Origin of the sequence: Nocardioides sp. 31GB23, from assembly GCF_040012395.1 — a bacterium.
GTDB lineage: Bacteria > Actinomycetota > Actinomycetes > Propionibacteriales > Nocardioidaceae > Nocardioides > Nocardioides salarius.
The window spans coordinates 1-57,185 of sequence record NZ_JBDYKJ010000015.1; the positions used below are offsets into that span (position 1 = coordinate 1).

The window sequence follows — 57,185 nt, forward strand, 5'->3', positions numbered from 1 at the left end:
TCTCGAAACCGGGTGGGTCCATGGCGTACGGCGAGCACGGTTGCGGTCTGCGAGTCACTCACGGGGTCTCGGCGTCGCTCGTCGCTGGCGCTCCTCCCTGCTCGACCAACGGCGCCGCTGGCACCTGCGCACCCTCGAGAACTTGACTTTTCTCGACATCGTCGGCGTGTCGACTGGAAATTACACGATTGTAGTTACTCACGAAACCTTCCGTGGCCCATGTGACTCGTGTGAAAGTTGCGCACCGTGTGAACTTCCCCGCGCACTGTGAAGGACCGTCGTATGCCCCCCAGCAGGTCTCGTTTCGTCAGCGGCTGCCAGCAGCTGCTGGTGCTCGGTGCCGTCGTCGCCGTGCTCGCGCCCGCCGCGAGCGTGATCAGCCTCGAGGTCGTCCAGCGCCCCGGCAGTGGTGCCGCGCCCGCCTACGACGGCGCCCTCGCGGCGTACGTCCGCTCGGCGCAGCAGACGGCCACCGTGCCCACCGCGCCGGTCGAGGCCGTCGTCGAGGAGCACGCGCTGACCGCCCCCTCGGGCGCCACCGTCGGTCGGGTGCAGGCCCGTCCCCTCGGTGGGCGTGCCACGGTGCTGACCAGCCGTCCCGAGCCGGTGAGCGGCTACGGCGCCGTCGGCGTCACCTGGGAGCCCGGTGCCCAGCTCGACGAGGACGAGATCGCCTTCGAGGTGCGCACCCGCACAGCCGGGGAGTGGAGCGAGTGGGCCGAGCTGGAGTACCACGACGAGCACGCCCCCGACGCGGGCAGCGCCGAGGCGGCCCAGGCGCGCCCCGGGACCGAGCCGATGATGGTCGGCGAGGTCGACGACGTGCAGGTGCGCAGCACCGAGCGCGCCGGCGCGCTGCCCGGTGACATGCGGATGGCGGTGATCGACCCCGGCACCCCCGAGGCCACCGCCGAGGAGCGCGCCGCCCTCGACACCGCCACGCTCGACGGGGCGGGTGACGCGGTCGCCGTCAGCGACCTCGAGGTCGACGACAGCGCCGGCGCCGACGTGCTGACCCTGCAGTCGTCGCAGGTGACGCCCAAGCCGGTGATCTACTCGCGCGCCCAGTGGGGCGCCGACGAGCGACTGCGCAGCGGGTCGCCGAGCTACCACGAGGTGCACGCGGGCTTCGTGCACCACACGGTCAACGCCAACAGCTACACCAAGGACCAGGTCCCGGCGATGCTGCGCAGCATCTACGCGTACCACACGAAGTCCCGGGGCTGGTCCGACGTCGGCTACAACTACCTCGTCGACCGCTTCGGTCGGATCTGGGAGGGCCGCGCCGGCGGCGTCGACCGCCCGGTGGTCGGGGCGCACACCCTGGGCTACAACGAGAACTCGTTCGCGATGTCGGCGATCGGCAACTTCGAGCAGGTGCGGCCCAGCGAGGCCGTGGTGCAGGCCTACGGCGCGCTCTTCGCGTGGAAGCTGTCGCTGCACGGCGTCGACGCCGCCTCGGGCTCCCAGCAGGTCGGCAGCCGCTCCTTCCCGGCCGTCAACGGCCACCGCGACGCCGGCTCGACCGCCTGCCCCGGCACGTTCCTCTACCAGCGCCTGGGTGACATCCGCAGGCTGGCCGACGCCGCCCAGGCCGACTTCGGCGGGCGCCAGCTGCCGGCCGACCTGGTCGACTCCCCGCACCCCGACCTGGTGGCGCGCCGCGCCTCCGACGGTCGCGTCTTGATCATCCCCACCGGCGGGATGAGCCGGGTCCGCAAGCCGGCCACGGTCTCGTCGGGCTGGTCGGGCTACGAGTCGGTGCTGCTCTCCGACGACGTGACCGGCGACGGGCGTCCCGACGCCCTGGGCGTGACGGCGTCGGGTGCGGTCGACGTGCGGCCCGGGCAGGACGGGGGCTTCGGCGAGACCACCCGCACCGCCACCGCCACCGAGGGCCACGACCTGGTCACCGCGGTCGGCGACGTCGACGGCGACGGGCGTCCCGACCTGGTCGGGCGCGACGGCGACACCCTCGAGGTGCTCTCGGGGCGCGGTGACGGGCGCTTCCGCGCCGCCGCGGCCACGACCGGCTGGTCCGGGTACGACGCCCTGGCCGGGAGCGACCTCGACGGCGACGGGTTCGCCGACCTCGTCGCCCGGCGTACGGACGGCGCCATGGTCTGGCACCGCGGCTCGGCCGCGGGCTTCGGTGCCGCGCAGCCCCTGGTCGGCGCCGGCTCCGGCTCCGCGTGGGACGTCGTCAGCGCGCTGGGCGACTGGAACGGGGACGGCCACACCGACCTCTTCGTGCGGCGCGAGCGCGGGCACGGCTACGTGCTGCCCGGTCGCGGCGACGGCAGCGTGGGCCACCCGCTGGGCCCGATCAAGCGGCTCAAGGGGCGCCCGGGCCTGACCGGGGGAGCCGACCTGAGCGGGGACGGGGTCCCCGACCTGGTCTTCCTCAAGGGCGACACCCTGATGAAGATCGTCTCGACCGGCGAGGCGGAGACCCGCGCCCCGGTGGACACCGGCACCCGGATGCGCTCGGCCGACCTGCTGCTCAACGTCGGCGACTGGGACGGTGACGGCCTGGGCGACCTGGTGCTGCGCAAGCGCAAGAACGGTGCGCTCAAGATGCGTCCCGGCGACGGTGCCGGCTCGTTCGGCAAGGCCGTGCTGCTGGGCCGCGGCATGGGCGGCGTCCGCCTGCTCGAGTCGGTCGGCGACGTCACCGGCGACGGCTGGCCCGACCTGATGGGCCAGCCGACCGGGGGCTCGATGATGATCTACCCCGGCCGGGGCGCGGCGCAGCTGGGTCCGGCGTACGTCGCGCACAGCGCGATCAGCGCGACCCGCCAGGTCGGTGTCGGCCTGTGGAACCGCGACGGTGCACCCGACTCGGCGTTCCGGCAGGGCGACGCGCTGGTGGCCTACCCCGGCAACGGACCGGGCGGGCTGACGGACCCCCAGCGACTCGACCTCGACCTGCGCGGCTACGACCTCGTGACCGGGATCGGCGACATGACGCTCGCGACGCGCGCCGACCTGGTGGTGCGCGAGAGCGCCACCGGCCACCTCTGGCTCCTCGAGGGCAAGGCGTCGGGCTTCCGGGCGCCGCGCTTCCTCGCCGACGGGGCGGGGGTCTACGACCTGGTGGACTGATCCCTGTCCGTGACGCGCTCGTCGGCCGAGGTCGACTCGAGGCGCGCCGGGTCAGGGTGCGCGACCAGGACCAGCGAGCCGCCGCGTGCGAGCGGCTCGGTGAAGGTGGCGAGCTCCGGTGGGGAAGCCGGGTTCGCCGCCGAGAGGAGACGGCCGCCGTCGGTGACGAGAGTCCCGGCGGCGGCCGCGCTCCACAGCTCCGACTGGCTCAGCGCCAGTCCGGGCGCGCGGACGGCGACGTCGTCGGCCTCCGGGGGGTCGAAGGCGATGAACGAGTCGGGCTGGCCCCAGATCTCCACGCCGACGTCGTGGACGCCCTCGGGCAGCGGCTCGGCGAAGCGCACCCCCATCGGGAGCAGGGCGCAGGCCAGCACCGGCACGTCCCCGGCACGGGCGGCGTGCTCGGCCACCGACCCGGGACCGCACACCACGGCTTCGGCGGTGCCCGCCTCCTCGGCGCCCACCACCACCAGGCCTGCGCTCCACGCGGCCCCCAGGAACACCGGGCCCAGCCAGTGGGCGGGCAGGTCGAGGCACAGCGCGTCGCCGCGCTCGAGGTCGTGCTCCTCCACGAGCAGCGAGGCCGCCTTGGCCACCCAGTTGGCGTACGTCGTCACGGAGAGCTCGCTGCGCTCGCCCGAGGCGTGGTCGTAGAAGGTCACCAGCGGGCGGCCCGGGTCGCGGGACAGCTCGCGCTGCAGCAGGGCGGGGAGGGTCGTCACGGCCCCGACACTAGGGTGTCGCCCATGACGAGCCTCGCGCCCATCGACTCCTTCTGGGCCGTGGTGCCCGCCGGCGGCGCCGGCACCCGCCTGTGGCCGCTGAGCCGCGCCGGGGCGCCGAAGTTCCTGCACGACCTGCGGGGCAGCGGCCGCACGCTGATCCAGGAGACCCACGACCGGCTGGGGCCGCTCGCCCCGGGCCGGGTGCTGGTGGTGACGGGGGCCGCACACCGCGACGCCGTGGCCGGCCAGCTCGACACGCTGGCGCCCGAGGCTATCCTCGCCGAGCCGTCCGCCCGCGACTCCATGGCCGCGATCGGGCTCGCGGCGGCGCTCATCGAGCGCGCCGACCCCGACGCGGTGATGGGCTCCTTCGCCGCCGACCACGTCATCACCGACGTCGAGGGCTTCGCCGGCGCGGTGCGCACCTCCGTCGAGGTGGCCCGCGAGGGGTGGCTGGTCACGCTCGGCGTCGAGCCGACGTTCCCCTCCTCGGCCTTCGGCTACATCCGCTCCGGCGAGCCGTTGGCCGAGCACCCCGGCGCCGCCCGGGTCTCGCAGTTCGTCGAGAAGCCGTCGGTGGAGGTCGCCCGGGGCTACCTGGCCGAGGGCGGCTACCGCTGGAACGCCGGCATGTTCGTGGCCCGGCCCACCGTGCTGCTGGACCTGCTGGCCGACACCGACCCGGGCTTCGCCGCCGACCTGCGCGCGCTCGCGGCCGACGGCTCGCGCATGGACGAGATCTGGCCGCGCCTGCCCCGCATCGCCGTCGACCACGCGGTGGCCGAGCCCGCCGCCGCGGCCGGCCGGGTGGCCACGGTGCCGGCCGCCTTCGACTGGGAGGACGTGGGCGACTTCGACTCCTTGGCGGCGCTGCTGGGCGCCGACGGGGTCCCGATGACGGTGCTCGGCGACGCCGACGTGCGCGTCGTCGACGCCTCCGGCCTCGTCGTGGCCGGCGGCCGGACGGTGGCGGTCGTCGGGCTCGACGACGTCGTGGTCGTCGACACCCCCGACGCCCTGCTGGTGACCACGCGCGAGCGCGCCCAGGACGTCAAGGCCGTGGTGGCCGCCCTCAAGGAGTCCGGGCGCGCCGACCTGACCTGAGCCGCTCCGACCCGGTCAGGGCCGGTCAGAGGAAGGCGTTGGGCTCGGGGGAGTCCTGCTGGGGGTACTCGGTCACGAACTCCTCGACCGCCGCGCCGCTGGGCTCGGAGCAGTACTGCCACACCCCGACCTGGTTGGCGGTGTCGGTCTCACCGGCGCCGCCGGCCGACCAGTGGGTCATCGCGACGTGCTGGCCGTCGGGGAAGGCGTCGCCGTCCTCGGAGGTCCAGGACGCGGCGATGAAGGCGTTGCGGCGGTTGGACTCGTCGGAGAACTTCTCGGCGATGCCGCGCACCTCGCCGAGCGCCTCGTCGTCGTCGGCGATCGTCTCGTCGTACCAGAGCACGGTGTAGCCGTGCTCCTGGTTGTGCACGAGGGCCTCGATCTCGGGACGGTCGTCGGCGGTGTAGAACTCGCGGGCCCCGGAGACGGGCGCGACGCCGGCGATGTTCCAGTGCGGGCCGAACGCCGGCGGCGAGGTGTCGTAGGTGACCTGCTGCTCCTGCGGGACGTGGGTGCCGCTGTCGGCCGCGGGCTCGGTGGTGACCTCGCCGCACACGTCGGCGGGGGCGCCGATCTCGTCGATGGCCAGCGAGCTGTACTGGCTGCTGGCGACCTCGTCGCTGATGATCCCGTAGAGCGGCACCGCGATGATGGCGGCGGCGATGACGCCGCAGACGGCGACGATCGCGTAGCCGCGGCGCTTGTCGGCGCCCTTCTGCTGCTTGCGGATCGCGTCGATCTTGGCCTGGCGGTCGGACTTGGCGGGCTTGGCCACGGTTCGGCTGTCCTCGGTGTCGGGGGCGGTCTCTCGGGTCGTTCCCGGGGGCTGGCGGGGATTCTACGGAGTGCGCGGTCGCAACTCGGCAGCGACGGCGGATCCCGCGTCGTCGGGGGCGTGCGCCGACCACCCGTGCGCGAACGCCAGGGGGGCCAGGAGCGCGGCCAGGCGAGGCCGGTCGGCAGGGGTCAGCCGGACCTCCAGCACGGTGGGGTCGCCCGCGGACGGGGTCGTCGTGGCGGTGCCGCCGCTGACGTGATCGACGGCCGCGACGAGCTCTTCCGGTGGTGCCGGGGCCCCGAAGGGCGCCTGGTCTAGCGCCGCGCCGCGCAGCGCGCGCACGACGGCCTCGCGGGCGCCGTACCCGAAGAGGTCGCCGCCCTCGGGCCGCACCAGCGCGGTGGCGCCGGGGCCGGGGTCGTCGAGGGGGAGCACCAGGTCGGCGCGCCCGCGCAGCACCGCGAACGGCCGGCCGCCGAGCTTGCCCTGGGCCAGCTCCGCGGCGCCCGCGACCTCGTCGGCGACGGCGGGCGCGGTCACCGCCAGCTCGTTGCCGTGGGCGTCGACCCGGCCGGCGAAGCTCTCGGCCACGTCGAGCCCGGCGGCGCCGATCGCGATGTCGGTCTGCCCCTCGCGCCAGGCGCGACCTGCGGTGTCGGTGACGACCACGCCCACCACGTGCCCGCACAGCTCGTGCAGGCGTGCGCGCAGGCGGCGCGCGGAGGCGTCGGGATCGACCGGCAGCAGCACGATCGAGCCCAGCTCGACGTTGGAGGCGTCGATGCCGGCCGCGGCCATGGTCAGCCCGTGGTGGGTGCGCACGATCGTGGTCGGCCCGCGGCGCGCCACCACCCGGGCGGTCTCGTCGGCCAGCGCCCGGGCCCGGTCGCCCCGGCGCACCCGGCCCTCCGACTTGCTCACGACCTTGCTGGTGACCACCACGACGTCGCCGTCGACGAGGTCGTGGCCACCCGTGCCGTGGCCCAGCGCCCCGAGCAGCGCGGCGGCCAGGTCGGTGCCCTCCACGACCTCGGGCACGCCGTCGGGGGCGTGCACCGTCAGGGACGTCATCGGGTCGCGAGGTCGACCGCGGCGGCCACCATGGCCGCGGTGGCGTCGGGCGAGGTCATCATCAGCGGCACGGCGCCCGCGCGCAGGCCGGCCTCCTCGAGGGCCGCGACGTCGCCCGCGTCACCGGTGTCGACCAGCCAGCCGTCGAGCACCCCGCCCTGCGAGCGGGCCCCGTAGTGCAGCCCGACGCCGGCCGCGCTGACCTCGACCCCGATGGCGGTCAGCAGCTGGCGAGCCATGCCGCGCACGTGCTGGCCCCCGACGATCGGGGACAGGCCCACCACCGGCGCACCGGTGGCGACGAGGGCCTCGCGGACCCCGGGCACGCCCAGGATCGTGCCGACGGAGACCACGGGGTTCGACGGCGGCACCAGCACCAGGTCGGCCCCGGTGATCGCCTCGACCACGCCGGGCGCCGGCGTGGCCGCGTCGAGACCCACGACGACGACCGTCTCCGCGGGCACCTCGGCGCGCATCCGGATCCAGTACTCCTGGAAGTGCACGACCCGGGTGCCGCTGGGGGAGTCGGCGTCGGCGACCGCGACGTGGGTCTCGACCCGGTCGTCGGTCATCGGCAGGAGGCGCAGGCGCTCGCCGTGCACCGGCTCGAGCCAGCGCCGGCACAGGGCGGCGGTGACCGCCGAGAGCGGGTAGCCCGCCTCGAGCATCTGGGTGCGCACCAGGTGGGTCGCCACGTCGCGGTCGCCGAGGCCGAACCAGGTCGGCTCGACGCCGTACGCCGCCAGCTCCTCGCGCACGCTCCACGTCTCGTCGCGCCGGCCCCAGCCGCGCTCGGGGTCGATCCCGTCGCCGAGGGTGTACATCACCGTGTCGAGGTCGGGGCAGACCTTGAGCCCGTGCACCCACAGGTCGTCGGCGGTGTTGGTGACGACCGTGACGACCGCGTCGGGGGCCACGCCGGGCAGGGCGCCGGTGTCGATGGCGTGCAGCAGACCCTGCAGGAAGCGGGCGCCGCCGATGCCCCCGGAGAGGACGGTGAGGGAACGCATGGGGCTACTGTGCCGCAGCGACCGGCGCCGCCGGTCCGCAGACCCCCGGTCACGGGGTCTGGACCCGGTGGGGTAATACCAGACTTTCGCTTGACTTCCGGTGTACGACAGGCATGTAATTCCCACAGTGTTCTTCGGGATTTCCACTGGGTCGAAAGGGCGTACGCCGTGAGAGAGCTGTTTCTCCTCGAATCGGACGCCACCGAGGCGGGCTGGCAGGATCGCGCCCTGTGCGCACAGACCGACCCCGAGGCGTTCTTCCCTGAAAAGGGTGGTTCCACCAGGGAGGCCAAGAAGGTCTGCCTGACCTGCGAGGTGCGTGACGAGTGCCTCGAGTCCGCGCTGATGAACGACGAGCGCTTCGGCATCTGGGGCGGCCTCTCCGAGCGGGAGCGTCGCAAGCTGAAGAAGCGCGCAGTCTGAGGGTGCTCCGCGCACCCTGGTGAGGGTCAGCCCCGGTCGTCAGCGACCGGGGTCCCTTGCATTTCGGGGCCCGTGCCCGTGGGCACGTACGCTTGCCGATCGTGTCCGGGTCGGGTCGGGGGGCGGTGGCCGCCCTCGTGGTCAGTCACGACGGTGCGCGCTGGCTGCCCGTCGTGATCGATGCGCTGCGCTCGCAGACCCGGGCCCCCGACCGGGTCGTGGCCGTCGACACCGGCAGCCGCGACGACAGCGCCGACCTGCTCGAGGCCGCCTTCGGCCCGGTCGTGCCGGCCCCGGCGAGCACCGGCTACCCCGAGGCGGTGCGCCGCGGCGTGGCCGAGCTCGGGCCCGAGGTCGAGTGGCTCTGGCTGCTGCACGACGACTCCACGCCCGACGCGTCCGCGCTCGAGGCGCTGCTCGCCGCCGCCGACGAGCACCCCGAGGCCGACATCCTGGGGCCCAAGCTGCGCGAGTGGCCCTCGCTGCGTCGCCTCCTCGAGGTCGGGGTGACCATCTCGGGCACCGGGCGCCGCGAGACCGGGCTCGAGCGCGGCGAGTACGACCAGGGCCAGCACGACGAGGTGCGGCGGGTCCTCGCGGTCAACACCGCCGGGATGCTCGTGCGCCGCCAGGTCCTGGAGGACCTGGGCGGCCTCGACGACCACCTGCCCGTCTTCGGCAACGACATCGACCTCGGCTGGCGCGCCGCCGCCGCCGGGCACACCACGCTGGTCGTGCCCCAGGCCGTGGTCTTCCACGCCGAGGCCGCCCACCGGGGTCTGCGCCGCACCGCCCTGACCGGGCGGCACACGCACTTCCAGGAGCGGCGAGCAGCGCTGTTCACGCTGCTGGTCAACGCGCGACCGCGCGCCCTGCCGCTGCAGGTCGTGCGCCTGGTGCTCGGCACGGTGCTGCGGGTGCTGGGCTTCCTGCTCGTCCGCTCGGTCGGGGAGGCCCTCGACGAGCTCGCCGCGCTGCTCTCGCTGGCCGGCTCGGCCGGCGACGTCCGCCGTGCCCGCCGCGAGCGCCGGGGCCGGGCCACCGCGCCGCCGCAGGAGGTGCGGCGGCTGCTGGCCCCGCCCTGGCTGCCCTACCGCCACGGTCTCGACGCGGTCAGCGACCTGGCCTCCGCGCTCACCGACCAGGCGAGCGACGTCGCCGAGCGGCGCCGGGCCGCGGCCGCCGAGCGCGACCCGGCGGCGTACGCCGCCCAGGCCGGCGCGCGCCGGGCGGTCGCCGAGGACGCCGAGGACGAGGACGTCCCCGAGGACACCTCGTTCGTGGCCCGGTTCCTGAGCGACCCGGTGGCGGTGGTGCTCTCCCTGGGCGTGCTGGCCCTCCTGGTGGCCACCCGGGCCGGCTTCGGCCAGGCCGTCGGCGGCGCCCTGGCGCCCGTGCCGGACACCGCCGGGGCGTGGTGGGGGCTGCTGCTGGAGACCTGGCACGCGCTGGGGCAGGGCACCGCCGTGCCGGCCCCGGCCTACCTGCTGCCCCTCGCGCTGCTCGCGACGCTGCTGGGCGGCAGCCCTGCCGCCGCGGTCTCGGCGGTGCTGCTGCTGGCGGCACCCCTGGCCCTGTGGGGCGCCTGGCGCCTGCTGCGGGTCGCCGGCCGTCTGGTCTCCGTGCGGGGCGCCCCGCGGTGGCTGCTGGTCTGGGGCTCGGCGACCTACGCGCTGGTGCCGCTGACCAGCGGTGCGTGGGGCGAGGGACGGCTGGGGCCGGTCGTGAGCGTCGCGCTGCTGCCGTGGGCGGCGCACGCCGCGCTCGGCTTCGCCGACCCGGCGGCCGACCGCCGCTGGCGGGCCGCGTGGCGGCTGGGGCTCCTGCTCGCCCTGCTCACCGCCTTCACGCCCACCGCCTGGCTGGTCGCGGCGCTGCTCACGGGCGTCGTCGTGACGGTGGTGGTCCTCGTGCTCCCCGGCGCCGCGCGCGACCGGTCGACCTGGCTGCCGCCCCTCACCGCCCTCCTGGTGCCGCTCGCGCTGCTCGCTCCCTGGTGGGTGGGGTCGCTGCGCCGCGGCGCCGCCGAGGCGCTGCTGCTCGACCCGGGTCGCCTGCCCGCGGCCGAGCCCAGCGGCCTCCAGCTGCTCGCAGGCCGCCTCACCGACACGGGCGCGCCGTGGTGGCTCGGCCTGGTGCTGGTCGTCCTCGCGCTGCTGGCGCTGGTGCCGCGCCCCACCAGGGCGGCCGTGCTCCTGGTGTGGGTGGTGGCCCTGGTGGCCGTGCTGGTGGCCCTCGCGCTCTCCGTGGTGCGCCTCGAGCTCGTCGTCGGCACCGCCGCGCCGGGCGTGGCCGCGCCGCTCGCGGTGCTGGCCGGGGCCCTGGTGACCGCCGTGGTGCTCGGCGGCGTCGGTGCGCGCGAGACTGCCGCCCGGCCGCTGCTGGTGGGCCTGGGCCTCGTCGCCGCCGTGGTGCCGGTCCTCGGCCTGGCCTGGGCGGTCGTGGCCGACGGCCGGCTCGGCGACGAGCCCGCCTCCGACGTCCCCGCCTACATGGTCCAGCGCTCCGAGCTGGGCCCCGAGCACGGCATCCTGGTGCTGCGCGGCGACGTCGCCGGCGGCCTCGAGCACACCGTGCGCCGTGGCGACGGCACCACCCTCGGCGAGGACGAGGTGCTCGCGCTGAGCGGCGAGGACGCCGACCTCACCGCCACGGTGCGCGAGCTCGTCTCGGCCCCCACCAGCGACACCGTCGCGCGCCTCGGCGACCTCGGCATCGAGCACGTCGTGCTGCCGGCTCCCGCCGACGGCGACGTGGCGGCCGGCCTCGACGCCGCCGGCGGCCTGGTGCAGGCCAGCGCCGCCGACCCCGGCACCCGGGCGTGGCAGGTCGACGAGCCCCTGTCGACGCGGGCGCTCGAGACCGGCACCTCCCCGCTGCACGTCGTGCTGCTCGTGGTGCAGGGCGTCACGCTCGTGGTGGTCCTGGTCCTCTGCGCCCCCACCCGCGAGCGCAGGAGGCGCCGATGAGCCCCGTGACCCCCGGCCGGAGGGCCGGCACCGGCTCCGCACGCCGGCTGGACCGCGTGCTGGTGGCGGCGGTGGTCGTGCCCGCGCTGGCCGTGGGCGGGGCCCTGCTGGCCGACAGCGCGGTCGCGCCGCGCCCGGCCGACCAGCCGCCGCGCGAGGCCGACCTCGACCGGGCCACCCTGGTCTGCCCGACGGCGACCAGCGACGGCCGTGTCGTCGTGGCCAGCGGCACCGGGGCCCGCGGCGAGGTGGGGATCGGCGCCGAGGGCGACGACCTGCGTCTCGACCGGCGTGCCGCCGGGGTCGCGGACACCGACGACGTCGCCGTGGTCACCGGCACCGGCGCGCTGGCCCCCGGGCTGGTGGCGCTGCGCACCGCCGGTCCGGGCCTGCGTGCGGTGGCCTGCCCGGCCACCCGCTCCGACCAGTGGTTCACCGGTGTGGGGGCCGGCGCCGAGCACACCTCGGTCCTCGAGCTGACCAACCCCGACGCCGGGCCGGCGACCGTCGACGTCGAGGTGCACGGCCAGTCCGGGCCCGTGGAGGCCGACGGGCTGCGCGGCGTCGCGGTGCCCGGGCGGGGCACCGTGCGGCTGCGCCTGGGGGCCGAGGTCCCCCAGCGCGAGGAGCTGGCGATCCGGGTGAGCACCGAGCGGGGACGCGTCGCGGCCGTGGTCGTCGACGCGTTCGTGCCCATCGGCCGCGGCGTGCCCACCAAGGAGTACCTCCCCGGCCAGGAGGAGCCCGGGCTGGCCAACGTGCTGCTGGGGCTGCCCGACGCCGATCCCCAGGACGGTGACGAGCGCTCGGTGGTGCTCGCCAACGGCGGCGACGACGTCGCCCGGGTGCGCCTCGAGGTGATCACCGCCGGCTCCGTCTTCGCGCCGGCCGAGCTCGAGGAGGTCACCGTCGACCCGGGCAGCGTCGAGCGGATCCCCGTCGAGGGCCTGCTGGGCTCCGACGCGGCCGAGGGCGCCCTGGGCCTGCGCGTGGTCAGCAGCCGGCCCGTGACCGCGACCTTCCGTGCCCGCAGCGGCGCCGACCTGCTCCAGTCGGTGCCCGGCGGCCGTGTCGAGGGCACCACCCTGCTGCCGGTGCCCGCCGGGGCCAAGCAGCTCCTGCTCGCCGACGCCGACGGCGTCGGGACGGTGCGCGTCGAGGCCCGCGACGCCGACGGCGAGCGGCTGCGGCGGCGCCGCTACGAGCTCTCGCCGGAGGTGGGGCTGTCGGTGCCGCTGCCCGACGGCGCCGCGCTGGTCGAGGTGCGCACCGACGGCCTCGACCTCGTCGGCTCGGTGCTGGTCGAGACCGGGTCCGGTGCGGCGGTGCTGCCGCTGCGGCCGCTGGTGCTGACCGACCTGGTGCCCGCCGTGCGGCCCGGCCTGCCCTAGACCGGCCTGCCCTAGTCCGCGTCGTAGCGGGGGTCGACGTCGGCGGGGTCGCAGCCGAGGAGCTCGGCGACCTGCTCGACGAGCACGGTCAGCAGCAGCGCGTGCAGCTCCGAGCGGGTCTCGCACCGGTGCTCGATCGGGCGGCGGAAGACCACCAGCCGGCTCGGCCGCCCGCCGGCGCCGCGCACCAGCGACGCGAGCGGCACGCTGTCGGGGGTCCAGTCGTCCGGCACCAGCGGCGTGTCCTCGACGGCGAACTCCACGAGCCCGAGCCGGTCGGACCAGCGGTCCTCGAGGTCGGTGACCAGGTCGAGGACCAGGTCGTCGAAGCGCTGGCGGCGGGTGCGGACGGCGACCGTGCCGGGCACCGCGGGCCGCACACCGGGCCCGCGCGGGCCCCGACCGCGCCGGTCACGGATCCCACGTCGGGGCACGGCGTCGTCGGGCATGCCGCGAGCCTAGTCGGCGCCGGCCCCGGCGGGAGGTAGCGTCTGGGCCGTGAAGCCCGCCCGCCGCTGCTCCCGCACCGCGTGCGGCCGGCCTGCGGTGATGACGCTGACCTACGTCTACGCCGACCAGACCGCCGTGCTCGGTCCGTTGGCCACCTATGCCGAGCCGCACGCCTACGACCTGTGCGAGACCCACAGCGAGCGGCTCTCGGCCCCCCGTGGCTGGGAGGTGCTCCGCCTGGCCCAGCCCGCGCCCCCCGGTCCCAGCAACGACGACCTCCTCGCGCTCGCCGACGCCGTGCGCGAGGCCGGCCGGCCGGCCCCCGTGCAGCGGTCCCTGCCCGAGGCGGAGACCGGCCGTGAGACCACGCGTCGGGGCCATCTGCGGGTGCTCAGCTCCGACCACTAGGGTCAGGGCATGGCCGACACCCTGAGTGCCGACAACGTCCACGCGGTCTTCAAGGCCTACGACGTGCGCGGGATCGCCCCCGACCAGATCGACGAGGCGCTCGCCCGCGCCACGGGCCTCGCCTACGTGCAGGTGCTCGGCGTCGACTCGGTCGTGGTCGGCCACGACATGCGTCCCAGCTCGCCCGGGCTGGCCGGCGCCTTCGCCGAGGGCGCCACCGAGGCCGGGGCCGACGTGGTGATGATCGGCCTGGCCTCCACCGACCAGCTCTACTTCGCCTCGGGCTTCCTGGGCCGGGCCGGCGTGATGTTCACCGCCAGCCACAACCCGGCGCAGTACAACGGCATCAAGATGTGCCGGGCGCACGCCGTGCCGGTGGGCGCCGACACCGGTCTCGCCGAGATCCGCGACCGCGTGGTCGCCGGCGTCGTGCCCGACGCGGTGGGCACCGGCTCGATCAGCAGCCACGACGTGCTCGAGGCCTACGCCGCCCACCTGCTGACCCTGGCGCCGGTCTCCGGGCGGCGGCTCAAGGTGGTCGTCGACGCGGGCAACGGGATGGCCGGGCACACCGCCCCGGCCGTCTTCGGGCGCCTGGGCGACGACGTCGTCGACGTCGTGCCGATGTACTTCGAGCTCGACGGCACGTTCCCGAACCACGACGCCAACCCCATCGACGCCGAGACGCTGGTCGACCTGCAGGCACGCGTCGTGGCGGAGGGCGCCGACGTCGGCCTGGCCTTCGACGGCGACGCCGACCGCTGCTTCCTCGTCGACGAGCGCGGCGTCGCGGTCTCGCCGTCGACGCTGACGGCCCTGATCGCGGCGCGCGAGCTGGCCAAGCACCCCGGGTCGACCGTCATCCACAACCTGATCACCAGCCGGGCCGTGCCGCAGCTGGTCGAGGAGCTGGGCGGGCGCCCGGTGCGCACCCGGGTGGGCCACTCCTACATCAAGGCCACGATGGCCGAGACCGACGCGGTCTTCGGCGGGGAGCACTCGGGGCACTTCTACTTCCGCGACTTCTGGCGCGCCGACTCGGGGATGCTCGCGGCGCTGCACGCGCTGGCCGCGCTCGCCGAGACCGACCTCCCGCTCTCGGCGCTGCTGGCGCAGTACGAGCGCTACCCGCTCAGCGGCGAGATCAACTCCACGGTCGCCGACCAGGGCGAGGTGATCGCCGCGATCGAGGCGGCGTACGCCGGTCGCGAGGGCGTGAGCACCGACCGGCTCGACGGGCTCAGCGTGCTGCACGCAGACTGGGCCTTCAACGTGCGCGGCTCCAACACGGAGCCGCTGCTGCGGCTCAACGCCGAGGGGAAGGACCAGCAGACCATGACGACCGTGCGCGACGAGGTGCTGAGCATGATCAGGGGTGCGCGATGAGCGGCCTGGACCTCGACCCGGCCCTGCTGGAGATCATCGTCTGCCCCGACTGCCACGGTGACCTGGCCGAGGGCCCGGGCGTGGGCGACGGCCCCGAGCTGGTGTGCGGCTCGTGCGGCCTGGCCTACCCCGTGCGCGACCAGATCCCGGTGCTGCTGGTCGACGAGGCCCGCCGCCCGTGACCTGGTTCGACGAGTCCCGCCTCGACGACGAGCTGGCGCTGGAGCGCATCGACGTCCGGCTGCGGACCCTGGCCGAGTCCGGCTCGAGGGTGCGCCGCGAGGCCGGTGACGCCGCCTCGGCGATGGCCGAGGCGGTCACCCGTGCCCAGGACCTGCCCCGGCCGCGGGCGGTGATCGCCGCGGGCCCCGACTCGCGGCTGCTGCGCGCGGTGCTGGAGCCGTGGTGCCCGGTGCCCTTCGTGGCCTGGCCCGGCCACGCGCTGCCCGGCTGGGCGGGCAGCCTCGACCTGGTGGCGGTGCTGGCCCCCGACGGGGGAGACCACGGCACCGCCGCGGCGGTGCGCCGCGGCTGCCAGGTCGTGGTCGCCGGCCCGCCCGGGTCGATGGTCGCCGAGCACGCCGCGGGGCGCTGGAGCGCCATCCTGCCGACCACCACGCGCGACCCGCTGGCCACGGCCGTGGTCATGCTCTCCTACCTCGAGCAGGTGCGGCTGGGCCCCAGCGCCGACCCCGGCACCGTCGCCGACGCGCTCGACCAGGTCGCACTGGCCTGCGCGCCGCGCCGCGACCTGGCGGTGAACCCGGCCAAGACGCTGGCCATCGGCCTGGCCGACACCAACCCCGTCGTCTGGGGCGGCAGCGTCCTGGCGGCCCGGGCCGCGCGCCGGGTCGCGGAGTCGATCCGTCGCTCGAGCGGGCGCACCGCCATCGCCGGCGAGGTCGACCAGCTGCTGCCGGTCATCGAGGCCTCGCGCCCCCGGGACGTCTTCGACGACCCCTTCGCCGGCGGCGCCGGCGACCTGCGCCCGGTCCTGGTGGTCCTCGACGACGGCGTCGACGACCCCCTGGTGCACGAGCAGCGCCAGCAGCTGGAGTCGGCGGCCGCCGAGCGCGGGGTGCGGGTCGAGACGCTGACGTGCGAGGAGGGCGACGAGGTCGCCCGCTACGCCTCGCTGCTGCTCAGCGGCACCTACGCCGCCGAGTACCTGCGGCTCGGGCTGGTCGACGACTGAGGTTTGCCCGCCCGCCGCCGGCGGGTAGGACTGGACCCATGGCCTCCCGACGAGACCCGTGGTTCGACAACGCCAAGATGGCCCTCGTGACGTTGGTGGTCCTCGGTCACTCGTGGGTGCTGCTGCCCGACAGCGTGCTGGTCGAGCACCTCTACGACTTCCTCTACGCCTGGCACGTCCCGGCGTTCGTGCTGGTCACCGGCTACCTGTCGCGCTCCTTCTCCTACACCCGTGCGCGCCTGTGGAGCCTGGTGCGCACCGTCGCGGTGCCCTACGTGCTCTTCGAGGCCGGCATCGCCCTGTTCCGCATCCACGTCGGCGGCGAGCAGCTCGAGGACCTGTGGCGCGACCCGCACTGGCCGATGTGGTTCCTCTCGGCGCTGTTCTTCTGGCGACTGCTCACCCCGGTCCTGCGCGACCTGTGGGGCGGCCTCGCGGTCGCGGTCGGCGTCAGCCTGGTGGCCGGTCTCTACGCCGGGGACACCCTCGACGTGGCCCGCATCCTGGGCCTGCTGCCGTTCTTCGTGATGGGTCTCAAGGCCACCCCCGAGCGGCTCGAGCTGCTGCGCGCCCGTTGGGTGCAGGTGGTCTCGGTGGGCGTGCTGGTCGGCATCTGGTTCCTGACCGCGCGCACCGACCAGTGGGCGGCCACCGAGTGGCTCTACTACCGGGCGCGCTACGACGAGCTCGACGTCAGCGACACCCGCGCGTTCCTGACCCGCACGAGCCTGCTGGTCCTCGGCACGCTGGGGGCGTGGGCCTTCCTGGCCCTGGTGCCGCGGGTCGGTGGCTGGTTCACCCGGATGGGCTCGGCGACGCTCGTGGTCTACCTCTTCCACGGCTTCGCCGTGAAGGGCGCCGGGTACGCCGGGTGGGGCGGCTTCGCCGAGCAGCACCCGGCCCTGGGGCTGGTCGTGACCAGCGTGCTGGCGCTCGGGCTGGCGCTGCTCCTGGCCAGCGCGCCGGTGGCGCGGGTGCTGGGCCACGTGGTCGACCCGTTCGGCTTCGCGGGACGCCGGGTGGGGGAGGCGGCCGAGGTCGCGGTCGCCTCGCAGCGCGTCGACGACCACGCCGAGGAGGTCGCCGAGCTGGTGGCCGCCGAGCAGCGCGCGCCCGCGGCGCGTGGGTAGGCTCCTGGTCGTGCCGACCCACCACGCCCACGCCCCCTGCGGAGACCTGCGATGAGCGGCGGGCTGTTCGCCCTCCTCGACGACGTGGCCGCCCTGGCCCGCCTGGCCGCCGCGTCGGTCGACGACGTGGGGGCCGCAGCCGGCCGGGCCAGCATGAAGGCCGCGGGCGTGGTCGTCGACGACACCGCCGTGACCCCGCAGTACGTCCAGGGCGTCGCCGCCCACCGCGAGCTGCCGATGATCCGCAAGATCGCCGTCGGCTCGCTGCGCAACAAGCTGCTCATCATCCTGCCGGCGGCCCTGCTGCTCTCGCAGTTCCTGCCCTGGCTGCTCACCCCGATCCTGATGCTCGGCGGCGCCTTCCTGTGCTACGAGGGCGCCGAGAAGATCTGGGAGAAGGTGAGCGGGCACCACCCCGAGGAGACGAGTGCGGCCGAGGCCGCCACCGACCCCGTCGAGGCGGAGAAGCGGATGGTCGCCGGCGCGATCCGCACCGACCTGATCCTGTCGGCCGAGATCATGGTGATCAGCCTCAACGAGGTCGCCGACGAGCCGTTCCTCTCCCGCGCGGTCATCCTGGCCGTGGTGGGGGTGGGCATCACCGCCCTGGTCTACGGCGTCGTGGCGGTCATCGTGAAGGTCGACGACGTCGGGCTGGGCCTGACCCAGCGCGCCTCGGCGACCGCGCAGCGCCTGGGCCACGCGATGGTCGCCGCCATGCCCCGGCTGCTGACCGTCATCGGCGTCGTGGGCACCGCCGCGATGCTGTGGGTGGGCGGCCACATCCTCCTCGTCGGGGTCGACGAGCTCGGCTGGCCCGCGCTCTACGACGCGGTGCACCACCTCGAGGAGCAGGTCCACGACGCGCTCGGCGCGGTGGGCGCGACGGCCGCCTGGCTGGTCAACACCGCGGCCTCGGCCGCCCTGGGCCTGCTGGTGGGCGCTGTGGTCGTGGCCCTGGCGCACCTGCGCCCGCGTCGGGGCTCCGCCGCGAATTCCTGAATCGTTCGCGGCCCCACCTACGCTGGAGGGGTCCGCGTGGGAGATCCCGACGATGCGCAGATGCGCGACGCAGACCTGCTCCAGACGCTTCGAGGAGACAACAAGATGGACTTCAAGGTCGCCGACCTGTCCCTGGCCGACTACGGCCGCACCGAGATCACCCTGGCCGAGCACGAGATGCCCGGCCTGATGGCGATGCGCGAGCGCTACGGCGCCGACAAGCCGCTCGCGGGTGCCCGGATCGCCGGATCGCTGCACATGACCATCCAGACCGCGGTGCTCATCGAGACCCTCGTGGCGCTGGGCGCCGAGGTCCGCTGGGCCTCGTGCAACATCTTCTCCACCCAGGACCACGCCGCGGCCGCGGTCGTCGTGGGCCCCGAGGGCACGCCCGAGGACCCGCAGGGCGTCCCGGTCTTCGCCTGGAAGGGCGAGAGCCTCGAGGAGTACTGGTGGTGCACCCAGCAGATCCTCGACTGGCCTGCTGACACCTACGCCAACATGATCCTCGACGACGGCGGCGACGCCACGCTGCTGGTCCACCTCGGCACCGAGGCCGAGAAGTCGGGCCAGGCGCCCGACCCGGCCACCGCCAAGAGCCACGAGCAGAAGGTCATCTTCGACGTCCTGCAGGCCTCGCTGGCCGCGACGCCGGAGCGGTTCACCAAGATCGGCAACGAGATCCGCGGCGTCACCGAGGAGACCACCACCGGTGTGCTGCGTCTCTACGACATGATGCGCGAGGGCACGCTGCTCTTCCCGGCCATCAACGTCAACGACTCGGTCACCAAGTCGAAGTTCGACAACAAGTACGGCTGCCGCCACAGCCTCGTCGACGGCATCAACCGTGCCACCGACGTCCTGATCGGCGGCAAGGTCGCCGTCGTGTGCGGCTACGGCGACGTCGGCAAGGGCAGCGCCGACTCGCTGCGCGGCCAGGGCGCCCGCGTCATCGTCACCGAGATCGACCCGATCTGCGCCCTGCAGGCGGCGATGGACGGCTACCAGGTGACCACGCTCGACGACGTCCTCGACGTCGCCGACATCATCATCACCGCGACCGGCAACAAGGACGTCGTCTCGGTCGACCAGATGCGCCGGATGAAGCACAACGCGATCCTCGGCAACATCGGCCACTTCGACAACGAGATCGACATGGCCGGGCTCGAGACCTTCCCGGGCGTGCACCGCAAGACCGTCAAGCCGCAGGTCGACGTGTGGACCTTCCCGGCGGCCGAGGGGCGCGAGGCGTCCTCGATCATCGTGCTGTCCGAGGGGCGCCTGATGAACCTCGGCAACGCGACCGGCCACCCGTCGTTCGTGATGTCGAACTCCTTCACCAACCAGGTGCTTGCCCAGATCGAGATCTTCACCAAGCCCGCGGAGTACCCCGTCGGGGTCTACGTGCTGCCCAAGCACCTCGACGAGGAGGTCGCCCGGCTGCACCTCGGTGCGCTCGGCGTGAAGCTCACCGAGCTGTCCGGCGACCAGGCGGCCTACCTCGGCGTCGACGTGGCCGGGCCCTACAAGTCCGACCAGTACCGCTACTGAGCACGACCACCGACGACGAGTCGTCCCTGGCACCACGACCGGCGTGCGCGCCGGCGTGGTGCCAGGGTGCAGGATGGGGACCATGAGCGAGGCAGCGAGCCGCAACGAGTACGCCACCAAGGGGCGCGTGCTCGTCGTCGACGACGACGCCTCCCTCGCCGAGATGCTCACCATCGTGCTGCGCCAGGAGGGCTTCGACAGCCGGATGGTGACCCGCGGCGACCTGGCTCTCGAGGTCTTCCGCGACTACCGCCCCGACGTGGTGCTGCTCGACCTGATGCTGCCCGGCAAGGACGGCATCGACGTGTGCAAGGAGATCAGGGCCGAGTCCGGTGTGCCGATCGTGATGCTGACGGCCAAGGGCGACACCGTCGACGTGGTGGTGGGCCTGGAGTCGGGCGCCGACGACTACGTCGTCAAGCCGTTCAAGCCCAAGGAGCTGGTGGCGCGCATCCGTGCCCGGGTCCGGCGCAACGACTCCACGTCCCAGGCGGAGAACCTCACGATCGGGGACCTGTCCATCGACGTCGCCGGCCACCAGGTCGCGCGCGGCGGTGAGCCGGTGAGCCTGACGCCGCTGGAGTTCGACCTGCTCGTGTGCCTGGCCCGCAAGCCCTGGCAGGTCTTCACCCGCGAGGTGCTCCTCGAGCAGGTGTGGGGCTACCGGCACGCCGCCGACACTCGCCTGGTCAACGTGCACGTGCAGCGGCTGCGCTCGAAGATCGAGCACGACCCCGAGAACCCGGAGGTCGTGGTGACCGTGCGTGGCGTCGGCTACAAGGCCGGGAACGCCTGAGCGAGGACACGTTGGCGACCGGGGCGCGCGGGGCGCTGACGTTCTGGCGTCGCTCCATCCAGGCGCGGGTGGTGGCCAGCACCGTGCTGCTCTCGGCCGTCGTCGTGGGCGTGGTCGGGTGGCTCCTGCTGCAGCAGACCCGCGACGGCCTGCTCGACCAGCGGGTCGCGGCGGTGGTGGCCGAGGCCGGCAACGAGACCGACGACGCCCGCGCCCGGCTGCAGTCGGCGCCGTTCAACGACGTGGACGCCACCCAGCAGCAGCGGGCCCTGGTCGAGCCGATCATCGCCCGGGGAGCCACTCGCGACTTCGCGGTCGTGCTGGCCGGCCCGACCGGTGCCGGCGACCTCAGCGAGGGCGGGGCCACCTACACCCGTGGCCTGGACCGCACCTCGGTGCCCGCCTCCCTCGTCGAGCACTTCTCCGAGGTCGCGGAGCCGGCGTGGACCTACACGCGGATCCGGCGCGAGGGCCCCGACGGCACCAGGGTCGTCGAGCCCGGCGTCGTGGTCGGCTCCCAGGTGACCCTGCCGGCCGACGGGCGCACCTACACCCTCTACCTGCTCTTCCCGCTCTCCGGCGAGGAGCGCACGCTCGACCTGGTCAGCCGGGCGCTGCTCACCGCCGGCTCGCTGCTCCTGGTGCTGGTCGCGGGGGTGGCCTTCCTGGTCACCCGCCAGGTCGTCACCCCGGTGCGGATGGCCAGACGCGTCGCCGAGCGGCTGGCAGCGGGCCGGCTGCGCGAGCGGCTCGAGGTCAAGGGCGAGGACGACCTGGCCCGGCTGGCGACCTCGTTCAACCAGATGGCCAGCAACCTGCAGCGCCAGATCCGCCAGCTCGAGGAGCTCAGCCGGGTCCAGCAGCGCTTCGTCTCCGACGTCAGCCACGAGCTGCGCACGCCGCTGACGACCGTCCGGATGGCCGGCGACGTCCTGCACGACGCCCGGGTCGACTTCGACCCCGTCTCGGCGCGGGCCGCCGAGCTGCTGCAGGTCGAGCTCGACCGGTTCGAGACGCTGCTCTCGGACCTGCTCGAGATCAGCCGCTTCGACGCCGGCGCGGCGGTGCTGGACCTCGACGACGTCAACCTCACCGACGTCGCGCACCGCGTCGTCGACAGCACCGCACCGCTGGCCGCGCAGCGCGGGGTGCACCTGGTCGTGCGTGCGCCCGACGACCACCCGTGCCTGGCCCAGGCCGACGTGCGCCGGGTCGAGCGGATCGTGCGCAACCTGGTCACCAACGCCATCGACCACGCCGGGCCGGCCCGCGAGGGCGGTAGCACCGAGGTGATCGTGCACGTCGAGGGCGACCAGCACTCGGCGGCGGTCGCGGTGCGCGACCACGGGGTGGGCCTGGCCCCGGGGGAGTCCGCGATGGTCTTCAACCGGTTCTGGCGAGCCGACCCGGCTCGGGCCCGCACGTCGGGCGGCACCGGCCTGGGCCTGGCGATCTCCCTCGAGGACACCCATCTGCACGGCGGCTGGCTGCAGGCCTGGGGCCGCCCGGGCGAGGGCGCCCAGTTCCGGCTCACGCTGCCGCGCCGGGCCGGCGAGCCGCTGCGCCGCAGCCCGATCAGCCTGATCCCCGACGACGCCGTGGAGCCAGTGTGACCAGCGTGACGCGTGTGACCCGTGTGCCCCGCGCAAGACGCCTGCTGGGCGCCGTGCTCCTGCCGCTGCTGCTGCTGACCGGCGGGTGCGTGGGCATGCCCGAGAGCGGCCCCGTGGTCGGCGCCGGCGTCGGCGACGAGGTCGACGCCGACACGGGCGGGGTGCCGGCCATCGACGCCCGGGCACCGCAGGAGGGGCAGAGCGCGACGGAGGTGGTGCGCGGCTTCCTCGACGCGATGCAGGCCTGGCCCCGCGAGCTGACGACCGCCAAGGAGTACCTGTCCTCCGACGTCGCCGCCACCTGGAACCCGGACGGCCTGGTGACCTACGTCGAGGCCCAGCCCCCGCAGAGCACCAGCAGCGACCGGGTCTCCCTGCGGCTCGCCGGGGCCGACCGGCTCGACACGCGGGGCGCCTTCCAGGGCGCGCTGTCGTCGTACGAGTCGATCCTGCAGTTCTCGCTCACCACCGAGGACGACCAGCTGCGGATCACCAACCCGCCGGCCGACCTGGTGGTCCCGCAGACGTGGTTCGAGGCCCGCTACGACCAGCTGGCGCTCTACTTCCTGGCGCCCGGCGGCGACGTGCTGGTGCCCGAGCCCGTCTTCGTGGCCGACGACGACAAGCTGGCCAGCACCCTCATCGCCGGGCTCGTCGCGGGGCCCGACGACGAGCGCGCCGCCCGGTCGCTGCTGCCGCCCGACGTCTCGCTGGAGCTGTCGGTGCCGGTCTCCGACGACGGCACCGCCGCGATCGAGCTCACCGGCGAGGCCACCGCGCTGACGCCGACCGAGAACGCCCAGATGCTCGCGCAGCTGGCGTGGACGCTGCGCCAGGACCCCGACATCGAGGCGTTCACGCTCAGCATCGGCGGCCAGCGGATCCGCCTCGCCGACGGCGAGGACCGGATCCCCGTCGACGCCGGGGCGCGGCTGGACCCGACCGGCTACCAGGCCAGCTCGCTGCTCTACGGCCTGCGCGACGGGCTGCTGGTCTCCGGCACCCCCGGGTCCCTCGACCCGGTCGACGGACCCTTCGGCCAGAGCGACCTGGGTGCCCGCAGCGTCGCCGTCGACCTGCGCGGCGAGCGCGCCGCCGAGGTGACCGGCGGCGGCACCACGGTGCTGACCGGCCCGGTGCGCGGCGACGAGGACGTCGTCACCACCCTGCAGGACGCCACCGACCTGGCCGCGCCCGCCTGGGACCACAGCGACCGGCTCTGGCTGCTGGACCGCACCGCCGACGGCGCCGAGATCCGCTGGTCGCGTGGCCGGCGCGGCTCGGTGGTCGAGGTGCCGGGCATCACCGGCGAGCAGGTCAAGAGCTTCCTGGTCTCGCGCGACGGCACCCGGCTGGTCGCGGTGGTGCGACTGGCGCGCTCCGACGAGGTGCGCGTCGCGCGGCTGCGCCAGGACCAGCGTGGCCGCGTCGTGGGCGCCTCCCGGGCCCGGGCGCTGGAGCCGCAGGAGGCACCGGGGCGCATCGTCGACCTGGCCTGGCGCACCGCCACCACCATCGCGGTCCTCAACCGCCTCAGCCCGGCCAGCGGGAAGGTGAGCACCATCGGCGTCGACGGCGCGCCGACCGGGCTCGCCGGCATCACCACGACCCTGGGGGGCGCGACCTCCCTGGCGGGCTCGCCGGTGCCCGAGCAGGTCGTCTACGCCGTCACCGGCAGCGGCCTGGTCGACCTGTCCGTGGCGGTGCGCGGCCCCCAGGTGCTCGACGAGGGCGTCACCTACGTCGGCTACGTCGGCTGAGCGTGCGGCCCCGGGCCGCGGCCGTCCACAGGATCGCCGGACCCGGTTGAGCCCGGGGCCGGCACCTGGTGGCATCGGCGGGTGCTGCTGCGCGACGCCGCCCTCGACCTGCTGCTGGGCAGCGCCTGCGTGGGCTGTGGCGAGCCGGGCCGGCTGCTGTGCGCCGGCTGCGCCGCGGGCCTGCCCGCCGCTGCCGTGCCGGCCCGCCCCGACCCCTGCCCGCCGGGGCTGGTGGACTGCCGGGCGGCGGGGGACTACGACGCGGTGCTGCGCGCGCTGATCCTGGGCCACAAGGAGCGCGGCCTGCACGCGCTGCGGGTCCCGCTGCGGGACCTGCTGCTGGTGGCGCTCGGGCCGGCCCTCGCCGGGCTGGGCGGGCCGGGCGGCACCGGCGGGCTGGTGCTGGTCCCGGTGCCCTCGCGCGCAAGCACGGTCCGGGCCCGCGGGCACGACCCGACGTGGACGATGACGCGCGGGGCCGCGGCGGCGGCCGCCCGCTGCGGCCTGCCCGTGAGCGCCGCGCGGCTGCTGCGGCTGCGTCCCGGGGTGCTCGACCAGGCCGGCCTCGACACGGCCGCTCGCGCGGCGAACCTGACCGGCTCGATGACCTGCCCCTCGCCCGGGCTGCGGCGCCTGGCCGCCACGCACCCGCGGGCCCAGGTGGTCGTGTGCGACGACGTGGTGACCACGGGCTCCACGCTGCGCGAGGCCCAGCGCGCCCTGGAGGCCGTCGGGGTCGGCGTGGCGGGCGCGGCCGTCGTCGCGGCGACGCGGCGGCGGCGCCCGTCGGGGGCCGGCCCAGGGTGAAAGGTGCGGGGGTCCCTTTCGCCGCGACCGCGCCTCGCCTATCGTCTCGTCATGGAGTCCGTCCGGGTCCGTGGTTGCGTCGTCAGGACGCGCCGGCCAGCCCGGACGTCCTCGCGGCAAGCCGATGCCAGTCGCAGGCGAAGCGGTCCACGTAAGTCGGTGCGCGGGGCGCGAGCCCCGGGCGCACGACGATCACGGTGCGGCTTAGACGTAAGTCCTGCCCCGGTCCGGCCACCAGATGTGGCCGTCGCCGGGAGAAGGTGGGTAGTGGCAGAGAAGCTGCGAGAGCCTCAGCAGGCGATTGTGGGGTCGAAGACCAGGTCGGCCGGGCGGGCTCCATCTCGTTCCCACCACCGGGCGCAGCGCGTCCGGTGGTCGGCCTGGCGCCGTCCTGCGCGCGCAGCGCGACGGGGAGGCGTGCCAGGAGCCTGAGAGGTAACCCATCGCGCACCTGGTGCGCACGAGGAGGTTCACATGGAAGTTGTGGTCACCGGCCGGCACTGCGAGATCAAGGAGGGCTTCAGGGCCCACTGCTCGGAGAAGCTGGCGAAGCTCGAGAAGCACGACCACCGGATCATGCGGGTCCACGTGGAGGTCGACTGCGAACCCAACCCCCGCCAGCACGACCGCGCCGTGCACGTGGAGCTCACCGCCTTCTCCAAGGGCCCGGTCATCCGGGCCGAGGCGGCTGCCGACGACAAGATGGCCGCTCTCGACCTGGCGCTGGACAAGATGGCGCGCCAGATGCAGCGCGCCGCCGACCGGCGCCGGGTGCACCGGGGCCGCAAGACCCCGGTCTCGGTGGGCGAGGCGCTCTCCGGCACCCCGATGGTCCAGGACCTCGTCGGCGACGACGAGAGCGGGGAGACCGAGACCGAGCGCGAGGTCGGGCCCGTGGCCATGGACGGCGACGGACCGATGATCGTGCGCGAGAAGACCCATCCGGCCAGTCCGATGACCCTCGACCAGGCCCTCTACGAGATGGAGCTGGTGGGCCACGACTTCTACCTGTTCGTCGACAAGGAGAGCGAGCGGCCCTCGGTGGTCTACCGGCGCCGGGGCTACGACTACGGCGTGCTCTCGCTGGACCTGGGCCAGGACTGACCTGGCCCGGTCGCACCAGCTCCGCGTGGCCGACGAGACGACGGGTCCCGCTGCGGCGGGCGCCGAACCCATCCGCGTGATGGTGGTGGACGACCAAGAGCTCTTCCGTCGCGGCCTGACGATGCTGCTCGGCGTCGAGGACGGCATCGAGGTCGTCGGCGAGGCGGGCGACGGGATCGAGGGCACCACCCTGGCCGCGGCCGTGGCACCCGACGTCGTCCTGCTCGACATCCGGATGCCCAAGCGCACCGGCATCGAGGCCTGCCAGGCGATCAAGGAGGCCGTGCCCTCGGCCAAGATCATCATGCTCACGGTCTCCGACGAGGAGGCCGACCTCTACGAGGCGGTCAAGAGCGGCGCCTCCGGCTACCTGCTCAAGGACTCCTCCATCGAGGAGGTCGCCCAGGCGGTGCGGGTCGTGGCCGACGGCCAGTCGCTGATCAGCCCCTCGATGGCCGTCAAGCTCATCGACGAGTTCAAGCAGATGAGCAAGCCCGAGCGCGAGCACGTGCCCGGGCTGCGCCTGACCGAGCGCGAGCTCGAGGTGCTGCGCCTGGTGGCCAAGGGCATGAACAACCGCGAGATCGCCAAGCAGCTGTTCATCTCCGAGAACACCGTCAAGAACCACGTGCGCAACATCCTCGAGAAGCTGCAGCTGCACTCGCGGATGGAGGCGGTCATGTACGCCGTGCGCGAGAAGCTGCTGGACCTGCCGTAGCGGCCGTGCCCCCGACCACCCAGACGCTGAGCCGTTCCCAGGCGCGGCGCGTCGCGCTGGCCGCCCAGGGCTTCACCGACCCGCCGCACGCGACGCCCACGATGCGCACCCTCGAGCGCGCGCTGCGCCGCACCGGGGTGCTCCAGGTCGACTCGGTCAACGTGCTCCAGCGCGCCCACTACGTGCCGCTGTACTCGCGGATGGGCCCCTACGACACGGCGCTGCTGCACCGCGCCGCCGAACGCTCGCCGCGGCGGATGGTGGAGTACTGGGCGCACGTGCAGGCCTTCATGCCCGTCGACCTGTGGCCGGTGATGCGCCACCGCATGGAGGACCACCGCGCGCGGCGGGGGAAGTGGCGGGTCGTGGAGGCCGACCCGGCGCTCGAGGCCGGGGTGCTGCACGCCGTCGACGTGCTGGGCGCCTCGACCTCGCGCGAGGTCGCGGCGTACCTGGGGGAGGGGCCGGCGTCGTCCAAGGACCACTGGGGCTGGAACTGGTCGTCGACGCGACGCATCCTCGACTACCTCTTCACCGTCGGCGACGTCGCGGTGGCCTCGCGCACCTCGCAGTTCGAGATCCGCTACGACCTGCCCGAGCGGGTGCTGCCGCGAGCGGTGCTGGACGCGCCGGTGCCCGGCGTGGCCGAGGCCGCCGTCGAGCTGGTGCGCCGGGCCGCGCGCTCGCACGGCGTGGCCACCGAGCGCTGCCTGGCCGACTACTACCGGATGCGGGCCCAGCCGGCCCCGGGGCTGGCCAGCGCCCGGGAGGCTGTGGCCACCCTGGTGGAGACCGGCGAGCTCGAGCCGGTGGCCGTCGAGGGCTGGTCGCGCCCGGCGTACCTGCACCGGGACGCCCGGCTCCCGCGCCGGGTGCGCGCCCGGACGCTGCTGAGCCCCTTCGACCCGGTGGTCTGGGAGCGGGAGCGCACCGAGCGGATCTTCGGCTTCCGCTACCGCATCGAGATCTACACCCCGGCCGCCCAGCGGGTGCACGGCTACTACGTGCTGCCGTTCCTGCTCGGGGAGCAGCTGGTGGCCCGGGTCGACCTCAAGGCCGACCGGCGCGTCGCCGGGGGCGAGCTCGTGGTCCGGGGCGCCTTCGCCGAGCCCGACGCGCCCGAGGAGACCGCGCCCGAGCTGCTCGCCGAGCTGCACCGGATGGCCGCCTGGTCGGGCCTGGCCGGCCTGCGGTTCGAGGGCCGTGGCGACCTGGTGCCGCGGTTAGGGGCTCTCCACGGCGCTGGGTAGAGTGAAGGCGCCGAGGCGTGAGCCGTCGTCGGTCGTCCACAGCAAGGAGCAGCTACGCCGTGCCCGTGATTCTCGACAAACTCCTCCGCATCGGCGAGGGGAAGATCCTGCGTCAGCTCGAGGGGATCGCGAAGGCCGTCAACGCCATCGAGGACGACTTCGTCGCGATGAGCGACGCCGAGCTCCAGGCCATGACCGGCGAGCTGCGCCAGCGCCACACCGACGGCGAGAGCCTCGACGACCTGATGCCCGAGGCCTTCGCCACGGTGCGCGAGGCCGCCAAGCGGGTGCTGGGCATGCGTCCGTTCGACGTGCAGGTCCAGGGCGGCGCGGCGCTGCACCTCGGCAACATCGCCGAGATGAAGACCGGTGAGGGCAAGACGCTGGTCGCGGTGCTGCCCTCCTACCTCAACGCCCTGTCGGGCAAGGGCGTGCACGTCGTCACGGTCAACGACTACCTGGCCAAGTACCAGGCCGAGCAGATGGGCCGGGTGCACCACTTCCTCGGGCTCACCGTCGGGGTGATCACCCCCGACCTGCGCCCCGACGCCCGCCGCGAGCAGTACGCCTGCGACATCACCTACGCGACCAACAACGAGCTGGGCTTCGACTACCTGCGCGACAACATGGCCTCCTCCATCGAGGACTGCGTGCAGCGCGGCCACAACTTCGCCGTGGTCGACGAGGTCGACTCGATCCTCATCGACGAGGCCCGGACCCCGCTGATCATCAGCGGCCCGACCCAGGACGAGGTCAAGTGGTACGGCGAGTTCGCCAAGATCGCCCGTCGTCTCGAGAAGGACGTCGACTACGAGGTCGACGAGAAGAAGCGCACCATCTCGGTGCTCGAGCCCGGGATCACCAAGGTCGAGGACCACCTGGGCATCGAGAACCTCTACGAGTCGGCCAACACCCCGCTCATCTCGTTCCTGAACAACTCCATCAAGGCCAAGGAGCTGTTCCGCAACGACAAGGAGTACGTCGTCATGAACGGCGAGGTGCTCATCGTCGACGAGCACACCGGCCGGATGCTGGCCGGGCGCCGCTACAACGACGGCCTGCACCAGGCCATCGAGGCCAAGGAGGGCGTCCAGGTCCGCGAGGAGTACCAGACGCTGGCCAACGTCACGCTGCAGAACTACTTCCGCCTCTACGACACCCTGTCGGGCATGACCGGCACGGCCATGACCGAGGCCTCGGAGTTCGACAAGATCTACAAGCTCGGCGTCGTGCCGATCCCGACCAACCGCCCGATGGCGCGCATCGACCAGCCCGACCTGGTCTACCGCACCGAGGAGGCGAAGTACGACGCCGTCGCCGACGACATCGCCGAGCGCCACGCCAAGGGCCAGCCGGTGCTGGTGGGCACGGTCTCGGTGGAGAAGTCGGAGTACCTCGGCGCGCTGCTGAAGAAGCGGGGCATCCCGCACAACGTGCTGAACGCCAAGGTGCACGCCGACGAGGCGAAGATCGTGGCGATGGCCGGGCACCGCGGCGCGGTCACCGTGGCCACCAACATGGCCGGTCGAGGCACCGACATCATGCTCGGTGGCGCGGTGGAGTTCCTCGCCGACGCCGAGCTGCGCGCCAAGGGCCTCGAGCCCTCCGGCGAGAGCGCCGAGGAGTACGAGGCCGCCTGGCCCGCGACCGTCGAGCGCGTGCGCGAGCAGGTCAAGGCCGACCACGACGAGGTCAAGGGCCTCGGCGGTCTCTACGTCGTGGGCACCGAGCGGCACGAGTCGCGCCGCATCGACAACCAGCTGCGCGGTCGTTCGGGCCGCCAGGGCGACCCGGGCGAGTCCCGGTTCTACCTGTCGCTGCAGGACGAGCTGATGCGCCTGTTCAAGTCCGACTGGGTCGACCGGGTGCTCCAGGTCCTCAAGATCCCCGACGACGTGCCGATCGAGAACAAGCGGGTCACCAATGCGATCGCCAACGCCCAGGGCCAGGTGGAGTCGCAGAACTTCGAGTCGCGCAAGAACGTCCTGAAGTACGACGACGTCATGGACCGCCAGCGCAAGGTCATCTACGCCGAGCGCCGCGAGGTGCTCGAGGGCGCCGACATCGAGGAGCAGATCCGCACCTTCATCGACGACGTGGTGCGCGGCTACGTCACCGGGTCCACCCAGGGGCTGCCGGAGGAGTGGGACCTCGAGCAGGCCTGGACCGACCTGGCGCAGGTCTACCCCGTCGGGGTCGACCTCGACGAGCTGGTCGCGCAGGCCGGCGGCACCGCCAACCTCGACCGCGACACCGTGATCCAGCGGCTGCGCGCCGACGCCCAGTCGGCCTACGACGCGCGGGTCGCCGAGATGGGCGAGGAGGTCGCCCGCGAGCTCGAGCGCCGCGTGATCCTCTCGGTGCTCGACCGCAAGTGGCGCGAGCACCTCTACGAGATGGACTACCTGCGCGAGGGCATCTACCTGCGTGCCTACTCCCAGCGCGACCCGCTGGTGGAGTACCAGCGCGAGGGCTTCGACATGTTCGCGGCGATGATGGACGGCATCAAGGAGGAGACCGTCGGGTTCCTCTTCAACCTCGAGGTCACCGTCGACGAGCAGCAGGACGAGGACGAGGAGCAGGTCCTCACCGTCGCGCCCGGTCTCCGGGCCCCGGTGCTGGGCCAGCAGGGCGAGGCGCCGCACATCCACGCCAAGGGCCTCGACGCCCCCAGCTCGCCGCAGAACCTCACCTACTCGGCGCCCGCCGAGGACGGCGAGGCCGAGGTGCGCGCCGACGTCGCGACGGCGGAGGACCCCTACGCCGGGGTCAGCCGCAACGCCACCTGCCCCTGCGGGTCGGGCAAGAAGTTCAAGCAGTGCCACGGCGCCCCCGGTGGGCCCACCGGCACGACGGCTCGCGCCCAGGGCTGACGACCAGGGCTGACGACCAGGGCTGACGAGGCTCAGGCGAACTGGAGGGCGGTGCACAGCCACCGCTCTCCGGTTCGCGCGCCGGCTGCACCCGCGGGTGCCCGGCGCTCGAAGCGCGCCGCGATGGCCCGGGAGCGGTGCCCGTAGCGCACGTGCACGCTGCTCTCGAGGATGTCGCGGCACGGGAAGCAGGTGTGCACGCTGAGCACCTGGGGGCGCACCGGCTGCACCCGGGCCAGACCGGGCTGGTGAGCACCTGCGCGTGCCACGAGCTGCGCACGGCGGGTGAGGTCCTCGTAGACGCTGCGAGTGGTCCAGCGCACGAGCTGGGACGCCGGGCGGTCACCGCCGACCACCTCGACGACCGCCTGGGCGAACGACCCGACCCACTGCTCGCCCTCGCGCCGGGCGCGCTGGTCGATGGGCAGCACCTGCCCGGGGGTGCCGGGACGTGCCCGGGGTGCCCGCGGCGGGGCGGTGCGCGGCTGCAGGTCGAGCGCCAGGGTGCCCTGGACGGCCGCCAGCGGCACGGTCTCGGGGACCCGGTCGCGGTCAAGCGGGAAGGTGGTCATGGCGTGCTCCTCGGGTGGTCGTGGGGGCGGGTGCCCAGGTGGATGTCCGGATGGCTGGTCAGGCGGGTGGTCAGGCGGGTGGCAGGCGCAGGACCTGGCCGGGCAGCAGCAGGTCGGGATCGGGGCCGACGACGTCGTGGTTGGCCGCGTGCACCCGGGGCCAGTACGCCGCCACCGCGGCGTCGTCGGGAGGCCGGGTGCCGTCGGCCAGGTGCGCGGCGCTCAACGACCACAGGCTGTCGCCCGGCTCGACCCGCACCGCCTCGACCCGCACCGCCTCGACCCGCACCGGCTCCGTGCCCGTGCGGTGCGCCGCTCCGGCGGCCCGCTGGGGCAGCGGCAGGCCGACGAGCGGGTCGGTCGGGCCGGCGCCGAGGACCGTGCCCTGCTGGAGGTGGTCGGGTGTCGCCGCCGCGGGGACCACGCCGGCCGCGGTGGCCCCCACGAGGGCCAGTCCGCAGGCGCGCAGCACCAGGCGGCGCAGCGACCGGGGGACTCCCGGTGAGGACGCGCCCGGCCCGCGACCCGAGCGCGCCTCGACGACGACGGCGGTCACGCAGAGCCACCCCCACGCGGTGCAGGCGAGCAGCGCCGCGCTGCACGCGCGCACCAGCAGGTCGTCGAAGCCCCGGGCAGGAGCGAGCGTCGCCGACGCCAGGAGCGCCAGCAGCGGCGCGGCCGTCGCGGTGGCGGCGCCCCAGACCAGCAGGCAGCGTGCGGCGGTGGCGTGTATGACGTCGATCATCCCGAGAACCTGTCGATCGTTGCGTTTGCGTCTGTTTGCGTCATTCAACGCTCGTTCGACGGGGTCGTCAATCGTCCGTCCACAGGCTCCGCCGAGGCGGGCCCACGTGAGAGAGTCACGGGCATGACGTGGGAGGACGAGCTCTTCGACGTGCTCGACGACCTCGAGCAGCAGGCCGAGGCGCTCTACGACGCCGAGCGCAGCCTCGAGCTCGCCGACCGCGCGCGGGCGGCGTACGCCGAGGTGAGCATGGCCAGCCGGCTGATGGCCGCGACGGGCACCCGGGTGCGCCTCGAGGTGCGCGGCGTCGGGCCGGTGGGCGGCACGCTCGAGCGGGTGGGGACCGGGTGGCTGCTGGTGCGCGGGCCCGCGCAGGACTGGGTGCTGCGCACGGCGGCGATCACGGCCGCGCACGACCTCCCGGAGCGCTCGGTGCCCGAGGTGGCCTGGCCGGCCACGGCGCGGCTCGCGGTGGGCTCGGCGTTGCGCCGGCTCGCCGACAGCGGCGAGCGCTGCGTGCTGCACCTGGTCGACGGCTCACGCCACGACGGCGTCCTGCAGCGGGTGGGCGCCGACTTCGTGGAGGTCGTGGGCGCGGGTCGCCGGGTGGTGCTGGTCGCGACCGACGGGCTCGCGGCGGTGCAGAGCCGCGACGACGGCTAGGGCCGACTCACGCCCGTGGGGCGTGGCTCAGGTCGCCTCGAGGTCGTACGGCGGCGTCTCGCCGTCGTCGAGGGGGCGCACGCCGGGGCGGCGCTGCTCGCGCTCCTCCTCGTCGTCGGCGTCCTCCATCGCCTCGATGATGTGCTTGCGCACGATCGTGCGCGGGTCGAGGTCGCGCAGCTCGAGGTCGGCGTACTCGGGACCGAGCTCGGTGCGCAGCTCGTCGCGGGCGTTGTTGGCGAACTTCTTGGCCATCTTGAGCCACTGCCCGGCCTGCCGGGCCAGGTCGGGCACCTTGTCGGGCCCGAAGACCACGATGGCGACCAACGCGATGACCGCCAGCTCTGCCAGCCCGATTCCGAACACGCCGACAGCCTAGGGGGCTGGGCTCAGAACTTGCTGGTCGGCGTCAGCCCGAGCTGCATGCCGGCCAGGCCGCGACCCCGTCCGGCGAGCCGCTCGGCGACCGAGGAGAGCACCTGCGCGGCGGGGGCCGTGGGGTCGGCGTCGACGATCGGCTTGCCGACGTCGCCGCCTTCGCGCAGCGAGAGGTCGAGCGGGATCTCGCCCAGCACCGGCACGTCGTAGCCGAAGCGGCCGGAGAGGGTGGCGGCCACCCGCGCGCCGCCGCCGCTGCCGAAGATCTCGAGGCGGTGCTCGACACCGTCCTCGGCGCAGTGCGGGCAGGGCAGGAAGCTCATGTTCTCGACGACGCCGACGACGCGCTGGTGCATCATCGAGGCCATCGTCCCGGCGCGCTCGGCGACCTCGGCCGCGGCCTCCTGGGGAGTGGTGACGACCACGACCTCGGCGCCCGGCAGGTGCTGGCCCAGCGAGATCGCCACGTCGCCGGTGCCCGGCGGCAAGTCGAGCAGCAGCACGTCGAGGTCGCCCCAGTAGACGTCGGCGAGCATCTGCACGAGCGCCCGGTCGAGCATCGGGCCGCGCCAGGCGACGACCTGGTCGCGGCGCGGCTTGAGCATGCCGATCGAGATGACCGAGACGCCCGAGGAGGTCGGCACGGGCATGATCAGGTCCTCGACCTGGGTGGGGCGGGCGTCGGCGACGCCGAGCATCGCCGGCACCGAGTGGCCGTAGATGTCGGCGTCGACGATGCCGACCTTGAGGCCGCTCTTGGCCATCGAGAGGGCCAGGTTGACGGTGACCGACGACTTGCCGACGCCGCCCTTGCCGCTGGCGATCGCGAAGACCTTGGTCAGCGAGCCGGGCTGGGCGAAGGGGATCTCGCGCTGCGCCTTGCCGCCGCTCAGCACCTCCTTCAGGCCCGAGCGCTGCTCGTCGGTCATCACGCCCAGGGTCAGCGCCACGTCGGTGACGCCGGGGACCTTGCCGACGGCCGTGGTCACGTCACGGGTGATGGTCTCCTTGAGCGGGCAGCCGGCCACGGTCAGCAGGACGGTGAGGGTGACGACACCGGAGTCGGAGATCTCGACGGTGTCGACCATGCCGAGGTCGGTGATCGGCCGCTTGATCTCGGGATCGTTGACCGTCGCCAGCGCTGCCTGGACCTGCTCGAGGGAGGGACTGCTCATGATCCCCGAGTCTAGGTGGTGCCCGGGCGGACCCGGGCCCCGGCCGGGGTGGGCCGGGTCTCAGCGGCTCACGGGCGGCTCCCGGGCGGCTCCGGGCGCTCGTCGCGGCCCTCGCGCCCGTCCCGCCCGTCCCGCTCGTCGCGGTCGTCGAGCTCGGCCAGCAGGGAGCGCAGCTCGCTGCGCACGAAGTCGCGGGTCGCGACCTCGCCGACCGACATCCGCAGCGAGGCCACCTCGCGGGCCAGGAACTCCATGTCGGCGTGCGCGCGGCTGTTGGCCTGGCGGTCCTGCTCGGCGATGACCTTGTCGCGCTGCTCCTGGCGGTTCTGGGCCAGCAGGATCAGCGGCGCCGCGTAGGAGGCCTGGAGGCTGAGCATCAGGGTCAGGAAGATGAAGGGGTAGTCGTCGAAGGCGATGCCGCCGGGGGCGGCGACGTTGAAGGCGAGCCAGAACGCGACGAACATCGTCATGTAGAACAAGAAGCTCGCCGTGCCCATGAAGCGCGCGAACTGCTCGGCGAAGACCCCGAAGGTCTCGGAGTCGTAGGCCGGGCGTCGCACCAGCTGGCGGCGGGCCTCGCGGGGGGTGTCGAGGCGGCTGCGGCGCTGCTCAGCCACGCGGCACCCCCGGGGTCACCTTGCGGGGGCGCCGGTCGCGCCAACCCTCGGGCAGCATGTGGTCGAGCAGGTCGTCGACCGTGACGGCACCCAGCAGGTGGCCGTTCTCGTCGACCACCGGGGCCGCGACCAGGTTGTAGGTGGCCAGGTGGGCGGCGACCTCGTCCATGCCGGCCTCGGCGCGCAGCGACTCCATGCTGTCGTCGAGGGCGCCGGCCACCAGCGTCGACGGCGGCTCGCGCAGCAGCCGCTGGATGTGGCCCACCCCGAGGAACTTGCCGGTCGGCGTCTCCAGCGGCTGGCGGCAGATGTAGACCTGCGAGGCCAGCGAGGGGGTCAGGTCGGGGTTGCGCACGTGGGCCAGGGCGTCGGCGATGGTGGCGTCGGGGCCCAGGATGACCGGCTCGGGCGTCATCATCGCGCCGGCGGTGTCCTCGACGTACGACATCAGGCGCCGCACGTCCTCGGCCTCCTCCGGCTCCATCAGCGCCAGCAGGGTCGCCGCCGTCTCGGGCGGCAGCTCGGCGATCAGGTCGGCCGCGTCGTCGGCCGACATCTCCTCGAGCACGTCGGCGGCGCGCTCGTCGCCGAGGTGGCTCAGGATCTCGACCTGGTCCTCGTCGGGCATCTCCTCGAGCACGTCGGCCAGCCGCTCGTCGTCGAGCGCGCCCACCACCGCGGCGCGCCGCTCCAGCGGCAGGTCGTGGATCATCGTGGCCGCGTCGGCCGGGCGCATCTCGTTGAGCGCGTGCACCAGGTGGGTCGCCCCCTGGGTCTCCTCGCGCCGGGTCAGCCCCTCGACGTCGCGCCACTCGGCCACGTGCGTCTGCCCGCGCCGACGCAGGCCCTTGGCGGGCTCCTGCACGGCCACCCGGCTCAGCACCCAGTCGCGGTTGCGCGCCTGCTCCATCGCGACGTCGTAGACGACGCCGGTGACGCCCTCGCCCGGCCCGTTGCCCCGGATCGTGACGGTGCGGTCGAGCATCTGGCCGATCACCAGGGTCTCGGTGGAGCGCTGCTCGAAGCGGCGCATGTTGAGCAGGCCGGTCGTGTAGACCTGGCCGCTGTCGATGTTGGTCACCCGGGTCATCGGCACGAAGATCCGGCGCCGGCCGAAGACCTCGGCCACCAGGCCCAGCACCCGTGGCTGGCTGACCTCGGAGCGCACGGCGACCACGAGGTCGCGGACCTTGCCGACCTGGTCGCCGCGCGGGTCGAAGATGGGCAGCCCGACCAGCCGTGCGGCGTAGACGCGGGACGGGCTCGAGCTCACGTGACCAAACTAGCGTCCGCGCCCCGGGTCCGCTGCGATGGCACGATGGGCGGGTGCGCGTCGTCCTCCACGTGGGCCTGCCCAAGACGGGCACCACTTACCTCCAGGCCCTGCTCGCCGGTCAGCGCGACGCGCTGCGGGCCGGCGGGGTCGTCCACCCGTTCGTGCGCCCCGGCGCGATGTTCGAGGGTGCGGTCGAGGTGCGCGGCAGCGCCGCCAAGTTCGGTCTCGACCCCGCCCGGGTCGAGGGCACCTGGCAGGCGCTGTGCGAGCGGGCCCGCGTCTTCCTGGAGCAGGAGGGCGGCTCGACGGCGGTGCTGAGCCACGAAGTGCTGGCGGGCGCCACGCCCGAGCAGGTGCGGCGGGCACTGACGCCGCTGGCCGGGCTGGAGGTGCACGTGGTGGTCACCGCGCGCGACCTGGGCAGGCAGGCGGTGGCGCACTGGCAGGAGGAGGTCAAGCTGGGCTCGACCGCGAGCTTCGCCGAGCTCGAGCGCGACCAGCTGCGCTGCGACACCGGCCGCGACGCCGGACCCGACGCCGGCGGGCGGCGCCCGCACTTCTGGCACGCCCAGGACTTCGCGGCCGCCCTGGAGCGCTGGAGCGGGCCGCTGCCCGCCGGGCGCGGCCACCTGGTGCTGGCCCCGCCGCCCGGTGCCCCCCGCGAGCTGCTGTGGCAGCGGTTCGCGGCGGCCTGCGGCATCGACCCGGGGCTGCTGGACCCGACGGTCGAGGTCGGCGCCAACCCGTCCCTGGGCGCCGCGCAGGTGGCGCTGCTGCGCGAGGTCAACCGGGAGGTGCAGCGCCTCGGCGAGCGGGGGAGCGGCCTCGACGCCGCGCAGCGCCACCAGGTGGTCAAGCGTGGGTACGCCGAGGGCGTGCTCGCCGCGCAGCGCGGGCGGCCCGCGCGGGCCCCGGCCGCGCTGGCCGACGTCCTCGGTCCTCCGGCCCGGCGCTGGCTGGAGGAGGTGCTGGCCGCCGGGCACTCCCTGCACGGCGAGCCCGACGACCTGTCCCCGGTGCTGGCCGGCCCCGGTGAGGACGGTCCCGACGTCGCGCCGCCGCCGGGGGCCGACCCGGTCGCCGTGGCGCGGGAGCTGGTGACCTCCGCCCGTCCCCGCAGGCGGCGGTGGTGGCGTCCGTCGACTCCATGAGCCGCCGGTGTGACGTCGGGTACCCTCGACGCCGCGCCACCCCGACACGCCGCAGCCATGGAGAGGGACACCGATGACCAAGCACGCCGGTGCCCCCGCCGGCCCCGGCGGTCCGCTCGTCCAGGGCCTGCTCGCGGGCGTGCTGACGCTGGTCATCGGGGCCGTGGGCGTCCTGCTGGTGCTCTCGCGCGACGGCGACGCGACCGTGGTCGGCGCCGACGGGCAGCCGGTGGCCGAGGCCAACCGGGCCGGGCCGCGCAGCATCGTGACCGGCGTGGTGATGCAGCCCGAGGAGTGGCTGGGCGAGCCCGGTGAGACGCGCACCCCCTCGCCGCAGAAGATCCGAGGCGGCGGGCGCCTGGCGCGCGCCGCCCAGCGCGCTACGCAGCGCGAGGAGGAGGAGGAGACGCAGGCTCCCACGACCTTCCGGGTCAGCTCGTTCAACGTGCTGGGCGCCAACCACACCAAGCCCGGGGGACGCCATGCGCGCTTCACCGACGGCGTGACCCGGATGCGCTGGGCCGTGCAGATCCTGGCCGGCCAGGGCGTGAGCGTCGCCGGGCTGCAGGAGCTGCAGGCGCCGCAGTACAACACCCTGCGCTCGGTCGCGCCGGTCTGGCAGGTCTACCCGGGCCCCGGGACGGGGCCGGGCCCGTTGGCGAACTCGGTCGTGTGGCGCAGCGACGTCTGGACCCGGGTCGAGGCCCACACCGTGCCGATCCCCTACTTCAACGGGCGGCGGGTGCCGATGCCCTACGTGAAGCTGCAGCACAACCAGACCGGCCAGCAGGTCTGGTTCGCCAACTTCCACAACCCCGCCGACGCCAAGGGTCCGGCCCAGAAGTGGCGCAACGCCGCGGTGGCCATCGAGGCCCAGCTGGCCAACCGGCTCACCGCCGACGGCACCCCGCTGGTGATGACCGGCGACTTCAACGACCGGGCGGAGTTCTTCTGCCCCATCACCCGCAGCACCAGCCTGCGCGCCGCCAACGGCGGCTCCACCGGCAGCGCCTGCGCGCCCCCGGCGCGGATGAACGTCGACTGGATCCTCGGCTCGCCCGACATCGCCTTCTCGCAGTTCGCGGCGCTGGAGACCGAGCTGGTCAACCGCACCACCGACCACCCGGTCATCGTGGCGACCGCCGCGATCGGCGGGTCGGAGGAGTAGCTCCCGCGCGCCTCAGCGGTAGTAGGTCGAGGGGCACTGCTCGCCCGCGCAGCTGCTGGTGCGGCGCACCAGCTTCTTGAGCCGGGCGACCTGGTCGGCGTACCGGGGGTCGCCGGCGATGTTCTCCATCTCCCACTCGTCGACCTCGCGGTAGTAGACCTCGGCGCGTCCGGCCCGGTTCTGCACGTAGGTCCACGGGCCCACCACGACGCCGCGGTAGAGCCGCTTGCGCCCGCGCTGGACCGGGTAGGCCTCGATCGGGACGACCCGGCGGTCGGCGTCGCTGCCGATCCAGGGGAGGACGTCGACCCCATCCACCTCGGCGGTGGGCCGGGCGCCGGCGAGGGCGGCGAAGGTGGGGGCCCAGTCGACGTTGGTGACCGGGGCCTGGCTGGTGGTGCCGGCCTCCAGGCCGGGGCCGCGGACGTACATCGGCACGCCCACCATCTCGCGGAAGTACCAGAGCTTGCCCTCGAGGTTGTGCGCGCCGAGCGTGTAGCCGTTGTCGGAGGTCAGCACCACGTAGGTCTCGTCGAGCTGCCCGGTCTCCTCGAGGGTCTCGATGGTGCGCCCCAGCGCGCGGTCCACCGACTGCAGCGACTCGATGCGCTGCTGGTGCGCCTCGGTCATCTGCGCACGCCGGTCGGCCGAGACCGTGCGCTGGGTGGGGCGCACCAGCACCTTGTCGCTGACGTCCTCCTCGAACATGTTCGGGGTGTCGGGCAGGTCCAGGTCGGCGAAGGTGTCGACGTCGCGGGGCGCCGGCGTCGTGGTCTTCACCGGGTCGGGGTCGTCGGGGAAGAGCACCGCCGGGTCGTCGGGGGCGTCGGGGCCGCCGTGGTGCGGGGCGACGTAGTTCAGCCACATGTACCAGGGGTCCTCGGCGCGCGCCGGGTCGCGCAGCATCTCCTCGCTCTGCTCGGAGAGCAGGGTGGTGGAGTAGGTCTCGAAGCGCTGCTCGACGCCGTCGACGCTGACCTTGGGGCGCACGAAGTTGTACGTCGTGGGGTCGACCAGCCCGCGCCAGCCCGTCCAGCCCGGCGGCACGACGGTGCCGTCCTCGTAGCCGTTGAGGTACTTGCCGAGGAAGAACGTGTCGTAGCCGGCCTCCTGGAGCCACACCGCGAGGGTCTCGGACTCGTCGAGCGCCTCCAGGCCGTGCCCGCCCTCCTCGGTGGTGTTCCAGGTGCCGTGGTTGTGCGAGTGCTGCCCGGTCATCAGCGAGCTGCGCGCCGGCACGCAGATCGGGTTCGGCGCCAGGGCGCCGCGCAGGGTGACCCCCTCGTCGACGAGCAGCTCCTGCAGCCGGGGCATGTGGACCATGTCGCCCCAGGCGGCGTCGTCGAGGGTGATCATCAGCAGGTTCGGCTGGTCCGGGGAGTCCACCGGCACCGGCTCGGCGAGCCCCTCGTCGCCCGTGGGCAGCACGACGTCGGAGGGGCGGGGGTCGCGCACCGCCGCACGCCCGGGGTCGGTCTCGTTGCGCGGGGGCGGGCTCGCTGCGGGGGTCGCCCCGGTCTCGGAGTCGCCGGGCGTGGGGTCCGGGCCGGTGCACCCGGCCAGGGCCAGCGCGGCCACCACCGCGGCGGCGCCCAGCCGTCGGGTGCCGATGGTGCGCGACATGGGGGAGGAGCTCCTGACGGTGGCGGACGGGCGCCGCCGAGTGTAGGTGCTCAGCCCAGGGGACCGGTCAGCACGTTGAACCGCTGGTCCCGGTTCATCAGGCTGCCCGGCAGGGCGGGCAGGCCCAGCACGCTGAGCACGAGGTTGGCGACCACGCCGGTGTGGATCGGTGCCGGCGTCTCGTAGCCGTCCTGCTCGTTGCCGGGGTCGGTCCACTGCGGGTTGAGGTCGTAGAGGTCGGCCCCCGGAACGACGCCCGGGCCCCACACCATCAGCGGCACGGTGTAGTTGCCGTCGCGCTCGTTGTCGCGCGCCGCGCCGTCGACACCGCCGTTGGTGCCCGCGACGACGAGCAGGGTGCGCCCGGCGAGCTTGCGCGAGCCCTCGATGCTGCTCATGGTCCGCCCGATCATCCGCTCGATCTTGCCGACGAACTTGGTGTAGCGCTCGGAGCCGAAGCCCGACTTGCGCCCCACCTTGTCGAGGCTGGACAGCTCGGCGTACGTGAACGCGGCGGGGCGACGCTCGAGGCGGGCCCGCAGGTCCTCGACGAGGCGGTAGTCGTTGCCGCCGCGGAAGTACTTGTCGACCTTGTCGGCGCCGTCGTCGAAGCCGTAGGGGTCGCGCCCGCCGTTGGCGGCGTCCCACGAGCGGTCGACCATGTCGATGCGGTTGCGGTTGGCGGCCAGGTAGGTGCGCCCGCCCTGGTTGTGCACCAGGTCGAAGACGCTCGAGACGTAGCGGCCGGCGGTCGATCGGACCACCTCTCCGCGATCGTTGTTGTAGGTGACGCCGTGACCGAGCGCGGCCGCGTCGACCCGGCGCCCGGTCAGCATCGACAGCACGTTGGGCAGCGGGGAGGTCGACTCGACGGTGGTGCGAGCGTTGAGCGTCACCGCCCCCTCGGCGGCCAGGCGGCCGTAGGGGCCCGAGGTCAGGTCGAGGGCCGAGGAGCGCAGCCCCTCGACGCCGATGACCACGACACGGTCGATGGGCGAGGCCTGCACGGCGGCGGAGGGCACCACCGCGTCGGCCACGATGACCGGGTGGTCGGTGGTGGCCTTGACCAGCTCGTCGGTGAGCGCGGCGTACCCGGTGAAGACGGTGGGCGCGGTGCCCAGGAGCCAGTCGACCTTCATCGCGGGGGGCGTCTGGCAGCCGCTGTCGTCGGAGCCGCCGCCGTTGGCGGCCTCGAGCTCGGTGCGGGCCACCACGGGGCAGAAGAACTCGTCGCGGTCGTTCATGTCGCCGGTGAAGAAGACCGGCACCCCGGGGTGGTCGGCGCGCAGCTGGTTGACGAGGTTGGCCTCGCGGCGCACCGCCTCGTCGCGCCACTTCTGCGCCGGCCCTCGGGCGTCGGCGGGGTTGTGGACGTTGAGGAACCAGGCCTGCTGGCCGGTCTCGACGTGCTCGAGCAGCACGTAGGGCATCCTGATCTCGTTGCCCTTGAAGTAGGGGATCTTGATCGACTCGGTGCGCAGCGCGCGCCACTGCGCGGTGCGCCAGGCGATCGAGTTGTGCATCGGGGCCGTGCCGAGCTTGTTGCCCGGGAAGAGCCCGAACCGGTCGCTCTCCCACTCGGTGAACTTCGCGAACTGGGCCTGGTGCATCTCCTGGAAGCCCACGACGTCGATGCTCTCGCGGTCGAGGAGCTGGATCGCGCGCTCGAGGCGCGGGCCGCTCTTGTCGAAGCCCTTGCGCGGGTTCTTGCCGTCGGTGTGCCCCGCGCCGAGCAGGTTGAAGGAGCTGACCTGGAAGGTGAGCGGGCCCGCCGCCTGTTCGCCGAGGACGGTGCGCTCGCCCGGCTGGGCCGGGGGTGCCGCGCTGCTGGAGCCGGCGGTCGTGGCGACCCCGGTGAGCAGCAGCGTGGTGGCGAGGAGTGCGGTCGTGAGTCGGCGACCGGACCGGGGGGGAGCGATCCTGCTGGGCCTCATGGGTACGACGTCCTGACGTGCTCGCTGGTGGGAAGGCCCTGCGGCGTTGCGTGCGGGGCCAGCGGTGCTGGTGATGCTACTGTGACGAACCGTGTTTCGTCTCGTGCTCGGGACGCTTCGGGTGGCGTAGCGTGTGGGCGGCCGTGGCCGCGGGAGCCACGAGGAGCAGCACGAGGAGCAGGGAGTGTGATGGGTCGCCGCGTCGTGCTGCACATCGGTGCCATGAAGACCGGCACCAGCTACGTCCAGTCGGTGCTGGGCAGCAACAAGGACGAGCTCGTCGACACCGGCGTCGAGTTCCTGGGCGGCTTCGCCCGCCAGACCAAGGCCGTGCGCGACGTGCTGCGCCTGCCCAAGGACGAGCGCCGCAACCGCCGCCGCTGGGAGAAGATCGCCCGTGCGGCCCACGACATGGACGGTTACACCGGCATCGTGTCGATGGAGTTCCTCAGCTTCGCCGCGCCCCGCCACGTGGAGGCCTTCCTCGCGCCCCTGGAGGGGCTCGACGTCCGGGTGCTGCTGACCGTGCGCGACCAGATGCGCGTGGTGCCGGCCCAGTGGCAGACCTACACGCGCAACCTGGGCACCGACGACTGGTCGAGCTACCTGCGCGCCATCGAGGCCACCCCCGGGCGGCGTACGCCGTCGCGCGCCCACCGCACCTTCCACCGCGCCCAGGACGTCGCCACGATCGTGGAGCGCTGGTCGGTGCCGGGCGTGCAGGGCATCGACGTGGTCACCGTGCCGCCGTCGTCGGCGCCGCGCGACGAGCTGTGGCGCCGCTTCGCCCAGGCGACCGGCGTGCGCCCCGACATCGCCGACCTCGGCGAGGTGAAGGACAACGAGTCGCTGGGCTATGCCGCCTGCGACTGGTTGCGCCGGGCCAACCCGCACCTCGACGACCTCGCGCCGCGCAGCTACCGGCGCCTGGTGCGACCGCTGGCCCGCGGGGTCCTGGCGCCGCTGCGCGACGAGCAGGACCGCCCGCGGCTCGACGAGCGTGCGGCGGCCTGGGCGCGCGGGCGCAACCAGGAGCTGCGCGACCTCGTCGCCTCGGGCCGGGTGGGCCTGGTCGGGGACCTCGACGACCTGCCGGTGCCCGAGGACCTCTCGGCCCACCCCCGCGAGGCGCCGGCCCCGCCGGCCGACCAGGTGCTGCGCTGCGCGCAGGTCGTGCACGACCACGCGGTCGCGCTCACGGGCGGCGCCGCGCGCGGTGGCCCCGACCGCGACGACGTCGACGCCCTGGTCCGCGACGCGGTCGCCCACCTGCGCCGCGCGAGCGAGGAGAAGCGATGAGCACCCCGGACGTCCTCGAGGCCCACGCCGACGACGAGGGCCTGCGGTTCTCGCTGCCCCGCGGCGCCGCGGACCGGCCCGTCGACCTGCTCCTCGACGACCAGCGCATCGGCTCCTTCTGGCTCGAGCGCGACACCGTCGAGCGCGAGGGTGCGCGCTGGTGGGCGTGGCCGGCCGCGCTGCGTCCGCACCTCGTCGGGCGGACCCGGCTCTCGCTGGTCGACCATGCCAGCTCCGAGCAGCTCGCCGCGCTCGACCTCGTGCTGGGCGGGCCGAGCGACCCCGAGCAGCGGATCGTGGTGGCCGACGCCCAGGGCAACCCGCTGGGCCTCGACAAGTCGATGCGGCTGATGCGGCTCTTCGCGGACCGCTCGGCCGAGCACCTCGACCCCCTGCTCGACTCCATCGAGGACGTGCTGGCCGCGCTGCGCAGCTGCGGCGTCGAAGGGTTCGTCGCCTACGGCACCCTGCTCGGCGCGGTGCGCCAGGGCGGCTTCATCGGCCACGACTCCGACGCCGACCTGGGCTACGTCAGCGCCCACGACCATCCCGCCGACGTGGTGCGCGAGTCCTTCCGCCTGCAGCGGGCGCTGGTCGACATGGGCTACCCCGTCACCCGCTACTCGGGCCTGGCCTTCAAGATCTTCGTCCAGGAGTCCGACGGGACGCGTCGGGGCCTCGACGTCTTCGGCGGCTTCCTGCGCGAGGGCGTGCTCTACCTGATGGGCGAGGTGGGACACCCCTTCGAGCGCGAGTGGATCTGGCCCCTGGGCACGGCCAGCCTCGAGGGGCGCGAGGTGCCTGTGCCGGCGCAGCCCGAGCACCTGCTGGCCGCCATGTACGGCGAGTCGTGGCGGGTGCCCGACCCGGCGTACCAGTTCGAGACCCCCGCCTCGACCCGCCGGCGCCTCAACGGCTGGTTCCGGGGCACCCGCGTGCAGCGCGAGGAGGTCTGGGACCCCTACTACTCCCGCCGCGGCGCCGGCGCCAAGGACCGGCCCAGCGACTTCGTGCGCTGGGTGCGTCGCCGCGAGCGCCGCGCCGTGCGCGCCGTCGACATCGGCTGCGGCACCGGCGCCGACGTCGCCTTCCTGGCCCGCCACGGCGTCGAGGCGGTCGGCCTCGACTACTGCCGCCGCGCGTTCGCGCGCAAGCAGCGCAAGCTGGCCCGACGCGACCTGCCCGCGACCTTCCGCTGGGCCAACCTGACCGAGGTCCGCTCCACCCTGGTCACCGGCGCCCTGCTCTCCCGCTCGCCGGGGCCCACCGTGGTGCTGGCGCGCCACGTCGCGGACGCCACGAACGCCGACGGGCGGGCCAATCTGCTGCGCCTGGCCAGGATGGCGCTCGGCGGGCAGGGCCGGCTCTACCTCCAGGTGCTCAGTGCTCCCGCCCCGGGCGGCAACCCGCTCGGCGTGCACCCCATCGACGTCGACGCCCTCGAGGAGCAGGTCCGGGCCTCCGGCGGCACCGTCGTGGCCCGGCACGACCTCGCCGGGGAGCGCCCCGGCGAGACCGACCCCGGTGCGACCCCGTACCTCTGCAGATTGGTGGTCCAGTGGCCTCAGTGAAGAACCTCCTCCGTCAGTACCGCGACCAGGCGGGGCTCGCGCGCCGGCTCACCGAGCTCGAGGCCGAGGTGCAGGAGTGCCGCTCGATGAACCTGCGCGTCGCCGAGCTCACCGACCTGGTCACCGAGCTCCTGGTGCCGCTCGCGGCCAGCGACGACCCCCGGGTCGTGGAGATCCTCGAGCGCTACCGCGCCGGCGTGAGCGACCCCGCGGGCCCCTCGCAGCGATGAGCCCCTCCCCGGAGCACACCGGGCCGCGTCGCCTCTTCCTGCACGTCGGGCTGCCGAAGACCGGCACGACCTACCTCCAGGACGCCCTGTGGGCCAACAAGCAGGTCCTGCGCGATCGCGGCCTGCTGCTGCCCGGCGCCCGCCGGCGGCACCTGCTGGCCTCCCTCGAGGTGCGCGAGGACCCGGGCCTGGCGCGCCGGCCCGGCGACACCGCGCACCCGTGGCAGGACCTGGTCGCCGAGGCGCGGCAGTGGTCGGGCGACGTGCTGGTGACCCACGAGTTCTTCGCCGCTGCCTCGGTGGAGCAGGTACGACGCGTGGTCGCCGACCTGGCGGGCGCCGAGGTGCACGTGCTGGTCACGGCGCGGGCGATGCCCGACCTGTTCATCTCGCGCTGGCAGGAGTGGGTCAAGAACGGTGCCCGGGGTCGCATCGACGCCTACCCGCCCGACGGGCCCAGGGCCGGCACGGGGGAGTGGGGCTGGCCCAGCTTCGACCTGGGCATCGTGCTCGAGCGCTGGGGAGCGGTGCTGCCCCACGACCGGGTGCACGTGCTGCCGATGGCGCCCGGCCGCTCGGACCCCGGCGAGCTGCTGCGCCGCTTCCTCGGGGTGCTCGGTCTCGACGACCAGGGGCTCGAGGTGCCGGCCTCGGCGGCGAACGCCTCCCTGGGCCTGGTCGAGGTCGAGCTGCTGCGCCGGGTCAACGCGCACCTCGGCGACTTCCGCTCGGCCCACGACCGCGGCACCTGGATCCGCGGCTACCTCGGCGAGGGCGGGGTGCTGCCGGGCTCGCGGGAGAAGTTCCGACCGTCCCGCGAGACGGTGGCCGACCTCGTCGCTCGCGGCGAGCGGGCGCTGGGGATGCTGCGCGAGGACGGGTTCGACGTCGTGGGCGACGCCTCGCTGCTGGAGCCCGGCGACCTCGACGGGCGCCGGCACCCCGACGAGGTCACCGAGGGGGAGATGCTGGCCTGCGCCACCGAGGCGATGGCCCGGCTGACCGGCGACGTGAGGTCGCTCACCCGCGAGCGCGACGCCCTCTCCCAGGCCTCGTCGCGACCACCGAGACTGTCATGGCTGCGTGTTAACGTTCGCCGTCGCAGGCCCCGGACGGGGTAGCGAGAGGGGAAGCACGTGACACGCGACAGGAGACTGGCGAGCGCGCTGGCCACCGCGACCGTCCTCGTCCTGAGCGGCCTGGCCTCCGGGTCCGCCGCCACGGCCGGTCCCGCGGCGCCGGCCGTGCGCGCAGCGGCCCCGCTCGCCTCCGTCGAGACGGCGGCGCGGGTGCAGGCGGCGGCGAAGAAGAAGACGGGCTGGAAGCCCGTCGCCGGGGCCAAGTTCAACACCCCGCGGTCCAAGCCCGGCACCCAGTTCCGCCTCGAGGCGCAGGTGCTCGGCGCGATCCGGCACGCCAAGAAGGGCTCGATGATCCGGATCTCGCTCTTCTCCTTCGACCGCTACCCGGTCGCCGACGCGCTCATCAAGGCCCACCGCCGCGGCGTCGACGTGCAGGTGCTGATGAACAACCACGAGGTGCCGGGCGCCCAGAAGAAGCTGCGCAGCGTCATCGGGGCCAACCGCTCCAAGCGCAGCTACATCTACCAGTGCACCAACGGCTGCCGCTCCTCGGGCGAGAACAACCACGACAAGTACTTCCTCTTCTCCCACACCGGCATCGCCAAGAACGTCGTGATGACCGGCTCGGTCAACATGAAGATGAACGGCGCCAAGAACCAGTTCAACGACCTGTGGACGCGCAACAACGTCCCGAAGATCTACCAGGCCTTCGACGCGCTGCACGAGCAGATGGAGCGCGACAAGGTCGCCCGCCCCAACTACTGGGTGCAGAACATCGGCAAGAACTTCCAGCTCCAGGCGCTGCCCTTCCACGGCAACGGGCCCAACCACGACCCGATCGACACGATCCTCGACCCGGTGCGCTGCCAGGGCGCGACCGGCGGCACCGGCAACCAGGGCCGCACCCGCATCCGGGTCAACATGCACGCCTGGGACGGCGACCGCGGCACCTACCTGGCCCGCCGGCTGCGCAAGCTCTACGCGCTGGGCTGCGACGTGCGCCTGCAGTACGGCTACGCCGGCAAGCGGGTGCGTGCCGAGCTCGGGGTGCGGACCCCGCGCGGCTACGTGCCGGTGCGCTCCAGCGGCATGGACACCAACCTCGACGGCGAGATCGACCTCTACAGCCACATGAAGCTGCTGGTCATCTCCGGCAACTACGGCAACGACACCTCCAAGCGCGTCGTGGTCACCGGCTCCAGCAACTACCAGGACAGCGGCCTGCGCGGCGACGAGCTGCTGTTCCGCATGTACGACCAGGGCAAGGCCACCAAGCAGTACTTCGCCCACTTCGACTGGATGTGGAACAACCACACCCGGGCCGTTCCCTACCAGAAGAAGACTGTCTCCGGGCGGGGCCTCGACGGCGCGGCCACGACCGAGCAGCGCATCTACGACGACGGGCTCGGGACCGACAGTCCCGAGTGGAAGGACCAGTGACCCATGGCGCGACTGTGTGAGACCGAGGGCCTCGGCGAGGACCAGCAGGAGATCCTCAAGGCGGTGCGCGGCTTCGTCGAGAAGTCCATCCTGCCGGTGGCCACCGAGCTCGAGCACGCCGACGAGTACCCCACCGAGATCGTCGAGGGGCTCAAGGAGCTCGGGGTGTTCGGTCTGATGATCCCCGAGGAGCACGGCGGCCTCGGCGAGTCGCTGCTCACCTACGCCTTGTGCGTCGAGGAGATCGCCCGCGGCTGGATGAGCGTCTCCGGCGTCATCAACACCCACTTCATCGTCGCCTACATGCTGATGCAGCACGGCACCGAGGAGCAGAAGCAGAAGTACCTGCCGCGGATGGCCACCGGCGAGGTCCGCGGGTCGTTCTCGATGTCAGAGCCCGGGCTGGGCTCCGACGTCTCGGCGATCAAGACCAAGGCCGTCAAGGACGACGAGGGTGGCTACACCATCGACGGCCAGAAGATGTGGCTGACCAACGGCGGCTCCTCGAACCTGGTCGCGGTGCTGGTCAAGACCGACGAGGGCCAGGACTCGGTCTACAAGAACATGACGACGTTCCTGGTCGAGAAGGAGCCCGGCTTCGGCGAGACCGCCCAGGGCGTCACGGTGCCCGGCAAGATCGACAAGATGGGCTACAAGGGCGTCGACACCACCGAGCTGGTGCTCGAGGGCCACCGGATCTCCGCCGACCAGGTCCTGGGCGGCGAGTCCGGCAAGGGCTTCTACCAGATGATGGACGGCGTCGAGGTCGGCCGGGTCAACGTCGCCGCGCGCGCCTGCGGCGTCGCCAACCGCGCCTTCGAGCTGGCCATCGCCTACGCCCAGCAGCGCGAGACCTTCGGCAAGCCGATCGCCCAGCACCAGGCCATCCAGTTCAAGCTCGCCGAGATGGCCGTCAAGGTCGAGGCCTCGCACGCGATGATGGTCAAGGCGGCTCGGCTCAAGGACAAGGGCCAGCGCAACGACGTCGAGGCCGGCATGGCCAAGTACCTGGCCGCCGAGTACTGCAACGAGGTCGTCGAGGCCTCGTTCCGCATCCACGGCGGCTACGGCTACTCCAAGGAGTACGAGATCGAGCGCCTCTACCGCGAGGCGGCGTTCCTGCTCATCGGCGAGGGCACCGCGGAGATCCAGAAGATGATCATCGGGCGCAGCCTGCTCAAGGACTACAAGCTCGTCTGAGCCGGATCCGGCTCACTGACCGGCGTCGCGGCCCTGGCCGCGGCGCCGGTTCTTCTTGCCGCCCCGGCCCTTTCCGCCCTGGCCGGGACGCTTGACCCCGCCCTCGCGCAGCACGTGGGCCAGCGCGGCGACGGCCGCGTCGAGCTGGGCCTGGGCGTCGACGGCGGCCGGGTCGGCCCCGGGCACGTCGAGCGGCTCCAGCTCGCGCAGGTCACCCACGACCCGGGCGCCGCTGGCCTCGATGCCGGCGACCATGGTCGCCGAGCGCTTGCGCAGCCAGCGCGGCACGGTGAAGCCGATCGGCTCCTCCTCGCGCCGCCGGTGCACCAGCACGTGCTTGCCCAGCGCCTTGATCTTCTTGTTGTACTCCGGCAGCGCGAGGTCGGCGACGAGCTCGTTGATGCGGCCCATCAGCAGCGCCGAGGCCACGCCCAGCGACTCGTTGGCGCGCGGCGCCTCGTCCCACTCGGTGCCGATGATCCCGGCGACCTCGCAGAAGCGCTCCCACAGCAGCTCGCCGGGGGCGCCGGGCGGGGGCACCGTGACGACGTGCACGTGGTCGGGGCCCAGCACCTCGGCCCAGCGGCCCACGACCCGGTCGGCGGCCTGCTGGCGCCAGAAGCGCCGGCCGGCGTCGCCACCGTCCTCGAGGGCGCGCAGGTACTCCGTCCAGCCCCAGGACTGGCGGTTCTTCAGGGTCTCCTGCCACATGGCCGGCACGCTGCGGCCCAGGTCGCGCACCGTGACCACGGCCTGCACGGGCGAGCCGGCCAGGTCGTCGCGCACCTGGCGGATGCGCTCGGCGGAGATCGGCCCGAGGTACTCCATCGAGACGATCGCCGGGCCCGGGTGGTCGCGCAGCTCCTCGGCCAGGGACGCCCAGGCGCCCTCCTCGGCGTGCTTGGAGCCGATCAGGTCTGAGACCGCGCGGGCGTGGCGGGCCCAGCTGGGGCCGGGGAACAGGATGCCCTGCTCGGCGAGCCGCTCCCGGTTGGCGTTGAGCCGTCCCTGGATGAACGTCGTGCCCGACTTCATCAGTCCGACGTGCAGCAGCACCCGCTCCGCCATCGCCTGCCTCTCGCTCGCCCACGTCCTGCCGGCGCTCATCCTCGCACGTGCGGGTCAGCCGGGGGCGTCAACCACCTCGACGTCGGCGACCAGGTAGCCGTACTCCTCGTCGACCGCCCGCTCCGAGGGGTCGACGGCCACCGAGGTCGGGTGGTCCTGGCCCTCGGGCCAGTCGACCTCGACGCGGTGGGCGTCAGGGGTCTCGGCGGCCGCGATCACCTCGTCGAGGCTCACGACCCGCGAGAGCGGGACCGGGTCGCCGGCCACCGCGCCGCTGCGCCCGCCGCCGCGGGCGTAGACCGCCGAGACGACCTCGTCGTCGGCGACGGTGACCCGGATCGGGATCCCCGCGTCGGGGCAGTAGCAGGTCAGCGTCAAGGTGTAGGAGTAGTCGGTCGGGGCGAACCCCCCGGGGTCCTGGGCGGGGTCCGGGATCGGCTCCTGGGTCGGCTCCTGGGTCGGCTCGGTTCTCGAGGCGGGGTCGGGGGCCAGGCCGGACTCGCTGTCGCCGCAGCCCGCCAGGGCCAGCAGGGCGAGGGCGAGCGCGGACAGGGCGGCGCGGGCGGGTCTCATGGGTCTTGGACGGCGCCGGCGCGCTGCTGGTTGCACGCGGCCATCCTGCGCCACCGGGGCCACGGTGACGAAGGCCACCCCGCCGGGGGCTGACGTCGGCGCCCGGGTCCGACACCATGGGCGCGTCCGACCGCGGCCCCGGCCCGGTCCACCCGAGCAGGAGGAGCCAGCCGTGCAGTTCGGTCGCAGCTACGAGGAGTTCGAGGTCGGCGCGACCTACAAGCACTGGCCCGGCAAGACGGTCACCGAGTTCGACGACCACATGTTCTGCCTGCTGACCATGAACCACCACCCGTTGCACCTCGACAGCAACTACGCCGAGGAGACCACCCAGTTCGCCAAGAACGTGGTGGTGGGCAACTACGTCTACTCGATCCTGCTCGGCATGTCGGTGCCCGACATCTCCGGCAAGGCGATCGCGAACCTCGAGATCGAGTCGCTGCGCCACGTCGCGCCCACCTTCCACGGCGACACGCTCTACGGCGAGACCCGGGTGCTCGACAAGTGGGAGAGCACCTCGAAGGACGACCGTGGGGTCGTGCACGTCGAGACCATCGGCTACAATCAGGACGGCAAGGTCGTGTGCATCTTCCGCCGCAAGGTGATGGTGCCCAAGGACAACTACCTCGAGCAGCGTGGCGGCGAGCAGCCCGGGCGCCCCGTCCCGCAGCCGGACAAGAACTGGCCGGGGGCCGACGCGCAGCAGTGAGCCGCGCCCGGCGCGCGGCTCAGGCCTGCTGCAGCCGCACCGTCTCGGGGCTCTCGCCGCGCAGCAGCCGCAGGTGGAGCCCACGGGTCTGGTGGGACGGCTCGACGCCGAGGTCGTCGACGAGGCAGGCGCGGAAGTCGGCGTAGACCCGCAGCGCGCGGGCCACGTCGCCGAGCTCCGAGAGCGCCGTCATCAGCGTGCGGACGGCGATCTCGGAGGTCGGCTCGAAGTGCAGGGCCGACTTCGCGAGCGTGGCGGCCTCACGGTGGCAGCCGATGGCCACGGCGCACTCCGCGGCGTCGGTGAGCAGGTCCTGGCGCAGCAGCCGCAGCCGCTCGCGCTCGGCGCGCACCCAGTCGTGGTCGTCGTCGTAGGCATGCAGGTCGTCGCGGTAGAGGTCGCGGGCGTCCATCGCGGCCATCGCGCCCTCGCTGGGCCGACCCTGCTCGCGCATCGCCCGGACCCGGCCGGCGATCTGCTCGAAGGTCGCGACGTCGGTCCAGACCCCGGTGAGCACCAGGCTGTCGTGGATGCGCGCCACGCACTCCTTGTCGCCCAGCTGGCGGCGTACCTCGCTGACGGCGGTGCGCAGGCTGCCCCGGCCGCGCTCGCGGGTCGCGGCGGGCCACAGCCGCTCGATGATCGACTCGACCCGCACGGGGCGCTCGACGTGGATCGCAAGCATCCGCAGCAGGTCCATGGTCTTGCCGGTGCGCCAGTCGGCGGGATGCACCGGGGTGCCGTCGGCCCGCACGACGAAGAGGTCGTCGAGCAGGCGGATCCGGATGACTCCCACAGGTGGTGTGCTTCTCATTCCGTGTTTCCCCCCAGCAACTGACCCGGACGGGTCGGCATGCCCCGAGTGCAGCACCGGTCTGACCGCACCCTCATTCTCCACCGAACTCGTGTGATGTTCAACTCACTCACGTGCCCAGCCTGCGCCTCGACGTGTAAAGACGACATCCCCCACTTCGGGTACGGGCCCCAGCGCCTCCCGGGGACCCCCTCGGTGCCCGGGTACCCAACATCGGGGGATTGACCTCTCGGACCGCGCAGCGCCCCGAGCAGCGGTCGCACGATGTTGACCGGCGTCGAGGGGACCCCCGGCGTCGTCGTGCGAGGTGCTGGAGGGGACATGAGAGCAGCGGTCATCGGGCTGGGGTACGTCGGGGCGGTCACGGCCGCGGGGCTGGCGGCCCGGGGTCACGAGGTGGTGGGGGTCGACGTCGACGAGGCCAAGGTCGCGCAGCTGTCGGCCGGCCACAGCCCCGTGGTCGAACCCGGGCTGAACGAGCTGATCGCCGACGGGGTGGCCTCGGGCCGGCTGCGGGCGACCACGCAGGTGGTCGAGGCGATGGAGCAGGCGGAGGTGTGCCTGGTCTGCGTGGGGACGCCGTCGGGCGCCCACGGCGAGACCGACCTGAGCCACGTGGAGCGGGCGCTCGCCGGGGTGCGGGACGCACTCGCGGTGGCCTCGCCGCCCCCGGGCGGCCTGCTCTCGGTGGTCGTGCGCTCGACGGTGCCCCCGGGCACGGGCGACCAGGTCGTGGCCCCTGTTTTCGACGACGCCGTCGCCGAGGGCTGGGAGGTGGCGACCGCCATGTGCCCGGAGTTCCTGCGCGAGGGCTGCGGGGTCGCGGACTTCTACGACCCGCCCTTCCTGGTGGTGGGCACCGAGCACCCGGGCGCCCGCGTCCAGCTCGAGCAGCTCTTCGCCTTCCTGGACGTGCCGGCGCACCAGGTCGACGTGCGCACCGCGGAGGCGCTGAAGTACGCCTGCAACGCCTTCCACGCGACCAAGGTGGTCTTCGCCAACGAGGTCGCCCGTGTCTTCCGCTCCTACGGCGTCGACGCGCGGCGGGTGATGGAGATCTTCTGCGAGGACCACAAGCTCAACATCGCGCCCGCCTACCTGCGTCCGGGCTTCGCCTTCGGCGGCTCGTGCCTGCCCAAGGACCTCCGCTCGCTGCACCACATGGCCCGCGAGAGCGACGTCGACGTCCCGCTGATGTTCGCCACCACCACCAGCAACGAGCTGGTGGTGCGGGAGGTCGTCGACCGCGTCGTGGCCAGCGGCCGCTGCCGGGTCGGGATGCTCGGGCTGAGCTTCAAGGCCGACACCGACGACGTGCGCGAGAGCCCCAGCGTCGACCTGGCCGAGCGGCTGGTCGGCAAGGGCTACGACGTGCGCATCTACGACCCGGTGCTGGTGCCCGAGGACCTGGTCGGCGAGAACCGTGCGCACCTGACGTCACGCCTGCCGCACCTGAGCCGCCTGCTGGCCCCCACACCGGAGTCGGCCCTGGCCGGCGCCGACGTCGCGCTGGTCTCCACCGCCGCCCGCCCGGCCGTCGAGGCGCTGCTGGCCGCCGACCCGCCGGTCGTGCTGGACCTGCACGGGGCGCTGGGCCCCGAGGTCGAGGCCCTCGCGGGCTACCGGGGGACCGGGTGGTGAGCCGCGCACGAACCGGCGCCGGGACGGCCCGGGTGCTGATCATCGTGCAGAACCTGCCGGTGCCCTTCGACCGTCGCGTGTGGCTGGAGTGCCGCACCCTGACCCGCGCCGGCCACGACGTCACCGTCGTGTGCCCCCGTGGCAGCGGGACGGGACGCTTCCAGGTCGTCGACGGCGTCACCATCCACGCCTACCGTCCCTACGCCCCGGGGGGAGGCGCGGCGGGCTACGTCGCGGAGTACGTCTGGTCGTTCCTGGCCACCGCGTGGCTGGTGCTGCGCGCGCGCCGGGCCGGGCGCTTCGACGTGATGCAGGCCTGCAACCCGCCCGACATCTTCTGGCCGCTGGCCCGCTGGCTGCGGCTGCGCGACGGCACCCGCTTCGTCTTCGACCACCACGACCTGTGTCCCGAGCTCTTCGAGTCCCGCTTCCCCGACGGGCCCGGGCTGGCCCGCCGGGGCCTGCTCGCCCTCGAGCGGCGCACCTTCCGCACCGCCGACCGGGTCGTGTCGACCAACGAGTCGTACGCCGCCGTCGCGGTCTCGCGCGGCGGCAAGGATCCGGCGCACGTGCGGGTGGTGCGCACTGGGCCCGACCTGGAGCGGCTGCACCCGGTCGAGCCCGACGAGGGGCTGCGCCGCGGCCGGCGCCACCTGGTGGCCTACCTGGGAGTGATGGGCCCGCAGGACGGGGTCGACGTCGTCATCGCCGCCGCCGACCTGGTCGTCAACCGGTGGGGCCGCGACGACGTCGCCTTCGCGGTGATGGGCAGCGGCGACTGCCACGAGGAGCTGGTCGCCGAGCGCGACCGCCTCGGACTGCAGGACGCCGTCGAGATGCCCGGCCGCGTCAGCGACGAGCACGTGCTCGCGGTGCTCTCGACCGCCGACGTCGGGCTCTCGCCCGACCCCAGCAACGCCCTCAACGACGTCTCGACGATGAACAAGACGATGGAGTACATGGCGCTCGGGCTGCCGGTGCTGGCCTTCGACCTGCCCGAGACCCGTGTCTCGGCCGGCGACGCCGCCAGCTTCGTGGCGCGCGAGGCCGGGGCGCAGGAGTACGCCCGTGCGCTGCTGGCCCTGCTCGACGACCCGGCCCGGCGCGAGGAGATGGCGCGCGCCGGACGGCGCCGGGTCGAGGAGGAGCTCGCCTGGGTCCACCAGGAGCGGGGCTACCTCGCCGTCGTCGAGGAGCTGGCCGGGCAGGCCGGTCGCGTCGACGACCTGCAGGAAGCGCGGGGCTGAGCGGTGTGCGGCATCGCGGGCGCCTACCAGCAGGACGACGGCAAGGTGCTCGTCGACACGATGACCGAGCGCCTGGAGCACCGGGGCCCCGACGCGCGCGGCGTGGTGGAGCTCGTCGACCCGACCACCTCGGTCGTGCTCGGGCACCGCCGGCTCTCCATCATCGACCCGGTCGCGGCCTCCGACCAGCCGTTCTCGAAGGACGGCCTGCGCCTGGTCTACAACGGCGAGGTCTACAACTACCGCGAGCTGCGCTCCGAGCTGGAGTCGCGCGGGGTGCGCTTCGCCACGGCCTGCGACACCGAGGTGGTGCTCGAGGTCTGGCGGGCCTGGGGGAGCGCGGGCCTGGCCCGCCTGCGCGGCATGTTCGCGCTGGCCGTCCACGACGAGCGCACCGGCTGCCTGACCCTGGCGCGCGACCCCTTCGGCATCAAGCCGCTCTACGTGCTGCGCCGCGGCGCCGGCGTGGTCTTCGCCTCCGAGCTCAAGGCGGTGGTCGCCGCGCTCGGCCCCGAGCTGGCCGTCGACCCGGCCGGGATGGTCGCCTCCACCCTCTACTACTGGCTGCCCACCGAGACCGACGCCGTGCGCGGCGTGCGCAAGCTCGCTCCGGGCACGTGGTCGGAGCACCGCCCCGACGGCAGCAGCCGCACCGGCGTGTTCTGCAGCCTCGCCGAGGAGGCCGCCGACGCGGCCGCGGGACCTCCCGTCGACCTGGCCGCGGCCGTGGAGGACTCGGTGCGCGCCCACCTGGTCTCCGACGTGCCGGTGGCGACCTTCCTCAGCGGCGGGCTCGACTCCAGCATCGTCACCGCGCTGGCGCACCGCCACGACCCCGGCATCGAGGCGTGGACGATCGGGTTCCGCGCCGTCGACCGGCGCCTCGAGGCGATGCCCGACGACGCGGCGTACGCCCGCCGGCTCGCGAAGCACCTCGGGGTGCGCCTGCACGAGATCGAGATCGGCCCCGACGTGGTCTCGATGCTGCCGCGGATGGTCGACGTGCTCGACGAGCCGGTCGGCGACCCGGCCGCGCTCAACACGTTCCTGATGTGCGAGGCCGCCCGCACGGCCGGCGTGGAGGTGCTGCTCTCGGGCACCGGCGCCGACGAGCTCTTCGGCGGCTACCGCAAGCACCTGGCCAACCTGCTGGCCGCCCGCTACCGCCGCCTGCCCGCGTCGCTGCGCTCGCGGGTGGTCGGGCCGGCGGTCGAGCGACTCCCGGTCGCCCTCGGTGGTCGCGGGGTGCGCCCGGTGCGCTGGGCCCAGCGCTTCGTCGCCTTCGCCGGCCTCCCCGAGCAGGAGGCGTTCCGCCGCAGCTACACCCTGCACGACCCGCAGGGGCTGCGGGCGCTGCTCGACCCCGAGCTCGGCGGCCTGGTCGACGACCTCCTCGAGCAGCACCGCGCGACCTACGAGGACACCGCCCTCGACGACCACGTCGAGCGGATGTGCCTGGCCGACACGCGGATGTTCCTGCCGGGGCTCAACCTGACCTACACCGACCGGGCGTCGATGGCGGCCTCCACCGAGGTCCGGGTGCCGTTCGTCGACATCGAGGTCCTGCGCGCGGCCTTCGCGCCGCAGGCGGTGCCGAAGATCGACGGGCGGGTGCAGAAGGCCGGGCTGAAGGCGGTCGCACGGTCCTGGCTGCCCGACGAGGTCATCGACCGGCCCAAGGCGTCCTTCGGGGCGCCCCTGCGGGCCTGGACGACCCACGACCTGCGCCCGATGATCGACGACCTGCTGCTCGGCGGCGAGCTGGTCGGCTCGGGCTTCCTGCGGCGCGAGCCCCTGGCCGCGCTGGTCCACGACCAGCGCAGCGGGCGGCGCGACCGCTCCCAGCAGATCTACCAGCTGCTCAGCCTGGAGCTGTGGCTGCGCAACGCGCGCGGCGCCGGCGTCGGCACCGGCGCCGGCACCGGAGGTGCGTGATGAGGAGACCCGATGAGGAGACCCGGATGTGGCACGTGGCCCAGAACTACAGCTCCGGTGAGCTCGCGGTGCTCGAGGCACCCGTGCCGTCGTGCCGGCCCGGCGGGGTGCTGGTGCGCTCGTCGTACTCGCTGATCTCGACCGGCACGGAGATGATGAAGGTCTCCGAGGCCCGGATGTCGCTGCTGTCGAAGGCGCGGCACCGACCCGACCAGGTGCGCCAGGTGCTCGACGCCGTCGCCCAGAACGGTGCGGTGGCGACCTACCGCAAGACGCGTCAGCGCCTCGACTCGTGGACCCCCCTGGGCTACTCGCTGTGCGGCGTGGTGGTCGAGGTGGGCGAGGGGGTGCACGGCTTCGAGGTCGGCGACCTGGTCGCCGCCGCCGGCAACGAGTTCGCGCTGCACGCCGAGGTCAACTGGGTGCCGCGCAACCTGTGCGTCCGGGTGCCC

General features: G+C 73.8%; 50 protein-coding genes (1 of these 50 running past the window's edge). 34 read left to right on the forward strand and 16 right to left on the reverse strand.

Annotation, left to right across the window (positions count from 1 at the left end):
- The first annotated feature begins 282 nt into the window (after positions 1-282).
- Positions 283-3,105: an FG-GAP-like repeat-containing protein gene (locus ABKW28_RS06570; protein WP_348607476.1), complete on the forward strand. Its 2,823-nt coding sequence runs from the start codon at positions 283-285 to the stop codon at positions 3,103-3,105.
- Here the strand turns inward: ABKW28_RS06570 and ABKW28_RS06575 are convergent.
- Entirely contained in the window at positions 3,087-3,827 is a 741-nt protein-coding gene (locus ABKW28_RS06575; protein WP_348607478.1) for a TIGR03089 family protein, read from the reverse strand. The genes ABKW28_RS06570 and ABKW28_RS06575 overlap by 19 nt on opposite strands.
- A 24-nt stretch (positions 3,828-3,851) precedes the next feature.
- Between ABKW28_RS06575 and ABKW28_RS06580 the strand changes: the two genes are divergently transcribed.
- Positions 3,852-4,934 (forward strand): sugar phosphate nucleotidyltransferase, encoded by a 1,083-nt coding sequence (locus tag ABKW28_RS06580; protein ID WP_348607480.1) that lies wholly within the window; start codon positions 3,852-3,854, stop codon positions 4,932-4,934.
- A gap of 25 nt (positions 4,935-4,959) precedes the next feature.
- On the opposite strand, the gene ABKW28_RS06585 is transcribed toward ABKW28_RS06580, so the two are convergent.
- The 3 genes from ABKW28_RS06585 to cofD all read right to left on the reverse strand — a co-directional run bounded on the left by ABKW28_RS06585 (position 4,960) and on the right by cofD (position 7,796).
- Positions 4,960-5,712: a DUF3105 domain-containing protein gene (locus ABKW28_RS06585; protein WP_348607483.1), complete on the reverse strand. Its 753-nt coding sequence runs from the start codon at positions 5,710-5,712 to the stop codon at positions 4,960-4,962.
- Between the two features lie 63 nt (positions 5,713-5,775).
- Complete coding sequence (locus ABKW28_RS06590) at positions 5,776-6,786, reverse strand: coenzyme F420-0:L-glutamate ligase (RefSeq protein ID WP_193667156.1); 1,011 nt, start codon at positions 6,784-6,786, stop codon at positions 5,776-5,778.
- A complete protein-coding gene (gene cofD, locus ABKW28_RS06595) occupies positions 6,783-7,796 on the reverse strand; it encodes a 2-phospho-L-lactate transferase (protein ID WP_193667157.1) in 1,014 nt (337 codons plus the stop codon). The genes ABKW28_RS06590 and cofD overlap by 4 nt, the downstream gene beginning before the upstream one ends.
- Positions 7,797-7,964: 168 nt before the next feature.
- On the opposite strand from cofD, the gene ABKW28_RS06600 reads away from it, so the two are divergent.
- The 3 genes from ABKW28_RS06600 (at position 7,965) to ABKW28_RS06610 (ending at position 12,579) form a co-directional block, all read left to right on the forward strand.
- Positions 7,965-8,219, forward strand: coding sequence for a WhiB family transcriptional regulator (locus ABKW28_RS06600; RefSeq protein ID WP_179613947.1), 255 nt, complete (start codon positions 7,965-7,967; stop codon positions 8,217-8,219).
- A 101-nt stretch (positions 8,220-8,320) separates the two neighbouring features.
- Positions 8,321-11,188 carry a glycosyltransferase family 2 protein gene (locus ABKW28_RS06605; RefSeq protein ID WP_348607485.1) on the forward strand — a complete coding sequence of 956 codons (2,868 nt, stop codon included), beginning with the start codon at positions 8,321-8,323 and terminating at the stop codon, positions 11,186-11,188.
- Positions 11,185-12,579, forward strand: a complete 1,395-nt coding sequence (locus tag ABKW28_RS06610) for a DUF5719 family protein (RefSeq protein WP_348607487.1) — start codon at positions 11,185-11,187, stop codon at positions 12,577-12,579. Before ABKW28_RS06605 ends, ABKW28_RS06610 begins: the two co-directional genes overlap by 4 nt.
- 11 nt (positions 12,580-12,590) lie before the next feature.
- Here the strand turns inward: ABKW28_RS06610 and ABKW28_RS06615 are convergent, their stop codons facing one another.
- Positions 12,591-13,028 (reverse strand): metallopeptidase family protein, encoded by a 438-nt coding sequence (locus tag ABKW28_RS06615; protein WP_348607490.1) that lies wholly within the window; start codon positions 13,026-13,028, stop codon positions 12,591-12,593.
- A 49-nt stretch (positions 13,029-13,077) separates the two neighbouring features.
- Between ABKW28_RS06615 and ABKW28_RS06620 the strand changes: the two genes are divergently transcribed.
- The 15 genes from ABKW28_RS06620 to secA all read left to right on the forward strand — a co-directional run bounded on the left by ABKW28_RS06620 (position 13,078) and on the right by secA (position 30,622).
- Positions 13,078-13,437, forward strand: coding sequence for a DUF3499 domain-containing protein (locus ABKW28_RS06620; RefSeq protein WP_193667162.1), 360 nt, complete (start codon positions 13,078-13,080; stop codon positions 13,435-13,437).
- 9 nt (positions 13,438-13,446) lie between these two features.
- Positions 13,447-14,823: a phosphomannomutase/phosphoglucomutase gene (locus ABKW28_RS06625; RefSeq protein WP_348607493.1), complete on the forward strand. Its 1,377-nt coding sequence runs from the start codon at positions 13,447-13,449 to the stop codon at positions 14,821-14,823.
- Between the two features lie 5 nt (positions 14,824-14,828).
- Entirely contained in the window at positions 14,829-15,005 is a 177-nt protein-coding gene (locus tag ABKW28_RS06630) for a Trm112 family protein (RefSeq protein WP_193667290.1), read from the forward strand.
- Positions 15,002-16,018: an SIS domain-containing protein gene (locus ABKW28_RS06635; protein WP_348607495.1), complete on the forward strand. Its 1,017-nt coding sequence runs from the start codon at positions 15,002-15,004 to the stop codon at positions 16,016-16,018. Before ABKW28_RS06630 ends, ABKW28_RS06635 begins: the two co-directional genes overlap by 4 nt.
- Before the next feature lie 38 nt (positions 16,019-16,056).
- On the forward strand, positions 16,057-17,148 hold the full coding sequence (locus ABKW28_RS06640) for an acyltransferase family protein (protein WP_348607498.1): 1,092 nt from the start codon (positions 16,057-16,059) through the stop codon (positions 17,146-17,148).
- A gap of 51 nt (positions 17,149-17,199) precedes the next feature.
- A complete protein-coding gene (locus tag ABKW28_RS06645) occupies positions 17,200-18,150 on the forward strand; it encodes a DUF808 domain-containing protein (RefSeq protein ID WP_348607500.1) in 951 nt (316 codons plus the stop codon).
- Between the two features lie 60 nt (positions 18,151-18,210).
- Positions 18,211-19,701, forward strand: coding sequence for an adenosylhomocysteinase (gene ahcY / locus ABKW28_RS06650; RefSeq protein WP_307823055.1), 1,491 nt, complete (start codon positions 18,211-18,213; stop codon positions 19,699-19,701).
- 82 nt (positions 19,702-19,783) lie between these two features.
- Complete coding sequence (mtrA, locus tag ABKW28_RS06655) at positions 19,784-20,497, forward strand: MtrAB system response regulator MtrA (RefSeq protein ID WP_193667167.1); 714 nt, start codon at positions 19,784-19,786, stop codon at positions 20,495-20,497.
- Positions 20,498-20,508: 11 nt separating this feature from the next.
- Positions 20,509-22,110: an MtrAB system histidine kinase MtrB gene (mtrB, locus tag ABKW28_RS06660; RefSeq protein WP_227491144.1), complete on the forward strand. Its 1,602-nt coding sequence runs from the start codon at positions 20,509-20,511 to the stop codon at positions 22,108-22,110.
- A gap of 14 nt (positions 22,111-22,124) precedes the next feature.
- Positions 22,125-23,870 carry an LpqB family beta-propeller domain-containing protein gene (locus ABKW28_RS06665; RefSeq protein WP_193667168.1) on the forward strand — a complete coding sequence of 582 codons (1,746 nt, stop codon included), beginning with the start codon at positions 22,125-22,127 and terminating at the stop codon, positions 23,868-23,870.
- Positions 23,871-23,951: 81 nt separating this feature from the next.
- The gene (locus ABKW28_RS06670; RefSeq protein ID WP_348607502.1) at positions 23,952-24,677 is read left to right on the forward strand and encodes a phosphoribosyltransferase family protein; all 726 of its coding nucleotides are present in this window, start codon (positions 23,952-23,954) and stop codon (positions 24,675-24,677) included.
- Positions 24,678-25,151: 474 nt separating this feature from the next.
- The gene (gene raiA / locus ABKW28_RS06675) at positions 25,152-25,781 is read left to right on the forward strand and encodes a ribosome-associated translation inhibitor RaiA (RefSeq protein ID WP_193667169.1); all 630 of its coding nucleotides are present in this window, start codon (positions 25,152-25,154) and stop codon (positions 25,779-25,781) included.
- Between the two features lie 79 nt (positions 25,782-25,860).
- Positions 25,861-26,499 carry a response regulator transcription factor gene (locus ABKW28_RS06680; protein ID WP_193667294.1) on the forward strand — a complete coding sequence of 213 codons (639 nt, stop codon included), beginning with the start codon at positions 25,861-25,863 and terminating at the stop codon, positions 26,497-26,499.
- 5 nt (positions 26,500-26,504) lie between these two features.
- Entirely contained in the window at positions 26,505-27,749 is a 1,245-nt protein-coding gene (locus tag ABKW28_RS06685; RefSeq protein ID WP_307823056.1) for a crosslink repair DNA glycosylase YcaQ family protein, read from the forward strand.
- A 59-nt stretch (positions 27,750-27,808) separates the two neighbouring features.
- Entirely contained in the window at positions 27,809-30,622 is a 2,814-nt protein-coding gene (gene secA, locus ABKW28_RS06690) for a preprotein translocase subunit SecA (RefSeq protein ID WP_348607505.1), read from the forward strand.
- Positions 30,623-30,654: 32 nt separating this feature from the next.
- Here secA and ABKW28_RS06695 read toward each other — a convergent pair whose 3' ends face one another.
- Complete coding sequence (locus ABKW28_RS06695; protein WP_193667171.1) at positions 30,655-31,194, reverse strand: Rv3235 family protein; 540 nt, start codon at positions 31,192-31,194, stop codon at positions 30,655-30,657.
- A 70-nt stretch (positions 31,195-31,264) separates the two neighbouring features.
- Positions 31,265-31,939, reverse strand: coding sequence for a LysM peptidoglycan-binding domain-containing protein (locus tag ABKW28_RS06700; RefSeq protein ID WP_204797262.1), 675 nt, complete (start codon positions 31,937-31,939; stop codon positions 31,265-31,267).
- Between the two features lie 123 nt (positions 31,940-32,062).
- On the opposite strand from ABKW28_RS06700, the gene ABKW28_RS06705 reads away from it, so the two are divergent.
- Positions 32,063-32,602 carry a hypothetical protein gene (locus ABKW28_RS06705; protein WP_193667172.1) on the forward strand — a complete coding sequence of 180 codons (540 nt, stop codon included), beginning with the start codon at positions 32,063-32,065 and terminating at the stop codon, positions 32,600-32,602.
- 27 nt (positions 32,603-32,629) lie between these two features.
- On the opposite strand, the gene ABKW28_RS06710 is transcribed toward ABKW28_RS06705, so the two are convergent.
- From ABKW28_RS06710 to ABKW28_RS06725, 4 genes are all read right to left on the reverse strand, one after another.
- Positions 32,630-32,968, reverse strand: a complete 339-nt coding sequence (locus tag ABKW28_RS06710; protein WP_193667173.1) for a sec-independent translocase — start codon at positions 32,966-32,968, stop codon at positions 32,630-32,632.
- A 23-nt stretch (positions 32,969-32,991) separates the two neighbouring features.
- Positions 32,992-34,155, reverse strand: coding sequence for a P-loop NTPase (locus tag ABKW28_RS06715; protein ID WP_348607508.1), 1,164 nt, complete (start codon positions 34,153-34,155; stop codon positions 32,992-32,994).
- Positions 34,156-34,223: 68 nt separating this feature from the next.
- Entirely contained in the window at positions 34,224-34,772 is a 549-nt protein-coding gene (locus tag ABKW28_RS06720) for a DUF1003 domain-containing protein (protein WP_348607510.1), read from the reverse strand.
- Complete coding sequence (locus ABKW28_RS06725; protein ID WP_348607513.1) at positions 34,765-36,045, reverse strand: CBS domain-containing protein; 1,281 nt, start codon at positions 36,043-36,045, stop codon at positions 34,765-34,767. The genes ABKW28_RS06720 and ABKW28_RS06725 overlap by 8 nt, the downstream gene beginning before the upstream one ends.
- A gap of 53 nt (positions 36,046-36,098) precedes the next feature.
- On the opposite strand from ABKW28_RS06725, the gene ABKW28_RS06730 reads away from it, so the two are divergent.
- Both ABKW28_RS06730 and ABKW28_RS06735 read left to right on the forward strand, forming a co-directional pair.
- A complete protein-coding gene (locus ABKW28_RS06730; protein WP_348607516.1) occupies positions 36,099-37,199 on the forward strand; it encodes a hypothetical protein in 1,101 nt (366 codons plus the stop codon).
- Positions 37,200-37,272: 73 nt separating this feature from the next.
- Positions 37,273-38,367 (forward strand): endonuclease/exonuclease/phosphatase family protein, encoded by a 1,095-nt coding sequence (locus ABKW28_RS06735; RefSeq protein ID WP_348607518.1) that lies wholly within the window; start codon positions 37,273-37,275, stop codon positions 38,365-38,367.
- A gap of 12 nt (positions 38,368-38,379) precedes the next feature.
- On the opposite strand, the gene ABKW28_RS06740 is transcribed toward ABKW28_RS06735, so the two are convergent.
- Positions 38,380-39,990, reverse strand: a complete 1,611-nt coding sequence (locus ABKW28_RS06740; protein ID WP_348607521.1) for a sulfatase — start codon at positions 39,988-39,990, stop codon at positions 38,380-38,382.
- A 50-nt stretch (positions 39,991-40,040) separates the two neighbouring features.
- Positions 40,041-41,924: an alkaline phosphatase family protein gene (locus tag ABKW28_RS06745; protein ID WP_348607524.1), complete on the reverse strand. Its 1,884-nt coding sequence runs from the start codon at positions 41,922-41,924 to the stop codon at positions 40,041-40,043.
- Between the two features lie 189 nt (positions 41,925-42,113).
- On the opposite strand from ABKW28_RS06745, the gene ABKW28_RS06750 reads away from it, so the two are divergent.
- Genes ABKW28_RS06750 through ABKW28_RS06775 form a run of 6 tightly spaced genes read left to right on the forward strand, consistent with a single transcriptional unit; the run spans position 42,114 to position 48,746 of the window.
- Positions 42,114-43,223 carry a hypothetical protein gene (locus ABKW28_RS06750; protein ID WP_348607526.1) on the forward strand — a complete coding sequence of 370 codons (1,110 nt, stop codon included), beginning with the start codon at positions 42,114-42,116 and terminating at the stop codon, positions 43,221-43,223.
- Positions 43,220-44,794, forward strand: coding sequence for a methyltransferase domain-containing protein (locus tag ABKW28_RS06755; RefSeq protein WP_348607529.1), 1,575 nt, complete (start codon positions 43,220-43,222; stop codon positions 44,792-44,794). The genes ABKW28_RS06750 and ABKW28_RS06755 overlap by 4 nt, the downstream gene beginning before the upstream one ends.
- Positions 44,791-45,024 (forward strand): DUF6752 domain-containing protein, encoded by a 234-nt coding sequence (locus tag ABKW28_RS06760; protein WP_348607531.1) that lies wholly within the window; start codon positions 44,791-44,793, stop codon positions 45,022-45,024. Before ABKW28_RS06755 ends, ABKW28_RS06760 begins: the two co-directional genes overlap by 4 nt.
- Entirely contained in the window at positions 45,021-46,145 is a 1,125-nt protein-coding gene (locus tag ABKW28_RS06765; protein ID WP_348607533.1) for a hypothetical protein, read from the forward strand. The genes ABKW28_RS06760 and ABKW28_RS06765 overlap by 4 nt, the downstream gene beginning before the upstream one ends.
- Before the next feature lie 15 nt (positions 46,146-46,160).
- Positions 46,161-47,546 (forward strand): phospholipase D-like domain-containing protein, encoded by a 1,386-nt coding sequence (locus ABKW28_RS06770; protein ID WP_348607536.1) that lies wholly within the window; start codon positions 46,161-46,163, stop codon positions 47,544-47,546.
- Positions 47,547-47,549: 3 nt separating this feature from the next.
- Complete coding sequence (locus ABKW28_RS06775; RefSeq protein WP_193667186.1) at positions 47,550-48,746, forward strand: acyl-CoA dehydrogenase family protein; 1,197 nt, start codon at positions 47,550-47,552, stop codon at positions 48,744-48,746.
- 12 nt (positions 48,747-48,758) lie between these two features.
- On the opposite strand, the gene ABKW28_RS06780 is transcribed toward ABKW28_RS06775, so the two are convergent.
- Together ABKW28_RS06780 and ABKW28_RS06785 are read right to left on the reverse strand one after the other, a co-directional pair.
- Positions 48,759-49,814, reverse strand: coding sequence for a hypothetical protein (locus ABKW28_RS06780; RefSeq protein WP_348607538.1), 1,056 nt, complete (start codon positions 49,812-49,814; stop codon positions 48,759-48,761).
- A gap of 54 nt (positions 49,815-49,868) precedes the next feature.
- Complete coding sequence (locus tag ABKW28_RS06785) at positions 49,869-50,387, reverse strand: DUF6174 domain-containing protein (RefSeq protein WP_348607541.1); 519 nt, start codon at positions 50,385-50,387, stop codon at positions 49,869-49,871.
- Positions 50,388-50,559: 172 nt separating this feature from the next.
- Here ABKW28_RS06785 and ABKW28_RS06790 point away from each other — a divergent pair, with 172 nt between their 5' ends.
- A complete protein-coding gene (locus ABKW28_RS06790; RefSeq protein WP_341229556.1) occupies positions 50,560-51,096 on the forward strand; it encodes a MaoC family dehydratase in 537 nt (178 codons plus the stop codon).
- 19 nt (positions 51,097-51,115) lie between these two features.
- Here the strand turns inward: ABKW28_RS06790 and ABKW28_RS06795 are convergent, their stop codons facing one another.
- A complete protein-coding gene (locus ABKW28_RS06795; RefSeq protein ID WP_348607544.1) occupies positions 51,116-51,892 on the reverse strand; it encodes a BTAD domain-containing putative transcriptional regulator in 777 nt (258 codons plus the stop codon).
- A gap of 339 nt (positions 51,893-52,231) precedes the next feature.
- Between ABKW28_RS06795 and ABKW28_RS06800 the strand changes: the two genes are divergently transcribed.
- The 4 genes in view from ABKW28_RS06800 to ABKW28_RS06815 are tightly spaced (at most 3 nt apart) and all read left to right on the forward strand, a layout consistent with a single transcriptional unit that may run on beyond the window.
- On the forward strand, positions 52,232-53,551 hold the full coding sequence (locus ABKW28_RS06800; protein ID WP_348607547.1) for a nucleotide sugar dehydrogenase: 1,320 nt from the start codon (positions 52,232-52,234) through the stop codon (positions 53,549-53,551).
- Positions 53,548-54,798, forward strand: a complete 1,251-nt coding sequence (locus ABKW28_RS06805; protein ID WP_348607550.1) for a glycosyltransferase family 4 protein — start codon at positions 53,548-53,550, stop codon at positions 54,796-54,798. Before ABKW28_RS06800 ends, ABKW28_RS06805 begins: the two co-directional genes overlap by 4 nt.
- Before the next feature lie 3 nt (positions 54,799-54,801).
- Complete coding sequence (gene asnB / locus ABKW28_RS06810) at positions 54,802-56,733, forward strand: asparagine synthase (glutamine-hydrolyzing) (RefSeq protein WP_348607553.1); 1,932 nt, start codon at positions 54,802-54,804, stop codon at positions 56,731-56,733.
- Positions 56,733-57,185: the 5' end (the start) of a bi-domain-containing oxidoreductase gene (locus ABKW28_RS06815; RefSeq protein ID WP_348607556.1), read on the forward strand. Its footprint extends 1,710 nt past the window's final position; only the first 453 of its 2,163 coding nucleotides appear in the window; its start codon is at positions 56,733-56,735; the stop codon falls past the right edge of the window. Before asnB ends, ABKW28_RS06815 begins: the two co-directional genes overlap by 1 nt.

What these genes read in the sequence shown, in the direction of transcription:
- raiA (WP_193667169.1), top strand. Translation starts at nt 25,152, where the DNA reads ATGGAAGTTGTGGTCACCGGCCGGCACTGCGAGATCAAGGAGGGCTTC.
- ABKW28_RS06800 (WP_348607547.1), top strand. Translation starts at nt 52,232, where the DNA reads ATGAGAGCAGCGGTCATCGGGCTGGGGTACGTCGGGGCGGTCACGGCC.
- mtrA (WP_193667167.1), top strand. Translation starts at nt 19,784, where the DNA reads ATGAGCGAGGCAGCGAGCCGCAACGAGTACGCCACCAAGGGGCGCGTG.
- ABKW28_RS06780 (WP_348607538.1), bottom strand. Translation starts at nt 49,814, where the DNA reads ATGGCGGAGCGGGTGCTGCTGCACGTCGGACTGATGAAGTCGGGCACG.
- ABKW28_RS06785 (WP_348607541.1), bottom strand. Translation starts at nt 50,387, where the DNA reads ATGAGACCCGCCCGCGCCGCCCTGTCCGCGCTCGCCCTCGCCCTGCTG.
- ABKW28_RS06735 (WP_348607518.1), top strand. Translation starts at nt 37,273, where the DNA reads ATGACCAAGCACGCCGGTGCCCCCGCCGGCCCCGGCGGTCCGCTCGTC.
- ABKW28_RS06640 (WP_348607498.1), top strand. Translation starts at nt 16,057, where the DNA reads ATGGCCTCCCGACGAGACCCGTGGTTCGACAACGCCAAGATGGCCCTC.
- ahcY (WP_307823055.1), top strand. Translation starts at nt 18,211, where the DNA reads ATGCGCGACGCAGACCTGCTCCAGACGCTTCGAGGAGACAACAAGATG.
- ABKW28_RS06625 (WP_348607493.1), top strand. Translation starts at nt 13,447, where the DNA reads ATGGCCGACACCCTGAGTGCCGACAACGTCCACGCGGTCTTCAAGGCC.
- ABKW28_RS06700 (WP_204797262.1), bottom strand. Translation starts at nt 31,939, where the DNA reads ATGATCGACGTCATACACGCCACCGCCGCACGCTGCCTGCTGGTCTGG.
- ABKW28_RS06580 (WP_348607480.1), top strand. Translation starts at nt 3,852, where the DNA reads ATGACGAGCCTCGCGCCCATCGACTCCTTCTGGGCCGTGGTGCCCGCC.
- ABKW28_RS06610 (WP_348607487.1), top strand. Translation starts at nt 11,185, where the DNA reads ATGAGCCCCGTGACCCCCGGCCGGAGGGCCGGCACCGGCTCCGCACGC.
- ABKW28_RS06570 (WP_348607476.1), top strand. Translation starts at nt 283, where the DNA reads ATGCCCCCCAGCAGGTCTCGTTTCGTCAGCGGCTGCCAGCAGCTGCTG.
- ABKW28_RS06615 (WP_348607490.1), bottom strand. Translation starts at nt 13,028, where the DNA reads ATGCCCGACGACGCCGTGCCCCGACGTGGGATCCGTGACCGGCGCGGT.
- ABKW28_RS06705 (WP_193667172.1), top strand. Translation starts at nt 32,063, where the DNA reads ATGACGTGGGAGGACGAGCTCTTCGACGTGCTCGACGACCTCGAGCAG.
- ABKW28_RS06765 (WP_348607533.1), top strand. Translation starts at nt 45,021, where the DNA reads ATGAGCCCCTCCCCGGAGCACACCGGGCCGCGTCGCCTCTTCCTGCAC.
- ABKW28_RS06745 (WP_348607524.1), bottom strand. Translation starts at nt 41,924, where the DNA reads ATGAGGCCCAGCAGGATCGCTCCCCCCCGGTCCGGTCGCCGACTCACG.
- cofD (WP_193667157.1), bottom strand. Translation starts at nt 7,796, where the DNA reads ATGCGTTCCCTCACCGTCCTCTCCGGGGGCATCGGCGGCGCCCGCTTC.
- ABKW28_RS06750 (WP_348607526.1), top strand. Translation starts at nt 42,114, where the DNA reads ATGGGTCGCCGCGTCGTGCTGCACATCGGTGCCATGAAGACCGGCACC.
- ABKW28_RS06680 (WP_193667294.1), top strand. Translation starts at nt 25,861, where the DNA reads ATGGTGGTGGACGACCAAGAGCTCTTCCGTCGCGGCCTGACGATGCTG.
- ABKW28_RS06695 (WP_193667171.1), bottom strand. Translation starts at nt 31,194, where the DNA reads ATGACCACCTTCCCGCTTGACCGCGACCGGGTCCCCGAGACCGTGCCG.
- ABKW28_RS06645 (WP_348607500.1), top strand. Translation starts at nt 17,200, where the DNA reads ATGAGCGGCGGGCTGTTCGCCCTCCTCGACGACGTGGCCGCCCTGGCC.
- ABKW28_RS06755 (WP_348607529.1), top strand. Translation starts at nt 43,220, where the DNA reads ATGAGCACCCCGGACGTCCTCGAGGCCCACGCCGACGACGAGGGCCTG.
- ABKW28_RS06715 (WP_348607508.1), bottom strand. Translation starts at nt 34,155, where the DNA reads ATGAGCAGTCCCTCCCTCGAGCAGGTCCAGGCAGCGCTGGCGACGGTC.
- ABKW28_RS06740 (WP_348607521.1), bottom strand. Translation starts at nt 39,990, where the DNA reads ATGTCGCGCACCATCGGCACCCGACGGCTGGGCGCCGCCGCGGTGGTG.
- ABKW28_RS06590 (WP_193667156.1), bottom strand. Translation starts at nt 6,786, where the DNA reads ATGACGTCCCTGACGGTGCACGCCCCCGACGGCGTGCCCGAGGTCGTG.
- ABKW28_RS06775 (WP_193667186.1), top strand. Translation starts at nt 47,550, where the DNA reads ATGGCGCGACTGTGTGAGACCGAGGGCCTCGGCGAGGACCAGCAGGAG.